The sequence below is a fragment of the Neobacillus sp. S1115 genome, from assembly GCF_055385565.1.
This window is the reverse complement of sequence record NZ_AP038275.1, coordinates 2,771,446-2,827,615: the sequence shown is the minus strand read 5'-3', so window position 1 is coordinate 2,827,615 and position 56,170 is coordinate 2,771,446. Positions and strand designations below refer to the sequence as shown.

63 protein-coding genes, 1 pseudogene and 1 riboswitch (2 of these 65 running past the window's edge) are annotated in these 56,170 nt (G+C 40.3%); of the genes and pseudogenes, 33 read left to right on the top strand and 31 right to left on the bottom strand.

Going from position 1 to position 56,170, the window contains the following annotated elements:
* The 3 genes from ACZ5B7_RS13730 to ACZ5B7_RS13720 form a co-directional block, all read right to left on the bottom strand.
* On the bottom strand, positions 1–702 hold the 5' portion of the coding sequence (locus tag ACZ5B7_RS13730; RefSeq protein ID WP_464494176.1) for a glycine C-acetyltransferase. The gene continues 489 nt to the left of window position 1, outside the view; 702 of the gene's 1,191 nt are visible here — the first part of the coding sequence; it begins with the start codon at positions 700–702; its stop codon lies off the left edge, out of view.
* Positions 703–947: 245 nt separating this feature from the next.
* Complete coding sequence (locus tag ACZ5B7_RS13725) at positions 948–2,495, bottom strand: acyl-CoA carboxylase subunit beta (protein WP_464494175.1); 1,548 nt, start codon at positions 2,493–2,495, stop codon at positions 948–950.
* 11 nt (positions 2,496–2,506) lie between these two features.
* Positions 2,507–4,162 (bottom strand): AMP-binding protein, encoded by a 1,656-nt coding sequence (locus tag ACZ5B7_RS13720; RefSeq protein ID WP_464494174.1) that lies wholly within the window; start codon positions 4,160–4,162, stop codon positions 2,507–2,509.
* A gap of 279 nt (positions 4,163–4,441) precedes the next feature.
* Positions 4,442–4,543, top strand: a riboswitch (purine riboswitch).
* A 127-nt stretch (positions 4,544–4,670) separates the two neighbouring features.
* Here ACZ5B7_RS13720 and ACZ5B7_RS13715 point away from each other — a divergent pair.
* Together ACZ5B7_RS13715 and ACZ5B7_RS13710 are read left to right on the top strand one after the other, a co-directional pair.
* Positions 4,671–5,264 carry a xanthine phosphoribosyltransferase gene (locus ACZ5B7_RS13715; protein WP_464494173.1) on the top strand — a complete coding sequence of 198 codons (594 nt, stop codon included), beginning with the start codon at positions 4,671–4,673 and terminating at the stop codon, positions 5,262–5,264.
* Entirely contained in the window at positions 5,264–6,574 is a 1,311-nt protein-coding gene (locus tag ACZ5B7_RS13710; protein ID WP_464494172.1) for a nucleobase:cation symporter-2 family protein, read from the top strand. The genes ACZ5B7_RS13715 and ACZ5B7_RS13710 overlap by 1 nt, the downstream gene beginning before the upstream one ends.
* A gap of 27 nt (positions 6,575–6,601) precedes the next feature.
* Here ACZ5B7_RS13710 and ACZ5B7_RS13705 read toward each other — a convergent pair whose 3' ends face one another.
* Both ACZ5B7_RS13705 and ACZ5B7_RS13700 read right to left on the bottom strand, forming a co-directional pair.
* Positions 6,602–6,898, bottom strand: a complete 297-nt coding sequence (locus ACZ5B7_RS13705) for a hypothetical protein (protein WP_464494171.1) — start codon at positions 6,896–6,898, stop codon at positions 6,602–6,604.
* Between the two features lie 114 nt (positions 6,899–7,012).
* The gene (locus tag ACZ5B7_RS13700) at positions 7,013–7,495 is read right to left on the bottom strand and encodes a hypothetical protein (protein WP_464494170.1); all 483 of its coding nucleotides are present in this window, start codon (positions 7,493–7,495) and stop codon (positions 7,013–7,015) included.
* Positions 7,496–7,767: 272 nt separating this feature from the next.
* Between ACZ5B7_RS13700 and ACZ5B7_RS13695 the strand changes: the two genes are divergently transcribed.
* The 3 genes from ACZ5B7_RS13695 to ACZ5B7_RS13685 are packed head-to-tail and all read left to right on the top strand — an operon-like array spanning position 7,768 to position 11,081.
* Positions 7,768–8,670 (top strand): putative selenate ABC transporter substrate-binding protein, encoded by a 903-nt coding sequence (locus ACZ5B7_RS13695; protein ID WP_464494169.1) that lies wholly within the window; start codon positions 7,768–7,770, stop codon positions 8,668–8,670.
* A 16-nt stretch (positions 8,671–8,686) separates the two neighbouring features.
* Complete coding sequence (locus ACZ5B7_RS13690) at positions 8,687–9,448, top strand: phosphonate ABC transporter ATP-binding protein (protein WP_464494168.1); 762 nt, start codon at positions 8,687–8,689, stop codon at positions 9,446–9,448.
* Positions 9,441–11,081, top strand: a complete 1,641-nt coding sequence (locus ACZ5B7_RS13685; RefSeq protein ID WP_423802317.1) for a PhnE/PtxC family ABC transporter permease — start codon at positions 9,441–9,443, stop codon at positions 11,079–11,081. Before ACZ5B7_RS13690 ends, ACZ5B7_RS13685 begins: the two co-directional genes overlap by 8 nt.
* Before the next feature lie 132 nt (positions 11,082–11,213).
* On the opposite strand, the gene ACZ5B7_RS13680 is transcribed toward ACZ5B7_RS13685, so the two are convergent.
* Entirely contained in the window at positions 11,214–11,723 is a 510-nt protein-coding gene (locus ACZ5B7_RS13680; protein WP_464494167.1) for a hypothetical protein, read from the bottom strand.
* A 183-nt stretch (positions 11,724–11,906) separates the two neighbouring features.
* Here ACZ5B7_RS13680 and ACZ5B7_RS13675 point away from each other — a divergent pair, with 183 nt between their 5' ends.
* The gene (locus ACZ5B7_RS13675; RefSeq protein ID WP_464494495.1) at positions 11,907–12,569 is read left to right on the top strand and encodes a winged helix-turn-helix domain-containing protein; all 663 of its coding nucleotides are present in this window, start codon (positions 11,907–11,909) and stop codon (positions 12,567–12,569) included.
* Complete coding sequence (locus ACZ5B7_RS13670; protein ID WP_464494166.1) at positions 12,566–13,549, top strand: sensor histidine kinase; 984 nt, start codon at positions 12,566–12,568, stop codon at positions 13,547–13,549. The genes ACZ5B7_RS13675 and ACZ5B7_RS13670 overlap by 4 nt, the downstream gene beginning before the upstream one ends.
* Positions 13,550–13,637: 88 nt before the next feature.
* On the opposite strand, the gene ACZ5B7_RS13665 is transcribed toward ACZ5B7_RS13670, so the two are convergent.
* Positions 13,638–13,766 (bottom strand): hypothetical protein, encoded by a 129-nt coding sequence (locus ACZ5B7_RS13665; protein ID WP_464494165.1) that lies wholly within the window; start codon positions 13,764–13,766, stop codon positions 13,638–13,640.
* A gap of 171 nt (positions 13,767–13,937) precedes the next feature.
* Between ACZ5B7_RS13665 and ACZ5B7_RS13660 the strand changes: the two are divergent.
* Positions 13,938–14,231, top strand: a pseudogene (locus ACZ5B7_RS13660) (transposase); the annotation flags it as partial.
* A gap of 292 nt (positions 14,232–14,523) precedes the next feature.
* Here ACZ5B7_RS13660 and ACZ5B7_RS13655 read toward each other — a convergent pair.
* Together ACZ5B7_RS13655 and ACZ5B7_RS13650 are read right to left on the bottom strand one after the other, a co-directional pair.
* Positions 14,524–16,449, bottom strand: a complete 1,926-nt coding sequence (locus ACZ5B7_RS13655; protein ID WP_464494164.1) for an FtsX-like permease family protein — start codon at positions 16,447–16,449, stop codon at positions 14,524–14,526.
* On the bottom strand, positions 16,436–17,203 hold the full coding sequence (locus ACZ5B7_RS13650; RefSeq protein WP_464494163.1) for an ABC transporter ATP-binding protein: 768 nt from the start codon (positions 17,201–17,203) through the stop codon (positions 16,436–16,438). Before ACZ5B7_RS13650 ends, ACZ5B7_RS13655 begins: the two co-directional genes overlap by 14 nt.
* Before the next feature lie 211 nt (positions 17,204–17,414).
* On the opposite strand from ACZ5B7_RS13650, the gene ACZ5B7_RS13645 reads away from it, so the two are divergent.
* Positions 17,415–18,572: an MFS transporter gene (locus tag ACZ5B7_RS13645; protein ID WP_464494162.1), complete on the top strand. Its 1,158-nt coding sequence runs from the start codon at positions 17,415–17,417 to the stop codon at positions 18,570–18,572.
* Between the two features lie 76 nt (positions 18,573–18,648).
* Entirely contained in the window at positions 18,649–18,981 is a 333-nt protein-coding gene (locus ACZ5B7_RS13640; RefSeq protein ID WP_464494161.1) for a hypothetical protein, read from the top strand.
* Between the two features lie 11 nt (positions 18,982–18,992).
* Here ACZ5B7_RS13640 and ACZ5B7_RS13635 read toward each other — a convergent pair whose 3' ends face one another.
* A complete protein-coding gene (locus tag ACZ5B7_RS13635) occupies positions 18,993–19,775 on the bottom strand; it encodes a sulfite exporter TauE/SafE family protein (RefSeq protein WP_464494160.1) in 783 nt (260 codons plus the stop codon).
* 156 nt (positions 19,776–19,931) lie between these two features.
* Positions 19,932–20,195 (bottom strand): metal-sensitive transcriptional regulator, encoded by a 264-nt coding sequence (locus tag ACZ5B7_RS13630; protein WP_213115713.1) that lies wholly within the window; start codon positions 20,193–20,195, stop codon positions 19,932–19,934.
* A 233-nt stretch (positions 20,196–20,428) separates the two neighbouring features.
* On the opposite strand from ACZ5B7_RS13630, the gene ACZ5B7_RS13625 reads away from it, so the two are divergent.
* On the top strand, positions 20,429–20,608 hold the full coding sequence (locus ACZ5B7_RS13625; RefSeq protein ID WP_213141340.1) for a hypothetical protein: 180 nt from the start codon (positions 20,429–20,431) through the stop codon (positions 20,606–20,608).
* Positions 20,609–20,665: 57 nt separating this feature from the next.
* On the opposite strand, the gene ACZ5B7_RS13620 is transcribed toward ACZ5B7_RS13625, so the two are convergent.
* Positions 20,666–21,454: a hypothetical protein gene (locus ACZ5B7_RS13620; RefSeq protein WP_464494159.1), complete on the bottom strand. Its 789-nt coding sequence runs from the start codon at positions 21,452–21,454 to the stop codon at positions 20,666–20,668.
* Positions 21,455–21,642: 188 nt separating this feature from the next.
* Between ACZ5B7_RS13620 and ACZ5B7_RS13615 the strand changes: the two genes are divergently transcribed.
* The 3 genes from ACZ5B7_RS13615 to ACZ5B7_RS13605 all read left to right on the top strand — a co-directional run bounded on the left by ACZ5B7_RS13615 (position 21,643) and on the right by ACZ5B7_RS13605 (position 23,605).
* Positions 21,643–21,924: a DUF2642 domain-containing protein gene (locus ACZ5B7_RS13615; protein WP_217036543.1), complete on the top strand. Its 282-nt coding sequence runs from the start codon at positions 21,643–21,645 to the stop codon at positions 21,922–21,924.
* Positions 21,925–22,018: 94 nt separating this feature from the next.
* Positions 22,019–22,117 carry a YjcZ family sporulation protein gene (locus ACZ5B7_RS13610; RefSeq protein WP_241113772.1) on the top strand — a complete coding sequence of 33 codons (99 nt, stop codon included), beginning with the start codon at positions 22,019–22,021 and terminating at the stop codon, positions 22,115–22,117.
* A 150-nt stretch (positions 22,118–22,267) separates the two neighbouring features.
* Positions 22,268–23,605, top strand: coding sequence for a D-serine ammonia-lyase (locus ACZ5B7_RS13605; protein ID WP_464494158.1), 1,338 nt, complete (start codon positions 22,268–22,270; stop codon positions 23,603–23,605).
* Positions 23,606–23,638: 33 nt separating this feature from the next.
* Here ACZ5B7_RS13605 and ACZ5B7_RS13600 read toward each other — a convergent pair whose 3' ends face one another.
* The 7 genes from ACZ5B7_RS13600 to ACZ5B7_RS13570 all read right to left on the bottom strand — a co-directional run bounded on the left by ACZ5B7_RS13600 (position 23,639) and on the right by ACZ5B7_RS13570 (position 29,273).
* Positions 23,639–25,123, bottom strand: coding sequence for a pyruvate kinase (locus tag ACZ5B7_RS13600; protein WP_464494157.1), 1,485 nt, complete (start codon positions 25,121–25,123; stop codon positions 23,639–23,641).
* 223 nt (positions 25,124–25,346) lie between these two features.
* Positions 25,347–25,610 carry a VWA domain-containing protein gene (locus tag ACZ5B7_RS13595; protein ID WP_464494156.1) on the bottom strand — a complete coding sequence of 88 codons (264 nt, stop codon included), beginning with the start codon at positions 25,608–25,610 and terminating at the stop codon, positions 25,347–25,349.
* Between the two features lies 1 nt (position 25,611).
* Positions 25,612–25,845, bottom strand: coding sequence for a hypothetical protein (locus ACZ5B7_RS13590; protein ID WP_464494155.1), 234 nt, complete (start codon positions 25,843–25,845; stop codon positions 25,612–25,614).
* Entirely contained in the window at positions 25,817–26,653 is an 837-nt protein-coding gene (locus tag ACZ5B7_RS13585; RefSeq protein WP_464494154.1) for a DUF5682 family protein, read from the bottom strand. The genes ACZ5B7_RS13590 and ACZ5B7_RS13585 overlap by 29 nt, the downstream gene beginning before the upstream one ends.
* The gene (locus ACZ5B7_RS13580; protein WP_464494153.1) at positions 26,646–27,950 is read right to left on the bottom strand and encodes an arsenic transporter; all 1,305 of its coding nucleotides are present in this window, start codon (positions 27,948–27,950) and stop codon (positions 26,646–26,648) included. Before ACZ5B7_RS13580 ends, ACZ5B7_RS13585 begins: the two co-directional genes overlap by 8 nt.
* 288 nt (positions 27,951–28,238) lie before the next feature.
* Complete coding sequence (locus tag ACZ5B7_RS13575; RefSeq protein ID WP_464494152.1) at positions 28,239–28,901, bottom strand: hypothetical protein; 663 nt, start codon at positions 28,899–28,901, stop codon at positions 28,239–28,241.
* A gap of 15 nt (positions 28,902–28,916) precedes the next feature.
* The gene (locus ACZ5B7_RS13570; protein ID WP_464494151.1) at positions 28,917–29,273 is read right to left on the bottom strand and encodes a hypothetical protein; all 357 of its coding nucleotides are present in this window, start codon (positions 29,271–29,273) and stop codon (positions 28,917–28,919) included.
* Positions 29,274–29,462: 189 nt separating this feature from the next.
* On the opposite strand from ACZ5B7_RS13570, the gene ACZ5B7_RS13565 reads away from it, so the two are divergent.
* From ACZ5B7_RS13565 to ACZ5B7_RS13550, 4 genes are all read left to right on the top strand, one after another.
* On the top strand, positions 29,463–30,533 hold the full coding sequence (locus ACZ5B7_RS13565; RefSeq protein WP_464494150.1) for a CotH kinase family protein: 1,071 nt from the start codon (positions 29,463–29,465) through the stop codon (positions 30,531–30,533).
* Positions 30,534–30,684: 151 nt separating this feature from the next.
* Positions 30,685–31,212, top strand: a complete 528-nt coding sequence (locus ACZ5B7_RS13560) for a hypothetical protein (protein ID WP_464494149.1) — start codon at positions 30,685–30,687, stop codon at positions 31,210–31,212.
* A 56-nt stretch (positions 31,213–31,268) separates the two neighbouring features.
* Positions 31,269–32,612 carry a hypothetical protein gene (locus ACZ5B7_RS13555; RefSeq protein WP_464494148.1) on the top strand — a complete coding sequence of 448 codons (1,344 nt, stop codon included), beginning with the start codon at positions 31,269–31,271 and terminating at the stop codon, positions 32,610–32,612.
* 185 nt (positions 32,613–32,797) lie between these two features.
* Positions 32,798–33,466, top strand: a complete 669-nt coding sequence (locus ACZ5B7_RS13550; RefSeq protein WP_423802293.1) for a DUF2642 domain-containing protein — start codon at positions 32,798–32,800, stop codon at positions 33,464–33,466.
* A gap of 175 nt (positions 33,467–33,641) precedes the next feature.
* On the opposite strand, the gene ACZ5B7_RS13545 is transcribed toward ACZ5B7_RS13550, so the two are convergent.
* Entirely contained in the window at positions 33,642–34,715 is a 1,074-nt protein-coding gene (locus ACZ5B7_RS13545; protein WP_464494147.1) for an NAD(P)H-dependent flavin oxidoreductase, read from the bottom strand.
* A gap of 160 nt (positions 34,716–34,875) precedes the next feature.
* Between ACZ5B7_RS13545 and ACZ5B7_RS13540 the strand changes: the two genes are divergently transcribed.
* The gene (locus ACZ5B7_RS13540; protein ID WP_464494146.1) at positions 34,876–35,268 is read left to right on the top strand and encodes a thiol-disulfide oxidoreductase DCC family protein; all 393 of its coding nucleotides are present in this window, start codon (positions 34,876–34,878) and stop codon (positions 35,266–35,268) included.
* A gap of 59 nt (positions 35,269–35,327) precedes the next feature.
* On the opposite strand, the gene ACZ5B7_RS13535 is transcribed toward ACZ5B7_RS13540, so the two are convergent.
* A complete protein-coding gene (locus ACZ5B7_RS13535) occupies positions 35,328–35,879 on the bottom strand; it encodes a GNAT family N-acetyltransferase (RefSeq protein WP_464494145.1) in 552 nt (183 codons plus the stop codon).
* A gap of 462 nt (positions 35,880–36,341) precedes the next feature.
* On the opposite strand from ACZ5B7_RS13535, the gene treP reads away from it, so the two are divergent.
* From treP to ACZ5B7_RS13490, 9 genes are all read left to right on the top strand, one after another.
* The gene (treP, locus tag ACZ5B7_RS13530; protein WP_464494144.1) at positions 36,342–37,766 is read left to right on the top strand and encodes a PTS system trehalose-specific EIIBC component; all 1,425 of its coding nucleotides are present in this window, start codon (positions 36,342–36,344) and stop codon (positions 37,764–37,766) included.
* A 65-nt stretch (positions 37,767–37,831) separates the two neighbouring features.
* Entirely contained in the window at positions 37,832–39,499 is a 1,668-nt protein-coding gene (treC, locus tag ACZ5B7_RS13525) for an alpha,alpha-phosphotrehalase (protein WP_464494143.1), read from the top strand.
* Positions 39,500–39,513: 14 nt separating this feature from the next.
* On the top strand, positions 39,514–40,227 hold the full coding sequence (gene treR, locus ACZ5B7_RS13520; RefSeq protein ID WP_464494142.1) for a trehalose operon repressor: 714 nt from the start codon (positions 39,514–39,516) through the stop codon (positions 40,225–40,227).
* Positions 40,228–40,313: 86 nt separating this feature from the next.
* Entirely contained in the window at positions 40,314–40,991 is a 678-nt protein-coding gene (locus ACZ5B7_RS13515) for an SOS response-associated peptidase (protein WP_464494141.1), read from the top strand.
* A gap of 259 nt (positions 40,992–41,250) precedes the next feature.
* Positions 41,251–41,499 (top strand): hypothetical protein, encoded by a 249-nt coding sequence (locus ACZ5B7_RS13510; RefSeq protein WP_464494140.1) that lies wholly within the window; start codon positions 41,251–41,253, stop codon positions 41,497–41,499.
* A 13-nt stretch (positions 41,500–41,512) separates the two neighbouring features.
* Entirely contained in the window at positions 41,513–41,755 is a 243-nt protein-coding gene (locus ACZ5B7_RS13505; RefSeq protein WP_464494139.1) for a hypothetical protein, read from the top strand.
* Between the two features lie 44 nt (positions 41,756–41,799).
* Positions 41,800–42,033 (top strand): hypothetical protein, encoded by a 234-nt coding sequence (locus ACZ5B7_RS13500; RefSeq protein WP_464494138.1) that lies wholly within the window; start codon positions 41,800–41,802, stop codon positions 42,031–42,033.
* Positions 42,034–42,167: 134 nt separating this feature from the next.
* Positions 42,168–42,785: an RraA family protein gene (locus ACZ5B7_RS13495; protein WP_464494137.1), complete on the top strand. Its 618-nt coding sequence runs from the start codon at positions 42,168–42,170 to the stop codon at positions 42,783–42,785.
* A gap of 104 nt (positions 42,786–42,889) precedes the next feature.
* Complete coding sequence (locus ACZ5B7_RS13490) at positions 42,890–43,996, top strand: ion channel (protein WP_464494136.1); 1,107 nt, start codon at positions 42,890–42,892, stop codon at positions 43,994–43,996.
* 33 nt (positions 43,997–44,029) lie between these two features.
* On the opposite strand, the gene ACZ5B7_RS13485 is transcribed toward ACZ5B7_RS13490, so the two are convergent.
* A complete protein-coding gene (locus ACZ5B7_RS13485; RefSeq protein ID WP_464494135.1) occupies positions 44,030–44,467 on the bottom strand; it encodes an N-acetyltransferase family protein in 438 nt (145 codons plus the stop codon).
* A gap of 194 nt (positions 44,468–44,661) precedes the next feature.
* Here ACZ5B7_RS13485 and ACZ5B7_RS13480 point away from each other — a divergent pair, with 194 nt between their 5' ends.
* Positions 44,662–45,522, top strand: a complete 861-nt coding sequence (locus tag ACZ5B7_RS13480; protein WP_464494134.1) for a DUF4405 domain-containing protein — start codon at positions 44,662–44,664, stop codon at positions 45,520–45,522.
* 56 nt (positions 45,523–45,578) lie between these two features.
* Here the strand turns inward: ACZ5B7_RS13480 and ACZ5B7_RS13475 are convergent, their stop codons facing one another.
* The 4 genes from ACZ5B7_RS13475 to ACZ5B7_RS13460 all read right to left on the bottom strand — a co-directional run bounded on the left by ACZ5B7_RS13475 (position 45,579) and on the right by ACZ5B7_RS13460 (position 49,345).
* On the bottom strand, positions 45,579–45,824 hold the full coding sequence (locus ACZ5B7_RS13475; RefSeq protein ID WP_464494133.1) for a hypothetical protein: 246 nt from the start codon (positions 45,822–45,824) through the stop codon (positions 45,579–45,581).
* A gap of 35 nt (positions 45,825–45,859) precedes the next feature.
* Positions 45,860–46,300, bottom strand: a complete 441-nt coding sequence (locus ACZ5B7_RS13470; protein WP_464494132.1) for an SRPBCC family protein — start codon at positions 46,298–46,300, stop codon at positions 45,860–45,862.
* A 70-nt stretch (positions 46,301–46,370) separates the two neighbouring features.
* Complete coding sequence (locus ACZ5B7_RS13465; RefSeq protein ID WP_464494131.1) at positions 46,371–47,528, bottom strand: acyltransferase family protein; 1,158 nt, start codon at positions 47,526–47,528, stop codon at positions 46,371–46,373.
* Between the two features lie 224 nt (positions 47,529–47,752).
* Positions 47,753–49,345 carry a long-chain-fatty-acid--CoA ligase gene (locus ACZ5B7_RS13460; protein ID WP_464494130.1) on the bottom strand — a complete coding sequence of 531 codons (1,593 nt, stop codon included), beginning with the start codon at positions 49,343–49,345 and terminating at the stop codon, positions 47,753–47,755.
* Positions 49,346–49,516: 171 nt separating this feature from the next.
* On the opposite strand from ACZ5B7_RS13460, the gene ACZ5B7_RS13455 reads away from it, so the two are divergent.
* Positions 49,517–49,921, top strand: coding sequence for a hypothetical protein (locus ACZ5B7_RS13455; RefSeq protein ID WP_423802275.1), 405 nt, complete (start codon positions 49,517–49,519; stop codon positions 49,919–49,921).
* Positions 49,922–50,097: 176 nt separating this feature from the next.
* Here ACZ5B7_RS13455 and pdxR read toward each other — a convergent pair whose 3' ends face one another.
* Positions 50,098–51,510, bottom strand: coding sequence for a MocR-like pyridoxine biosynthesis transcription factor PdxR (gene pdxR, locus ACZ5B7_RS13450; RefSeq protein WP_464494129.1), 1,413 nt, complete (start codon positions 51,508–51,510; stop codon positions 50,098–50,100).
* A 231-nt stretch (positions 51,511–51,741) separates the two neighbouring features.
* Here pdxR and ACZ5B7_RS13445 point away from each other — a divergent pair, with 231 nt between their 5' ends.
* Positions 51,742–52,758, top strand: coding sequence for a DUF3231 family protein (locus ACZ5B7_RS13445; RefSeq protein WP_464494128.1), 1,017 nt, complete (start codon positions 51,742–51,744; stop codon positions 52,756–52,758).
* A gap of 19 nt (positions 52,759–52,777) precedes the next feature.
* Here the strand turns inward: ACZ5B7_RS13445 and crcB (ACZ5B7_RS13440) are convergent, their stop codons facing one another.
* From crcB (ACZ5B7_RS13440) to ACZ5B7_RS13425, 4 genes are all read right to left on the bottom strand, one after another.
* On the bottom strand, positions 52,778–53,140 hold the full coding sequence (crcB, locus tag ACZ5B7_RS13440) for a fluoride efflux transporter CrcB (protein WP_464494127.1): 363 nt from the start codon (positions 53,138–53,140) through the stop codon (positions 52,778–52,780).
* Between the two features lie 2 nt (positions 53,141–53,142).
* Positions 53,143–53,511 (bottom strand): fluoride efflux transporter CrcB, encoded by a 369-nt coding sequence (gene crcB / locus ACZ5B7_RS13435; RefSeq protein WP_464494126.1) that lies wholly within the window; start codon positions 53,509–53,511, stop codon positions 53,143–53,145.
* A 113-nt stretch (positions 53,512–53,624) separates the two neighbouring features.
* Positions 53,625–53,765, bottom strand: coding sequence for a YrzI family small protein (locus tag ACZ5B7_RS13430; protein WP_464494125.1), 141 nt, complete (start codon positions 53,763–53,765; stop codon positions 53,625–53,627).
* 138 nt (positions 53,766–53,903) lie between these two features.
* Positions 53,904–54,413, bottom strand: a complete 510-nt coding sequence (locus tag ACZ5B7_RS13425; protein ID WP_464494124.1) for a YbaK/EbsC family protein — start codon at positions 54,411–54,413, stop codon at positions 53,904–53,906.
* A 266-nt stretch (positions 54,414–54,679) separates the two neighbouring features.
* On the opposite strand from ACZ5B7_RS13425, the gene ACZ5B7_RS13420 reads away from it, so the two are divergent.
* Positions 54,680–55,471: a GNAT family N-acetyltransferase gene (locus ACZ5B7_RS13420; protein WP_464494123.1), complete on the top strand. Its 792-nt coding sequence runs from the start codon at positions 54,680–54,682 to the stop codon at positions 55,469–55,471.
* Between the two features lie 128 nt (positions 55,472–55,599).
* Positions 55,600–56,170 carry the 5' portion of a DMT family transporter gene (locus tag ACZ5B7_RS13415; protein ID WP_464494122.1) on the top strand. Its footprint extends 341 nt past the window's final position, so only the first 571 of its 912 coding nucleotides appear in the window; it begins with the start codon at positions 55,600–55,602; its stop codon lies beyond the right edge, outside the window.

Below are 56,170 nucleotides of genomic sequence, written 5' to 3'. Positions count from 1 at the left end.
CTTATCGGAGAGTCCAAAATGTTTGACCGTCCCTGCACCTTCACCGAGTACACCTGAACCATGTGCATCGTCTACATAGGTAATCAAGTCAAATTCCTCAGCAATTTTAACGATTTCTGGCAGCAACGCGATATCCCCGTCCATCGAAAAAACACCATCGGTAATGACCATTACTTTGTTATATTGACCAGACTCGACTGCTTCTTTGGCTTTGGCGCGCAAATCATCCATATCAGAATGGTTGAAACGGATGATCTTAGCTCTGGACAGTCTGCAGCCGTCAATAATAGAGGCGTGGTTAAGTTCATCTGATAATATCGCATCATTTTGATCCATGACAGCGGAAATAGCCGCCATGTTACAATTAAAACCTGATTGATAAGCTATGGCTGCTTCTGTATGTTTAAACTCAGCTAATTTTTCCTCCAACTCTAGATGAAGCTTGAGAGTTCCATTAATAGTCCGAACAGCTCCTGCTCCCACTCCGTATTTTTCAAGCGCTTCGGCAGCAGCTTTTTTCAACCGTTCATCGGTTGCTAATCCTAAATAATTATTGGAAGAAAGATTGACAAGTTCCTTGCCGTTAATCGTAATCACCGGTCCATTTGGACTTTCAAGCGGATCGATGACGTTATATAGGCCTTTTCCCTTTAAATCCTCAAGATTTTCATTTAAAAAATGCTCTAGCTTTTTACTGGACATATCAAATCCTCCTTTATCATGAAAAACGATGTTTATGTATTTTTTAAAAATACAATTGTCCTCCTGAGGTGGACATTTATATTCCATATAAACCCTGTTATAAAAGGATTCATTTACTATACTTTATCACATTTCCACAAGAATGTTCACCCCAGGTGGACATTTTTTAAAAAATATTTTTTATTAGTTTGCCCATTTAGGACGCAAAAAAAAGAACCCTTCCACGATGGAAAGGTTCCATAAGTTTATATACCCGTCGGCCAAGTCGCTAGCAGCCTTTCGCTTTTTTCACGCTTTGAGGTTAATAAGTATTCAAGTGACTGGCAAAGGAATTTTCGTGTTTCATTGGGCTGGATGACATCGTCAATCAAATGCTTCGCTGCCGCTTTATATGGTGAACTATCAAATGACCAAAGCTCTAAAAGTTTTTTCCGTTCCTCACTTGGATTTTCAGAGCGGGCCAATTCGCGGCCAAACACGACATTCACCCCGACTTCTGGTCCGGTAAAATTAATTTCCGCGCTAGGCCAAGCGACCACTAGATCACCGCCCATGCCCGGACCGCACATATTCCCGTATGCAGCACCGATACTTTTACGGATGACAACGGAGATTTTCGGTACAGTTGATAAAGCCAACGCCTGATTCCAGACCATAATTTTTGTTGGCATTTTTGCTTTTTCTGCCTCGCTGCTGATACGGAAACCTGGGGTATCGTGCAGAAAAATCAGCGGGATATGATAGGAATCACAAAGACAAATAAACTCAGTCGCCTTTTGACACTCATGCGGGCCAGGTGCTCCGGCAAATTGGTTTGGCTGGTTGGCGATAATTCCGACCACATGCCCGTTCAAATGGGCAAACGATGTAATCAAGCCTTTGCCGAATTTCCGTTGATATTCGTAAAAGATGCCATCATCAACAATCGTTTCAATAATCTTCTTCATATCATAGACACGGTTGTTTTGCTGCGGCAGTATATTGAAAACCTCATCTACCAAGCGGTATGGATCATCATTCGTCTGTCTCATTTGCGGGCGTTCACCACTGTTTTGCGGCATATATGAAAAAAAGGTTTTCAACTGGTCAAAGCAGTCTTCTTCCGTTGCCCCATCATCATCAATTTGCCCGGTAAAGCGGTTATGAATATCGACCCCGCCTAATTCTTCCGGTATCATCCTCTGCCCGTTTGCGAGCTCAAGCATCCGTGGTCCAGCAATCGCCATACAGGTTCCTTGCAGCTGGGTGACGAAATCGGAAGAAACAGCAGTCCAAGTAGGACCGCCAAAGCTGTCTCCCAAGATGGCCGTCATCGTCGGTACTTGGCGGTGAACTGTCAGCATCTCACGCGGGAAAAGTTTATCGCTGAAACCGTCTGAACCCATTCCATCCGGCATCCGCAATCCGCCGCCTTCATGCAGTGCAAACATTGGGAGGCCATTTTTAACCGCAAACTCATGGATACTTTTGGATTTTCGCATGTGAACGGCACCTTCCGTCCCGGCAAAAACAGTCTTGTCTCCGGCCTGAATGACGGCTGACCGGCCATTCACTTTACCGACACCAATGATTAGTCCATCCCCATAGCTTTTATGCTCGGTTCCCTTAACATCGGATGTATTTAACATGCCAAGCTCCATAAAGCTGCCGGCATCAGCAAATTTTTCAATTCTTTCGCGTGCAGTTAATAGTCCGCGTTCGTGCTGGGCAGCGATTTTATCACATCCGCCACCTAAAAGTGCCGCTTCTTTTCTTTCCTGTAAATCCTTTGATAATTTTTGTAATAACTCCATTGTATAATCTCCTACTCTTCTTTTAATAATTTTCGCAATACCTTTCCGGATGATGTTGCCGGAAGCTGATCAATGAATTCTATATAACGTGGATATTTATACGCAGCCATGTTTTCTTTTGCCCATGAGATGATCGCGTCAGGAGTCAAGCCTTCCTTATTCGAATCCTGCAGTACGACAAATGCTTTGACAACTTCTCCTTTTACAGGATCAGGCACGCCGATAACGGCTGATTGGCGAATAGCCGGATGTAAATTGAGAAGTGCTTCGACGTCTTCTGGAAAAATACTGTAGCCTGAGCTTTTTATCATTTCTTTTACTCGTCCCATGAAATACAAATATCCATCCTCGTCAAGGCGTCCGATATCACCAGTATGAACCCAACCGTCCCTAAGCGTTTCGGCTGTTGCTTCCGGCCGGTTTAAATACCCCTTAAACACACCCGGATTTTTCACGACGATTTCACCCTGCTCGCCTGCAGGCACTTCATCACCTGTTTCGATATGAAGGATGCGAATTTCTGTATCAAAAGTAGGGATTCCACAGGAACCAAACTTCACTTTATCCTTTGGCATAAACGTGTCACATGTATGAGTTTCACTTAAACCATAGGAAGCCTCGAATAACGGGCAGCCCTTCGTAACCGTTTTCCATTTGTCCGAAAGCTCTTGTGTGACCTGAACTCCAAAGCTGGTGGCCAGATTGGTTGTTAAACTGGACAAGTCTCTTTCGGCAATGCCTGGAATTTGTAAAATGGCCCAATTCATCGGCGCGATGCTATACCAATAGGAAACACGGTACTTTTCTATGGCGTCGACCGTTGCAAGGGGATCAAAACGAGTAAATAACACACATGGCCTGCCCGAATAAATGGTTGAATTTAACCCCATCAACATACCAGCAATATGGCATAATGGAGCACTTGCCAATAAAATTTCATCGTCCTTCATAACGTTTGAATGGGCAGCGGCTGCGGATTTAAAAAGGGCATTACCAAATGTGAGCATAGCTCCTTTTGGGCGTCCGGTAGTTCCGGAGGTAAAGACCATTAACCCAATATCATTCCACAAATCAACTTGTTCAGTATGTTCGTACGGATTTTCAGTTTGAAGGATCGTGGTGAAATCATCTGCTTCTGTGAGGTGGTGTTTTGGTACAAGCAATTCTTCTGGAAACTTCCATTCAGGCTGGTCTGGGAGAAAATCTTGATAGTTAGCAGTCACGATAAAGCTCAGGTTGCGGGACTTTTCCATCGCTTTTTTGACAAGAGGGTAAATTTCTGCACCAGCTACAATCCCTTCAATAGGTGCTTCTTCGAAATAATAGACCAATTCATTTTCTTTAAACATTGGGTTCAGTGGCACAACCGTTCCACCAAGTTTTTGTATGGCGAAATGAGCAATAATATATTGCGGACAGTTTTGCAAATAAAGGGCGATGCAGCTGCCTTTCTTAACCCCTTTTTTATGTAAATAGCCAGCAAAGCGATTCACGTACTCCAAGAGTTGTCCCCAAGTGACCTCTTGTCCATAAAAAATATAGGCAGTGTCATTTGGGCACTCCTTCCCATGCTGCTCTAAATAAGCAGTAAGTGGTTTTTCACCTTGTAAATAGGTAAAGTTGGCAGGTACATCAGCTGGCCAATAGGGGCGGATTTTTTCAACCATCTTTCATTCCTCCAATTATTCTTTATATGAAAATTATGATTGGGCCCAAACATCCTAACCGGTTAGTATCCTCTAGTGATATTTATTTCCCTTTTCACAATTTTCTGATATATACGTACATTTTAATAGTAACTGAAATGGGTTAATTGTTCAATCCTTCTATGATACTTACGGAAAGGGTTTCTAAAAGACGAACAAAGCAAAAAAAATATTAGCACATTATTCGCTTTTTGCGAAAAAAGTGATTGATTTCTCGATTTACCGTGATATAATTTGAAATGAATTCAATAAGGCTTCACTCATATAATCGCGGGAATATGGCCCGCAAGTCTCTACCGAATTGCCGTAAACGATTCGACTATGAGTGGGTAATGAGAACGGATGCTTTTCTTTTTAAGCGTACTTCCATTCTATTCCTTTCGGACACTAAGCCCAAAGGCCATTACCTCACTCAATTTGATGTGGGGACGGCCTTTGGGTTTTTTATTTTTAAAAATGGGGGTACAACATGAGACTATTACAGGAAAAAATCAAAAATGACGGGCAAGTTTTATCAGAACAAATCCTAAAAGTTGATTCTTTTTTAAACCATCAAATTGATCCAGAATTAATGCTTGAAATTGGCAAAGAGTTTGCGAAGCGCTTCGCTAACGAGGGAATCACCAAAATTGTCACCATTGAATCTTCGGGCATTGCCCCTGCAGTCATGACGGGCCTACAGTTCAATATTCCAGTTATTTTCGCCAGAAAAAGAAAATCACTCACATTAACCGAAGGATTGATCACTGCTTCTGTTCATTCCTTTACAAAGCAGGAAACTAATGAGATTTCGATTGCGCAAAAGTTTTTAAATGCTGAGGACAAAGTTCTTATTATTGATGACTTTCTTGCCAATGGTCAGGCAGCCTTAGGGTTAATAGATATTGTCAACCAAAGCGGCGCCGAAGTGGCCGGAGTAGGAATAGTCATCGAAAAGTCCTTCCAAGACGGTGCAAAAATGCTAAGCGACCAAGGAATAAGAGTTGAATCTTTAGCCCGCGTTGCTTCCCTCGCTAACGGTGAAGTCACTTTTAAATCTGAAAAAGTAGAGGAGCTAGTATAATGAAAAATTCAACACTTAAAACAGCATCCCTTGGAATTCAGCATGTTCTCGCTATGTATGCAGGAGCAGTTATTGTTCCGCTTATTATTGGCGGTGCCCTCAATCTTTCGAACGAACAGCTTGCCTATCTAGTTTCTCTTGATATATTAACAAGCGGTATCGCTACATTATTACAGGTATGGCAGAATCGTTATTTTGGGATCGGTCTTCCGATTGTCCTTGGATGTACATTTACGGCAGTAGGCCCGATTATTGCCATTGGAAATCAGTATGGCATGTCCTCTATTTATGGTTCGATCCTAGTTTCCGGATTAATTGTCATGTTGATTGCGAAATACTTTGGTAAACTGATTCACTTCTTCCCTCCAGTCGTAACGGGTTCTGTTGTGACGATTATTGGAACGACACTAATTCCTGTCGCAATGAATAATGTTGCCGGCGGTCAAGGCAGCCCTGATTTTGGTTCAATTTCAAACATTGTGCTGGCATTTGGTACGTTATTATTTATCATTATTCTTTATCGTTTCTTTAAAGGGTTCATACGGGCTATTTCTATATTATTAGGCTTGATAGCAGGTACCATTGCTGCAGCGTTCATGGGAAAAGTAAATTTTTCTGCAGTTGGTGATGCATCGTGGTTTCATATGGTAACGCCTTTACATTTTGCAACTCCTTCTTTTGAACTGGCACCGATCATTACGATGACAATTGTAGCGATTGTAAGTCTTGTAGAATCAACTGGTGTTTATTTTGCCTTAAGTGATATCACAGGCCGGAAATTAACGGAACAGGATTTAGTAAAAGGATATCGGGCAGAAGGGTTGGCAAGTGTGATTGGGGCATTCTTTAATTCCTTCCCGTACACCACTTACTCACAAAATGTCGGGCTTGTCCAGTTTTCTGGGGTTAAGGATAAGAGCGTTATTTATACGATGGGCGGAATTTTAATTTTTCTAGGGTTTGTACCGAAAATAGCGGCGTTAACAACAGTTATCCCGACTGCTGTACTTGGCGGAGCAATGGTTGCTATGTTTGGGATGGTCATTGCTTCTGGAATAAAGATGCTAAGTAAAGTAGACTTTTCATCACAAGAGAATCTATTAATCATTGCTTGTTCTGTTGGAGTTGGTTTAGGTGTAACTACCGTTCCGGATTTATTTGCACATCTGCCTGAGAGTGTTAAGATTCTTACGAATAGCGGGATTGTCTCTGGCAGCTTAACAGCCATCTTTCTAAACATTGTCTTCAATGTCGTCAAACCCGCTAAGCGGACGCAAGTTCAAACAGCAAAAGGATTAAAAGTATCATAAATCATAATAAATAATCAGACGGGGCTGCTATCGGCCCCGTCTTCTATTTGTGGCCATATTATTACCTCTATTTCCTGCACTTCTTGCCCTGGATTGTCCCGTATTTCCTGATCCCAACAATCCTTGATTATTAGCTATAGATTGAAGCAGATCGCTTGCGACAGTTAATGCTGAATTTCCTGAACCACCGGTATCCGTATTTCCGGAGCCTGAACCAGAAACGGTATTGGTAATCGAAATGGGTGAAATAATCACTGCCCCGCCAAAGTTTACGATTCCTCCTGAAACGGTTCCGATGCTGATACCATCCTTGAATATGCCCATCGCCCCCCCTCCTTGTACGACTGTCATTTTTATTAGAGTATGTACAAGCCGCCAAGCCTGTTTATACAAATTCATCAATTAAATAAAAAAAGAGAAAGCGTATCACTGCCTCTCTTATACGATTCTATTGTCGGCAAATGGCCTTTTCTCTAACCGGCAAATCCATTTATAATAGCCCAGTAATATGAGGAGAAGAATCGGATCTAGAATGGCAGCATGCCAAAGCTTCCACCAGCCATAATGGAAATATCCCCAAGGTTCCGGGAATAGCGTAATCATCTCGTAGCCTAAGATTGCAATCACAAATAAAATTATATAGAATGCCTTTTTTACATGTGTTCCTTTAAAAGGAAACCAATTTAAAAAAATCATATTAACAGGTGGAACCACGAACAAATGAGGAATTTCACCAGCCCAATCAACTTCTTTATTGAAATACCAATAAGCTTGGTATTTAAATTCTATGAAAACATCGAAAGTCGTTTGAAAGGCAATTGTGAAGCACCAAATATGAACAATTTGATTAAGAGTTAAAACCCTATTGAACTTAAAAGCGATAAAATTAAAAATGAGGATGGCGATAATTAATCCAATCATACATTTATCCTTTTTTCCTTAAATTGCCTCCAAAATCAAAACCTATTCATTTCTGCTGACATTATTTTTTCGTCACAGCTCACTGTATAAATTAAAATTTTCTGCCCATGTCAGACCGACAGGGGTTTTATCTATTCGAATAATCGATACTAACCCATTGAATAAATCGATAAATTGAATTTATTACGTATTAACATTTCCTTATAATTAGGAAGGTTAATATTTTTTTCTATTCATTTTTTAGTAATTGACAATTGAGGTGGGTATCTTTTATGAAAAAGTGGTTTTCTGTAATGATCCTGGTGATGATGGTATTTTCATTAGCCGCATGTGGTCAAAACAATAATGAAAAAACTAGTGAAGGCAAGAAAGAACAAAAAACAGATCAAGTGTTTAAAATCGGAGCCATTCCGGACCAAAATGCCGCCGACTTGCAAAAAGGCATGGATGCAGTGGCTAAATACTTAAACGAGAAAACTGGCCTTAAGGTAGAGTTCGTTCCTTCTGTCGATTATGCCGCTTTAGTAACAGGATTCCAGCGCGGTGAAATCAGCATGGCTTGGTTTGGCGGATTAACAAGTGTTCAGGCTAGAAACCTTGTCCCTGAGGCTAAATCCATCGTTCAACGGCCGCGGGATGCTGAATTCCAATCAGTGTTTATCACCCAGCCTAATTCCGGCATTAATTCCTTGAAGGATTTAAAAGGGAAATCATTTACGTTTGGCAGTGAAAGTTCAACATCCGGCCATTTAATGCCGCGTTATTTCCTTTCAGAAGCGGGCATTGACCCGAACAAAGACTTTAATGGTAAGCCTAATTTTTCCGGCTCACATGACACAACCTATAAGTTAATCGAATCCGGTTCCTTTCAGGCCGGCGCTTTAAATATTTCCGTTTGGGAAGCAGCCGTCAAAGAAGGTAAAGTAGATACAAATAAGGTAAAGGTATTCTATACAACACCTCCTTACTATGACTATAACTGGACCATTAATAAAGAGATCGACAAGAAATTTGGCAAAGGCGTAGAGCAAAAAATTAAGGATGCCCTCCTTTCTTTCAATGGAGAGCCAAAAGAAATGGCTAATTTGTTCCAAACCGACAAGTTTATCGAAACAAATAACGGAAACTATGGCAAAATTGAAAAAGTAGCCAAAGAACTAGAGATTATTAAATAGTAGGTGTTTGTCATCTATGACTACAAAAATCATGATTGATATAAAAAATTTAACAAAACATTTTGAGCGGAAGATAGCCTTATCTTCCCTTTCTTTTACCATTAAACAAGGGGAACTGGTGGCATTGGTTGGCCCGAGCGGCGCCGGAAAATCGACGCTGTTAAATTCAATTGCCCGCCTCTTACCTTTGGAAAGTGGTGAAATGGTCATTGACGGCCAGAACATCTCTTCTTATAAAAAAGGAAAAGCCTTCGCGAAAAAGGTTGGGGTTATCCGTCAGCAATTTGATCTAATCGGTCCGCTAGCAGTGATCCATAACGTCTTGGCGGGAAAATTAGCGGAATGGGGAACCGTGAAATCATTGATATCTCTGCTAGTCCCACAGGAAAAAGATGCGGCACTTAGCGCGCTTGAACGTGTCGGTCTCGCGGATAAAGCTTATGAAATCACCTCTACCCTTTCCGGCGGTGAGCAGCAGCGTGTTGCATTGGCCAGACTAATGGTTCAAAAACCGGAGATTATTTTGGCAGATGAACCAGTTGCCTCCCTTGACCCGGCACGGGCTGATGACGTTCTGTCGATGCTCACTAAATTTGTTTCAGAGGATAACCAAACGCTAATTGCCAGCCTACATTCAGTTGAATATGCACGAAAATATTTTGACAGAATCATTTCCTTAAAAAACGGTGCGATATTTTTTGATTTGCCGACAGAAAAGGTAACCGATGAAATGTTAACCGAACTGTACAGTCTAAAGGAGCATTCGAGCCATGCATAAATGGAACTCCTCCTTTCGGCTCCATAAACGATTTATTCTTTCATTGATTTTGTTGGCAGTTTTCGGATGGAGTTTGTTTTCGGTCAAATGGGATGCAGATGAGGTGTACCATGCTGGCGGAATTCCAACTTTAGGGCAAATTTTTAAAGGTCTCTTTCAACCGGATTTGAGCTCTGAGGTTTTATCGAAAGGTCTTGAAGCCGCCTGGATTACTTTGGCATATGCCGTAGCAGGAATGTCTCTAGCCATTATTTATGCTTTTATTGTCGGCGTCCTCGCATCGGGGACGTTAACATCTTCACGGGCATCTAGACTTGCCAATAAGGTATTTTTCAGAGGAATATTAGGATTTACCCGTTCGATTCACGAGCTGGTTTGGGCATGGCTGTTCGTGTCTGCCATCGGTTTCTCACCGTTTGCTGCCATATTTGCCTTAGCAATTCCATACGGCGGGATTCTTGGCCGAATTTTCGCCGATATGCTAAATGATGTACCCAAAGAGCCAATAAAAGCTTTATTGGCAGCCGGGGCCTCCAAACTTGAGGTCCTCTTTTACGGGTATTTGCCATTAGTTTGGGCTGATATGATTAGTTATACGATGTACCGTTTTGAATGCTCGATTCGTTCTTCGGCAATTATGAGCTTTGTCGGTCTCGGCGGTCTTGGCTATCAAATTCAACTTTCGCTTGCTGATTTGAAATACGACCAAGTTTGGACCTATGTATTTTATTTGATTGCCTTGGTTGTACTTGTGGATATTTGGAGTAATTTTGTCCGCAAAAGTTTAACAGACCGAAAGCGCCAGCGTGGTTTCAGTTCAGGCTGGCGTGCCGCTCTTTTGGCGTCATTGCTGATTGCAGGTTCGTGGATATATATTTATATTATCGACCATGCCGATATATTTGACCTTTTCTCTGATCAAAATGCGGAATACGCGGGAAAGTTTTTTGGAGGATTAATTGGTTTAAATGAAAACAATCCTGCCTTTTTCAATGCCGAAAGCTGGGCTTCTGCGTTAAAACTGACCTATGAGACGCTGGAAATGAGCGTAATGGCGATTGGGTTTTCGACCATTGCAGCCTGTTTAACGGTGATTCCAGCTGCGCGTAATATTGCGAGCGGTAACCTGACCATTTCGAAAAAATGGTACAATTGGCCGCTATACGGTCTGGTCCGTCTCGTTTATATTTTTTCCCGTTCCGTACCGGAATTGGTCTGGGCGATGATGATTATTTTCATTTTAAAACCAGGTATTTTGCCAGGCGCACTTGCCCTTGCTTTGCACAATTTCGGAATCCTTGGGAAGCTTTGGGCAGAGGTAATTGAGGATATGGATCCACGACCGATTCGCAACTTGGCTGCATCTGGTGCCTCTAAGATTGAGACATTGTTTTACGGGATTCTTCCCATTGTTATGCCAAGGTTTTTAACCTATGTGTTATATCGCTGGGAAGTGATTATGAGAACCACGATTGTCGTTGGATTCGTTGGTGCAGGCGGTCTAGGCATGGATTTTAAACTAGCCATGAGCTATTTTCAATACACGCAGATTACCCTGCTGCTGCTTTGCTATATGATTCTTGTTGTCATCGCGGACTTTGCATCTGAAAGTACGCGGAAAACAGTGAAATAGACAAATTACGGCCGCCGATCATTTGATCGGCGGCTTTTTTGATTAATAACAATCACATTCTATCGTTTACACACCGGGCTAAACAACTGCTAAAAATAATCTATCGTTCAGCTAATAAACAGCTAGCATTACTCAGCTTGGTTTTTTATGGTCTAAATCCTTCGGCTGTTGGGCCTTTCTCACTAGCTTACCGCCATCAAAATGTCGGCCATAGGTGGTTACGATTTCTGCCGCTTCTTCATAAGTCGGGATTTGTCCGTTTGCTTTCCATGTTAAAAAGTAGGATTGAACCTTTCCACTGTAAAACACCCAGCTAAAAAACTTCCTTGCAAAGTTATGCGTACCTCCAGTTCGGAAGGAATTCATTTCTTTGCCTGCTTTCCAGACAGTCAATGTCTGGCCGATTCCGCCTTCTAATTGCCCTCTCAATTCCGCATACAGCAAATTGTCGTTCTTGCTCATCGCCTTCATGATCATCTGGTTTAAAAAGCCATTGATTATTAGGCGCGGTATGTTGAAATGTTCTCCCCTTGTGACTGAAACCACTGCTGCTTCAGGAATTTCAATGTTCCTATCACCTAATATAAATGCTCCACCGTGTTTATTATTAGGATCAATCTGTTTTTCCCACTTTTTTTGCATGGTCCCTCATCCCCATATATTAAAATAAAAGCATTTGCGCACAGTAATCATACCAAATTTTTCAAATATTATGAATCTAAAAAACACGACTTTTTTCCTACCAATAAGATAATTTTTCCAAATCCATCCTCTCCCATGTATAATAGAATCATATGGAAGGGGCGGAATCTCTTGTTTAAGGTTATGATTGTAGAGGATGATCCAAAAATACGCGATATTATTTCTGAACACCTATTGAAATGGAGGTTTGAACCTAGTAAGATAACAAATTTTGAGAACCTGGATGAACAGTTTATCGAAGTTAACCCCCATCTTGTTCTGCTGGATATCAATTTACCAATCTATGATGGTTTTTATTGGTGCAGCAAAATCAGACAACTTTCCAATGTGCCCATCATCTTCATCTCCTCTCGAAATCAAAATATGGATATCGTCATGGCCATGAATATGGGGGGCGATGATTTTATCCAGAAGCCCTTCTCATTAGAGGTGCTGACAGCCAAGATGAATGCTATTTTGCGAAGGACTTACACCTATCAGCAAGAGGAAAAAGAAGTTATCGAGCATAGGGGCTTAATTCTTTATCTAAATAAGGGGAATATTTCTTACCATAACAGCGAAATAGACCTAACCAAAAATGAGTTTCAGATTCTTTATTTATTATTGAAAAAGAAGGAAACCATTGTAACTCGCGATGAAATCATGCAAGCCTTATGGGAAAGTGAAAATTTTATAGATGATAACACGCTAACCGTCAATATCGCACGTCTGCGCAGAAAATTGGAAGATTTGGGTCTCATCGATTTTATCGAAACGAAAAAAAGACAAGGATATATGATTCCATGAAATTCAGATATTACGTTTTAGATGAAAAATGGCAGCTAATTACATTCTATTTCATACTTGCCGTTGTTTCCATTCTAATCAGTGTGGAGCCTAGCTTAAAGGTCTCCTTTGGCAGTCTTATTTACTTGGTATTGCTGGCTGTAATCCTTTATAACATTTATTTTATCGGTACTTATTTTAGGAAAAATGCTCAACTCCAAAGATGGAAGTCCTCCACATTAGAAAATCCACCTTCCTTAATTACATACGAACAGCAGGAATACTATCAAAATTTAAAAGTATTAGAAACAAACTATGAAATACAAATTCATGAGCGTAATGAGGCTTCTAAAGAACAGCTCGAATTTATGACGGAATGGTTTCACGAAATCAAGACCCCTATTGCCGTTGCACGTCTCCTTTTGGAAACAGAAATCGATTCATCAAGCATGCGGGAAGAAATTGATAAAATCGAAAGCTATGTGGAGCAAGCCCTTCACTTTTCACGCCTGCACGATTTTAACAAGGACTATCTGATTCAAGAGATTGATTTGGAAAAGCTGATAAAGGAAATTGTTATTGATGAATCAAAAGCCTTCATTGGAAGAATGATGAAACTAGATTTACAGATTTCGCCAATGACTGTTTTAAGTGATAAAAAAGGCCTGTCCTACATTGTCCGCCAAATCCTGTCTAACGCATTAAAATACACGAAGGAAAACGGGAAGATTACGATAATCACAAAGCCAAAGTCCAAGAAGCTAATCATCCTCGATTCCGGAATCGGGATTTCCGCTGAAGATCTCCCCCGTGTTTTTGAAAAAGGGTTCACCGGAAAAAACGGCAGAGGCCATCATCGGTCAACTGGTATGGGGTTGTACCTCTCAATGAAAACGGCTGAAAAACTGGGCCATAACTTATCATTGGAATCCACCTCAGGTATTGGGACAAAAGCCACCCTACATTTCCTTGAAGCAACAAATAACTTCCATAAGCTATAAAAACAAGCTCATCCATCATGAGCTTCAGGCTGTCGTGAACCTATCGACAGCCTTTTATTTTACTCATTTTCCTTAACAATTCACCCCGTTAATTTGATATTAATTTATCAATATAAGGATTTTCAACAAGTCTGTTGATTGGCGCTCCAGGCACTTCGCTTTCCGTGGTCGTGCCGGAGTCTTCGTGCCTTCCGCGCCAATCAACAGGTGTATTCAATTAAGACCTTCAACTCCAATAAAATAAGTGGTAAATTTATGTTTAAGCCAAAAGAGTATAGCCAAAGTGAATAGGAATTTGTTTCTTTGAAGAATTGGTTTCAGATGACCACCTTCTTCGCTTGATTTACAAATATATTAATTTCTCGTTCCTTCTTGAAAAAAATATAATTCTGATTCGAAAAAGCGTGAGAACTGTCCGCTACTATCCCAGTATACACGGTCAAAAAATAAGGTAAAAGTGGTTACAAGAAATGTATGGGAGGATAAATAAGGAAATGGAGAGGTTAAATCGCTTATCTAAATCGGGAAGAATGCTTTTAAATTTAGAAAGGAAAAAATTGAGCGAAGCTTCGCAGATTCAAAAGAGCTGCATGGGTTTCGCAATTGTTGATTGCGGGGATTGAATAATGGAAGAGAACAGGCTCTTCTTACTGCAGCCAGCCAAAATATGAAAAGATTCTAGCACACTTAACAAAGATGGAAAATGTGTGTTGCAATACTTAAGTTGTATTGCCTCCCTGTTGATTGGAGCGGAGGGCACTCGACTCCTGCGGGAAATAGAGGTCACTGGAGACCCCGCAGGCGCCAAAGCGCCGAGGAGGCTCCAGGAGCTCCCCGCGGAAAGCGAGTGCCCGGAGCGGAAATAAACAGGCCCAGTTAGCAGGGATAAACAATAAAAGTTTGGTAATTTAGGTTTGGACAAAATAAAAATTGTCGAGAAAAATACCCTTTCTCGACAATCTGAAGCTCATCCATCATAAGCTTGTTTTTATTAACCGATAATATCCGGCGAAGGTCATTAGATAGTAAATCAAATAAATAATGAGATACGCACCAAGAAACATCGTAAAGGGGACCTGCAATGATATTTGTAAAAAGTCTGATATCAAATAGGTAATCATTGCACTATGGCTGATGGCGGGGAGCAATGGCAGAAAAAACACAAAGCCCACTTGTCGTGCAACCGTCTTTTTTATTTCCTTTTCCGGAATGCCGATTTTTCCAAGAATCTGATAACGTGCTTTATCAGATGTGGCTTCCATCAACTGTTTGAAATAGATAATACTTCCGGTGGCAGCGATAAACACTAGACCAAGAAATCCTCCAATAAAGATTAATAGGCCATAGGTTTCAAGACCGTAATGATATTGTCCGTAATAGCTCGAAAAGATTGGGCTATTGTCATTAAACTCCATCGGTTTAACAATCTTGTTGATTTTCGCATCTAAATTTTTCAAGGATTTCTCATTAGCAATTTTAAAGATGTGCAGATACTGTTGTGAGGTTCCCTTTTTTAATATTTCATATTGAGAATCGCTGATGACGAGTGGGAAAAGCATTCCCCCCTGATTAACAAATGAATACGCCTCATATGCGGTAATCGTTAATTTTTCACCACTTGGAAGCACCAGTTCTTTTCCTGTGTACGGATCAGATTTTGCGTCTAAGTTTCCATCAAAGAAGGCAGCTGCCTCATTACTCTTTACTTGGAGGGATTCGTTTTTCCCTCTCTTCTCCATTAATTCCTGGTAGCTTTTTTCAGAAATCAACATCGTCTGAAAGAAATCAGGAACCCTTTCCATATCGGACAAATCCGGCTGAATAGGAAGATACTCGAGATTGTATTGATAGCTTAGCTTTCCAGATGAATCTCTTTGAATCAAATTCTCTATTTCCTTGTTTACCTGCTCATCCTTCATATTAAACATATAGCTGTATGGATTTTGCTCATTTGTTAACTTTTCAATCTGATAATAAAATCCCAGAATGGTCCCGCAAGCGAAAAGTGTCACACTGGTTAATAGGGAAATCACAGTCAAAATAAGGACATTTCCTTTAAGACGGTATAATAAATTGGTGACCCCAAGTAAGTTCTTCCCTGTCAAATAAACCGAGTGCACTCTCTGTATTAGCCTTAACAAATATGTTACCAAGGAATTAATAAAAAAGTACGACCCTGCAACCAAGAAAATTACTGCAGCGGCAAGCCTTAGACCCGTATTATTAATAATCACGAAAGATTCAGGATTCCAGAATAACACGTACGAAATTCCGATTAGAACAATGGCTAATAAACTTGTGACGATCGAGCCATTGGTGATCCTCTCCCCTTTACGGTCAGCTTTAAATAACTCGGCAAGCGAAAAGCGATAGATTAATCGATAGCTATGGATGGAGGTCACTAATAATATGATAAGAAACACTTCGATCGTTTGCAGCATGGCCCTGCTTGATACCGAAAAAGACACTTCCAAGGAAAAGCCCATTAATTTGAAAATAATCATCATAAACAATTTGGAGAACAATATTCCAGCGCCAATACCTATCATTAAAGCCAGAGCCCCGATAATCATATTTTCATAAAAAAGCAGCAGGCCTATTTTTTTCTTGTTCATTCCATATAAGGCGTATAAACCGACTTCTTTTTTTCGCATCCTCGTAAAAAAAGAATTTGAATACCATATGAAAACACCCGAGAAAATCATGAGAATCATAGATGCTGCCAAAAAAGCTGACTCCAGTTTTCCAAGCGTAACCGTGCTATCTAGGAGCTGCTGATTGTATTGAAACGAAACAAATGTAAAGTATATGGCCGTACTAAAGACTATCGAATAAAGATAGAGCAAGTATTGGTGGATGTTTCGGATGATATTCTTTCTAGCAAGTTTAGAGAGCGTCATATTGCACGCCTCCTATACTGGAGAGAATATCTAAAATTTGCCCGAAAAGCTGCTTTTGAGAGTGCTCACCCTTTCGAATTTCGGTGAAAAGTGTTCCATCTTTAATAAACACAACACGAGAACAAAAGCTAGCGGCATAAGGGTCGTGGGTAACCATAAGGATGGTTGCCTCCTGCTCATTATGTAGTTCCGATAAAGTTTCCAGCAAATAATAGGCTGACTTTGAATCCAGTGCGCCGGTAGGCTCATCAGCAAATAGGATCTTTGGCTGGCCGATGATTGCTCGGCATACAGCGGTCCTTTGCTGCTGCCCTCCTGAAATTTCATACGGGAACTTTTCCAAAATTTCTTCAATCCCGAACTTTCGTGCCACTTCGCGAACTAATCTTTTCATTTCCATTTTCGGAGTTTTACTAAAGGTCAGCGGAAGGAGAATATTCTCTTCCACTGTTAAAGTATCCAGGAGGTTATAATCCTGAAAAATAAACCCCATTTGATCTCTTCTGAAATCAGTGAGCTCTGCTTCCTTCATGTTTGTCAGGCTGTTTCCATTGAAATGAAGGAGGCCGGAGGTTGGCTTCTCAATGGTTGAAAGAACATTTAGCAGGGTGGATTTCCCTGCACCTGATGGCCCCATGACTGCGACGAATTCTCCCTTAGTAATGTTCAAATCTATATTGTGTAAAGCGGTGTAAGAGTTCCTTTTTGTGCCAAACACCTTGTTTATCCCTTTTGCTTCTAATATTAATTCCATATATATCACCCATTTCTAATATCCTTAGTTTTATCATAGGAAATTAATAGCTTTTTTTCCATAATCAATCCTTACGAAAATCGAAGTGAACCTTACATTTTTGTAAGGAAGAGCAGGAAATGATGGTTGCATTATATTAGCATGCTAGGTGATAATGAGTATTGGGTTTCATTTAGTGGAATTTGGATTTATTTGAAGGAGTTGACATCCTTTGCAGAAAAAGACTGCTTTACCGATTCTATTTGTTGTCATGTTTTTAGTAATGGTCGGGTTTGGCATCATCATCCCGGTCCTGCCATTTTATGCGGAGGAAATGGGGGCTAATCCTACAGAACTTGGGCTGTTAATGGCAGTCTATTCCTTGATGCAGCTGATCTTTGCACCAATGTGGGGGCGCCTATCTGACCGAATTGGCCGAAAACCGGTCATGATGATAGGGATTACTGGTCTTGCCCTTTCATTCTTTATTCAAGCGATTTCAACCGAGCTTTGGATGCTGTTTGTCGCCAGAATTTTAGGAGGAATACTTTCATCCGCTAATATGCCTACTGCAATGGCATACGTTGCTGACATTACAACGGAAGAGAACCGCGGAAAAGGAATGGGCATTATCGGTGCTGCGGTTGGCCTTGGCTTTGTTTTTGGACCGGCTGTCGGCGGTATTTTTTCTAAAATCAGCTTGAGTATGCCTTTTTTCCTTGCTAGCGGATCCGCAGCCATCACCCTTGTACTTGTATTTCTTTTGTTAAAGGAGTCAAAACACGTAACAGGACAGGCTTCTGAAGAAAAAAGATCCATCTGGAAAGCCTTTACCCGTGAGGTTTCCGTCTTATTTTTCGTACAATTATTCATTTCCTTATCCCTTTCAGGTTTGGAAGCCACTTTTGCCTATTTTGCTGCTGAAAAAGCGGGTCTTGATTCAACACAACTGGGCTATATCTTCATGATTATGGGGTTTGGCGGCGCGCTGGTACAAGGAGGACTTGTAGGCAGGTTAACAAAGAAATATGGAGAAAGTGCCGTTATTCAAGGTGGAATGATTGTTTCTGCCATTGGGTTTGGGCTTATACTACTTGTAGATAACTTTACGACAGCGGCAATCTATTTAACCATTTTTGGATTAGGAAATGGCGTAATCCGGCCAAGTGTTTCTTCACTGCTGACGAAGACATCATCCGCAGGACATGGAAGTTCAACGGGGCTTTTGTCATCCTTTGACTCGTTGGGCCGTATTATTGGACCGCCGCTTGGAGGCTGGCTGTTTTCGCTGGCGATTGGTCTACCTTATATTTCAGGCGCTATAATAACCATCCTGGCATTTTTCATGTTTTTATTTTTCAGGCCGCGTGTGAAACCTGCAAACATTTAAAAGCTAAAGGCATATGTTCATCGGACGAGCATAAAATGGGTTACGAGAATTCATTTATTAAAGGAGCTCGGAACGCATGAAAATAAAAACCTACTTAACTGCCTGCGGTTTGCTAATTACCATTGGTTTAGGTGCCTATCTGGATTCACCATATTCTTTTATAAACAAAAAATTGTCCTATACAGCTGATCAGCCGGTCCATGCGGTTCAAGCCAGCGTAGAGCCGCCGGAGGACATGCCGGAGATGGTAGAGAAACTGGTGAAACGTGAAAAAAAGGATGGTTATATTCTTGAAACTTATCAGGAGTATGAGGTTTATAAAGACGAGGATGGAAATATAACCGAAGAAGTGCCCACCTCCAAGACAGAGATATTAAAATATTATGATTATAGAAATAAGGACCGCTAAAATAGCGGTCCTTATTTTAATAAAATATCCATCCATACCTTTATGGCCACTGCCAAAATCAATATCCCCATTATCATTTGCAGAATTTTAGTATTCATTCTCTTCCCTGCATTAGCACCAATTGGCGCCGCCAGTAAGCTGGCCACAACTAGTATCAGCGCAGGTAAAATGTCGACGTGACCGGTAGTGATTTTACCGGTAATCGAACCAATAGATGAAATAAGGGTAATCGCCAATGATGAGGCGATGGTCATCCGGGTCGGTATCTTTAAAACAACAAGCATGATTGGCACCAATAGGAAAGCACCTCCCGCCCCCACAATGCCGGCTCCAATCCCGACAATAAATGCCAATATTGCCCCCAGCCATTTATTAAATTGGACTTGATCGAGCGGGATATTATCAATCCCTTTTTTCGGGATAAATATCATAATGACAGCAATTAAAGCAAGAATACCGTACACAATATTTATGCCGCTTTCGGGCAATTGCGAAGATACGAATCCCCCAATAAAACTACCAAGCAAAATACTGATCCCCATATAGGCAATAAGAATTTTATTTAAATAATCGCCCTTCCGGTAGGCTAAAACACCCCCGATTGTGGCAAAAAATACCTGGATGGCCGTTATTCCTGAAACCTCGTGTGCTGTAAAATGGCCGATACCAAGCGCCGGAGGAATATACAAAAGCATCGGAAAATTTATGATGGCTCCGCCTATACCCAACATACCCGATAGAAATGCACCTACGAATCCGATAATAAAAACTGTAATGATAAAACTAATTTCCATGACTGCCCCCTAAAAGTAAGGAACAATTTAGTCCCTTCCCATAATAAATATTACAGGTTGATGCCCAGTTGCACAAGAAATGTTTGTCTGACCAAACATCAATACCCATATGGGCATTTTTCAAAAAAAAAATAAAAGAGGGCACCTCCACTCTTGTTACCGGCTTTTCACGAGTAGATTTACGGCCTCTTTTACTAGTTCTTCCATGTTTTTATCCCCTTGCTCTTCTGCTTTTTTTACGCACTCCACTAAATTGGAGCTTACAATAACACCAATTGTACGATCAATGGCAGTTCTAGAAGCAGATAGTTGGGTAATAACGTCTTTGCAGTCCTTGTTTTCTTCCATCATTTTTAATATTCCGCGCAACTGGCCTTCAATACGTTTGACTCTATTTTTAATTTGATCATTATAGTCCAAATCGCTTACCTCCTAATAAAAACAAGCATTGACATGATTTATATTATACCCGCAAAGGTATATTGTCAACCTACTTAAAATTAGTTGCATATCTCCATGATTTAACTCTTCCATATTCACCTAATTTTTATGACCCCATATGATAAAAATAAACGTTAACTATTGATATTTAAGGGAGATAATGTATAATTCATAGTATAACTATAGGAATTAAGGGATAGGAGGACTAAAGCGTGATGCGTTTTTTTAAAAACCTTTTCGTTGAACATTGTCCGAAATGCAATAAAGAGTTGGAAACACATAAATCCAATTTATTAAGCTCAGTTGTCGTAAAATCCTGTCCAGAGCAGCATTATCAGAAAGAATATCATCCAGCTTTTGAAACATATATTGAAAGCGATACTGTCTCCTAATAGGCGGAGCTTCACAGCTCCGCTCGTTATAGTTTTTATTACATATGAATTTTTCATTTATTTAGAGATAATGTACAGTTCTTTTTGGAATTTTTCTAATATCTCTTCAAAGGGGGAATGAATTAAAAGAGGAAACAGATCTTCGAGGGCTTCATAATAGTCCTGTCCTAATAACTCGCGCAATATCACATACCTCTGAAACAGCAGGGCAATTTCAAAGTCAATGCCCATGTCATATAAACCATTAAACAAGTCTTCTTTTGGTAATTTTCTTATTTTCCTCAGAATCTTTTCATTTTTTTCGATAAATTTTTCATGGAGATAGTGGGTTACATAGTCTGTATAAATCATTTGCCCGATTTCATTTGTTTCTTTTTTGGAATGATTAAAGCCGATGACACGGTCTTCCTTTTTTTCCTGTTGGATAAATGTTTTATTGCCGCTTAAATGGGTGATGAAATTCTTCACACTTTTATCAAAAATTTTATCAAACTGGATGATTTGATGTAGTTTTACTGCAAAATCCTTATGTTCCTCCCCTACGACGAATAACCGGTCTACAATCGGCAACAGCTTTAAAACCCCTTCAGAAAGCTTGCTGGAAGCATCATAAATGATAATATCATGTTTTTTCTTCATCGCTTTGACTTTTCTCTTTTGTTCCGTTAATGTCAATTTGGCGAACTCATGGATCAATTCGTTCGAACAATCTTCCTTTTCTAGACTCCCATATGATATAAAAGCGACGGATAAATTTGTGTTTGTCTTAAGCCAATTATAAATCGATAATGACAGTTCAGTTACACCTGATTTTGCTTTCGGGGAATAAAAACCGACCAAATACATTTTTCTCACCTGCCTTATAGTTATTCATATTCAGAAGTGAACTATTTGGTTGGACAAACTCCCATTCTTACAAAACGCTTTCTTGGTCCACTTCCATTTACAAACACCCACGTTAAAAATTTTTCAAAAGACAATCCCATTTTCCTATGTTTTGCATTTACTATTCCTGAGAGGAGATGAATAGACGAATGAGCGATAAAACATTTCATCAATTTGCCCATGAATTAGTAAATGAAGAAGTGAATGTTGTTACAACTCAAGGAAATTTTGAAGGAAGGCTGCTTTTAGTCGGTTCAGATATTATTGTCCTGCAAAATAGAATGGCTGCACGGCGCAGAATTATCATTAGGATTCTCGAAATCGTAGCACTGTTCCGAGCAGAAATCCGGCCAACAGGCCCATTTGGCTTTATGGGCGCCGCTCCTGAGTTTGAGGAATCCCATGAAAGCCGTGATCACGAGCACAACTAATCATGTAAAAATCCGCATTAAAAATACATGTTTGTCTATACGCCGCAAAACCTTCAGACATACCCTGTAGTAAAGGATGTTGGAGGTGATATGTATGAGCGGCGGCGGCGGAGCAGGATTTGCTTTAATCGTAGTTCTGTTTATTTTGTTGATTATTGTTGGTGCAAGCTTTATGGGCGGTTACTTTTATTAATAAATACCGTTAATATGGTAATCCACCATAAAAGACGATCTATTTGCAAAAATAGATCGTCTTTTTCATTCTTTCAAGCTGATATTTTAATATCTTTTTTGCTAATATAAAGGATAATTAAGATAAGTTATAGATGGCAGGGTGATATACATGGAGAAAGAGTTTTATAATCGGATGGGTAGTCAAGAACAGTTGCTGCTTAATCGTCTTTCAAACTATCAGGAAGTATACTGGTCGAATGGCAAGCTTGAGAAATATCAGACGGGAATCGAAAAATGTACGTTAACTTGGAATGATGTTGACGATGCGGAAAAGCGTCTGGAGCGCTTTGCTCCATATATTGCAAAAGTGTTTCCAGAAACTCAGAATACAGGCGGCATAATCGAATCTCCGTTAGTAAAAATTCCAAGCATGCAACAAAAAATGGAACAAGATTTAGGGCAGCGAATTTCGGGTGATCTTTGGTTAAAATGTGACAGTCATCTTCCTATTTCAGGGTCCATTAAGGCTAGAGGCGGCATTTACGAGGTTTTAAAACATGCGGAAAAATTAGCTTTGAGTCAAAGGCTTATAACAATGGATGACGATTACTCGGTTTTAGACAGTGACCAATTTCGTAGTTTCTTCTCGCAATATTCGATTGCAGTCGGTTCCACCGGTAATCTCGGTTTGAGCATTGGTATTATGAGCGCAAAGCTAGGTTTTAACGTTACTGTACATATGTCTGCGGACGCCAAACAGTGGAAAAAAGATCTGCTGCGTTCAAAAGGGGTAATAGTGGTTGAATACGAATCGGACTACAGCAAAGCGGTCGAGGAGGGCCGACGTCAGGCCGAGGCTGACCCGTCCTGTCATTTTATTGATGATGAAAATTCCCAAGATTTATTCCTAGGTTATGCCACTGCTGCATTGCGGTTAAAAAATCAATTACAAGAATTAAAGATAGCTGTAGATGAAAATCATCCATTATTTGTATACCTGCCATGCGGTGTTGGCGGAGGGCCAGGCGGTGTGGCTTACGGTCTAAAGCTACTGTTTAAAGATAATGTTCACTGTTTCTTTGCCGAACCCACTCATTCCCCATGCATGCTGCTGGGAATGATGACAGGCCTTCATGACCAAATTTCCGTGCAGGATATTGGACTAGATAATCTCACCGACGCAGATGGACTTGCTGTCGGCAGACCTTCCGGCTTTGTCGGGAAAATCATCGAGCCATTTTTAAGCGGAATTTATACGGTTAGTGATGTGAGGCTGTATAAACTGCTGAAGGATTTGGCAGACTCGGAAAATATTTATTTAGAACCCTCTGCATTAGCCGGGATGATTGGTCCTGTGTGGCTGGCTGGTGAGGCTTCGGATTATCTGAGCAGGCATGGGTTATCTGAAAAGTTCAGCCAAGGTACGCATATTGTTTGGGCGACTGGTGGAAGTATGGTGCCAAAGGAAATGATGGAGAAGTATTATCAAAAAGGTGTTAATTCATAAGCTCAGGGCCGCTGAATATGGTTGCGGCCCTTTTTAAAGTACCCCAAATTGGGCAATATGACTTCCAAAAGCTATATCTTTCCTTGGAAAATTCGACTCTTCTTTTAACAGTTTTGCCAGCATTATTAAAGCTTCATTAATAAAAAGACCTTTATTCAACATGACGCAATCCGCCCTCTTGGCCTGAGACACGTCGGTAATTTCCGACCGAGCCGCTATTCCCTTTTTCGTCAGTTTCTCTAAAACACCCGTTGCCCAAATAACCGGGACATGGGCAGCAGAGCAGATCGTGAGGATTTCTTCCTGAACAAATGACAGGTTTTCGGAGCCAACCTCTACGGCCAAGTCACCTCGGGCAATCATAATCCCAAACTTATAAAAGTTTAACCCTTCGATGATGATTCTCGATAGTTGATGAATGGCGTCCTTGGTTTCAATTTTCGCTACAACGGCCAAATCCCCTGCTGCTTTTCGATTCAATTCCACCCTTAATTTTCTTAAATCCTGCGGTGAATGTACGAAGGAAATACCTGCAATGTCGGCATGTTTGGTGACAAAGCTTAAATCCTGAATATCTTTTTCAGTTAGGGCCGGAACATTTAAGCTAAGTAGTGAATCAGGTAAATTTATCCCCTTCCCTTGTTTGACCTGGTATGGGGCGATTGCCGGTGACAGGATTTCAACTTCCACGTACTCTTTTGTTACGTGGCGAACAATTCCCATAATTTTTCCGTCATCGATGAAAATTCGGTCTTTGGCACGGACATTTCGAAATGCTTTTACCAGCCTCACCGGAACTCCAGCAGGTTGATCTGCTGTTTCCGGATGTCCAATTTGCTGGGGATCCAGATATAATCTCAATGTATCGCCTTTTTTGACAAAAATATTAGCGGATTGCAAGTCACCAATCCGCACCTTTGGGCCAGCCAAATCCATGAAAATTTTGCATGTCCGGCCTTGATAGTTACCTTCGTCCCTCAGTTTATTTTCCGCATTCCGCAATGCTCCGATAATTTGCAACCAAACCTCCGGATGATGGTGGGCACAATTGATTCTGGCAACATTCATCCCATTTAATAGTAAACTCTCCATTAAGACGGGCTCATGGATACTCTTTGCATCCAAGGTGACCATGATGGAGGATTGCAGGCCAGGGTTGGTGTTTCCAAAGAGTCCGTAGCTGCGGTGTTGCACGTTTTGCCTTGCAGCTTCCGGTGTCGGAACGTGGAGGCATGACGATGGAATTACCTGAGCATCCAAGTTTTTTAATATTTTTTCTAATGTATATAATACATGGGGCGCCGAGTGGTCAAGTGCTGCCAATCCTTTGTTTGTTAATTGTTCGCTGATTTCTGAGGTTAATTTTTTCCTTAAAGACAAATAGGCAATTAGGTTATCCCGACTTTCCACGAAGTCCGTTACTGAGAAATTTTTGCTGGCATTTTCGCTTTCCTGTTTGACCTGATAATCTATACTCAACAGTTGTTGGGTGAAATCTGGAGAATTAATGGAAACCACTCTTATTCTCTCCTTATTGATATATTTAATTAAGGAGTAATCGGATGTTATATTGGTTACCCTCGCATTCGTTGTATTTATGGCAAAAAAATTCATTATCATAAAATTGTATGCAACGACGCAGGGAGCGATGTATGTACAGCTTCTTACTTTGGTCACTTGCAAGAAAGACAAAAAGCAGCACCAGCCCAAAAACCTACCGCCGGTACTGCTTATACCCAACTTAAACCTGCTTATTCTTCCCTGTCCACCCACTCAAATCCTTCCCCATCAACGCGTCCTCCAGCAGTTCCGGCAGGCGCTCCGGAGTACACCCGAAACAAGGAATCCCCATCGCAGCCAATCTCCTAGCATTGCTCTCGTCATAACTAGGAACACCCTTATCAGAAAGTGCCAATAACGCAATCACCTTTACACCTGATTCGCGCATCTCCTTCATATTTCCCAATACCAAGCGCCAACGTTTCATTTTTTCCTTCATGTCCATTTTAAAAGTCTCCAAAGTCAAATTCGTTCAATTCATCGAGAATCGTTTCTTCGGCTTCGGTAAGCGATTCATTTAAATACTCACTTACTTGAAGCTCGTCAAATCCCCAAATTCCACCTAAAATTTCTGCAACCTTCCCTCGGTCAGATGCGGAGAAGTTAGTAAAAGAGCGACGCAGGAACACAAGGGCGCGACGAAACTCTTCATCAGACAAGGTAGCAATGTAACGATCCATATTCTCCCATAGGTAGCTCCGCGACAACAACGCTCATGCACAGACCCTCGAACCAACTCGCTCCAAGGTCGGCCGGAATCCCGGGCGAAAGCCTTCGTGAAACCTCTTCCTCCAGCGTCAGTGAATCTATTATGTTTTCCTCCAGCAACAATCCGCAGGCATACCCGGATAACAATGGATTAAGGTCGTCACGTAAATATAATTCGGTCAGTTTCTCGAACCAAAGTTTTTCATCCACATGCTCAAATAGTTCCCGTGCTGTCTCATTCATTACCTGAATGGCTTTCATCATGACTTTTGCCCGTTCATCATCACATGCCGCTGCCCCCAAAATCAAAAGCGTTCCTCGTAGAAATAGCCGCCGCTCAACCAAGGGAATCAGCGTTTTTGTATCAAATCGTCTGACATCACCGAATTGAATTACTCTGCTTAATTCGTTAATCGCCTCGGCATTTTCCACAAAATCAACCGAATCAACGGCAAGACTCATTACCGTCTCTCTAGCTGCCTCAAGCATCTCCAGCATTCCGCACATATAGCTGATGCGGACAAGAAGGGCGGCTGCTCCGACGTGCTCGCCGGTATTCAGGTTTTCCCTTATTCGATAAGCGGCTGCAAGCTCAAGCGTTTCCCCGAGCAGTATCGATTCGACAAGCTGAATTTCAACCTCCGGGTTATACCGCAAACTCCAATTTTCAGCCCACGAGGCGTGCTCCTGTTGAACTACACCTTTACAATATGTGGTAAAAAATGCACAAAAAAGTACATGTACTAGGCATGTACCTTTTAAGCTTATGGATTTATACAAAAACTAGCAACAGCCATAGGTATAAGCTGATTAAGGTAAAAATTAATGTCGGCGGAATAACGAGAATTGTTACCTTTATATACTCCATCCAAGGAATTTGAATTTTATTGTTTTTAAGAATGTGCATCCAAATAAGGGTTGCCAGCGTTCCAATCGGCAGAATGAGCGACCCGATATCACTGCCAATGATATTGGCAAGATAAACAGTTTTCATGATTAATGGGTCCAAGCCCATTTCTGTTAATGCCAATGTAGAAATCATCAAAGCCGGGTGATTGTTAAAAATATTCGAGAGCACTGATGTAATCACACCCATCGTCAAGCTGGCATGGAACAGGCTGTCATTTACGATCGATTTTAGATGCACCAGCAACAAATTGGTCAGTCCAATATTGTGTAATCCGTAAATGATAACATACATGCCGAATGCAAAAATTAAGATATGCCATGGAATTTTACCAATAACATCTTTTGGGTTAATTTTTAAATACACCCATCTCCAGATTAACAGGATAATGGAGCCTAAGACAGCCACCAATGATACAGCAATGCCAAGATATGAAGCAATAAATAAACTGATTCGTACTATGAATACGAAGATGAGCATATTGATCATCAATTTCTTTTTTTCATTAAACAAAACATCGCTATTTTTTTGCAACGGGTGATAGAGTCGATTTTTTTGCAGTGGAATGGAGTAGGAATGTGGGGAAATTTGTTGAGGAATTTCCTTCTTGAAAATCATATAGAGCAGGAAGGATAGAAACACTAATCCAAGAACACCTGGCACAAACATCATTTCCGTCTGCATATAAAGGTCCATCCCGATAATCTTTAAGGCAATTAGATTTACGATATTGCTGACCCCGATTGGCGCACTTGAGGCTGTCGCAATGAGGGCACCACTCAAAAGGTATGGAATCATTTGCCTCACTTTTAAGCCTAAATTCTTGAGCGTTAAGATTAAAATGGGTGTAGTAATCAAAATGCTGCCGTCATTATTGAAAAAAAGTGTCATTAAAAAGCAAAGCAGTAATGTATACCAGTATAGACGTACACCAGAACCCTTTGAAACTTTTAACATTAAAGCTGCTGTCCAGCTGAAAAATCCGATGCTTTCCAAAACAATCGCCATAACGATTGTGGCTATGATGGTGATGGCTGCTCCCGTTACTTTTGAACTAATATCTATTAGATCGGCCGTAGAAACACTTCCGCTTAAAAAAACGATCACTGCTCCAATGGAAGCAGGAATGGCTTCATTCATATTTTTTGGACGGATAAATATCATTATCATAGTAAATAAAAAAGCTAGTATGGTAATGATAACCGTCGATTGATTATAAATCGTAATAATTTCACATCCTTACCAATTGTGTTATTGACTTGATATTGTTTATCCCACCCCTCGTCCTATGGTTTATTTTACGCCTGTCCTTGACTGCTTGACCTAAACGAGTATCTCGGTCTCACATAAATCAGCAAAAGACTAAATAATTTTTCCTTTCATTATGTAGGCACCTGCCTGCTTTGGAAACAGAAGAAAAAAAACAAAAATCCGGTACATGGCTAAAAGTACCGGATGTTATTTCATATTTTCATAAAATGCATTTTTAACAGAGTTATTATTTCTTTTTACCCTTGCCGCCCTTTTTTCCTTTGCTGCCATGGCTTCCCGAACTGCCATGGCTTCCCGAACTGCCATGGCTTCCGCTGCTGCCGTGGCTTCCCGAACTGCCATGGCTTCCGCTGCTGCCGTGGCTTCCCGAACTGCCATGGCTTCCGCTGCTGCCGTGGCTCCCTGAACTGCCATGACTGCCGCCGCTTCCTGAACTGCCATGGCTTCCGCCACTTCCTGAACTTCCGTGGCTGCCATGCTTTTTCGGACCAGGGCCAGGTTTTTTATGTTTTTTATGTTTTTTATGATGACCAGGGCCTCGACCCCCACTTGATCCACCACTGCTTCCGTGACTGCCGGTGCTGCTGCCGGTGCTGCCGCCCGTGCTTCCACTGCTGCCCGTACTGCCATGTGATCCAGTGCTTCCACTGCTGCCCGTACTGCCATGTGATCCAGTGCTTCCACTGCTGCCCGTACTGCCATGTGATCCAGTACTGCCGCTGCTGCCGGTACTACCATGCGATCCAGTACTGCGGCTGCTGCCATGTGATCCAGTGCTACCGCTGCTGCCCGTACTGCCGCCGCTTCCAGTGCCTCCGCTGCTGTGATGTTTCTTTGGACCAGGACCATGCTTCTTATGTTTTTTCAACGGGCCTTTTCCACTGCTGCCAGACTTGCCAGAACTACCGCTGCCCTTGGAGCCTGTGCTGCCAGTGCTTCCGTGACTGCCGGTGCTTCCATGACTGCCAGTGCTTCCGTGACTGCCAGTGCTTCCGTGACTGCCGGTGCTTCCATGACTGCCGGTGCTTCCATGACTGCCGGTACTTCCGTGACTGCCGGTGCTTCCATGACTGCCGGTACTTCCATGACTGCCGGTGCTTCCATGACTGCCGGTACTTCCATGACTCTTTTTGCCTTTGCCTTTCTTATGTTTACCAGCAGGATTATTATGCATAAATGCAAGTACACCATTTGCTTCTGCTTGTTGTAATAATTCTTCAACGCCCAGATTTAACACCATTTATACACCACTTTCCAATACAATTTATTTTCTCTTTCAATTTATGAAATTGGCGTTTGTTTTGATATAGACAGATATATATTTTTCAAAACTAAAAGTCATTAGGAACAATACACACCTCCAATATCTATTGCATATATCTAGATAAAATATGGTATAGGGGTATTAAAGTGTTAAAATACGAAATTTTAATAAATCCTAAGTGGTTAAGAAAATTAGAATATGATATTTGGAATGACGATTTAGTCCCAGCTGTGTTAAAGATTGGAAACAATCGCTTTAAAATCAGCCTTTCGTACCGCGGCAATGTAATTAGAGATAAGAAAAAGAGATCCTACCGGATTGTATTTGAAAAGCCATTTACAAAGAATGGCGCCCATGAACTTCATCTTAATGCCGAGTTCTCAGATATATCCTTGTGCAGGAACAAACTATCACTCGATTTTTTTAATCGGATCGGCGTTATATCTCCTCACTCACGCCATATACTTTTATACGTTAACGGATATTGTAAAGGTATTTACTTAGAAATAGAATCATTAGACCAATACCTCCTGGAAAAAAGAAATTTACCGGATGGTGCCATTATTTACGCAACCAATAATCGAGCGAACTTCTCCTTAATAACGAAAAAAAATGAACCAAAAAAGAGGCTCGACCAGGGGTATACGCTAAAATATGGCAATAAAGAAGATATGGAACATTTACGGAGCTTCATTGCGATGATAAATGTGCTAAAAAATGAGGATTTTAAAAGAGAAATCGTCAATATATTGGATGTAGACAAATATTTAAGATGGCTTTGTGGCGTGGTCTGTACACAAAACTACGATGGATTTATCCATAATTATGCACTCTACAAAAATGGGAAAACAAATTTATACGAAATCAGCCCTTGGGACTATGACGGTACCTGGGGAAGAAACCTTCATGGCCGGCTCCTTGATTATGATTACGTCCCCGTTACAGGATATAACACTTTAACCGGGCGAATTCTACACTTCCCGGAATTTAAATCGAAATATAAAGAAATTCTATCCTCTATTTTAGATAATGATTTTACCGTAGAGGTTCAAGCACCGATTATCAATGAGCTATTGGAAAAAATAAAACCCTACATCAGCCAAGATCCTTATATTGAATTGGATGAGGAAACACTGGACGAGGAAAAAAATGTATTTTTTGAGTTTATTCGAAATAGAAATGCCTATCTTAGCAGCGAACTTTCTATTTTAATTTAGGCCTTAAGTATATGGTTTTTGACCATATTTTTTTTGCCTATTTTTCAGGTACTAGTTAAAAAAAGGCTACTTTATTAGTACAACATCATCCCATGATACATATAGATGCAGTGTAAATGTTTATCTAAATATAAGGAGGAAACTATGGGTTATGAATAAAGAGTCGATGATGCAATATGTGGGCAAAACGATTCGTGTCGATCGGGGTGGCCCTGAATCCAGGATGGGGAAAGTATTGGCCGTTTTTGAAGATTATTTTGTTCTTTTAACTGAAAGAGACGGCGTGGTTTATTACAAAACCAATCATATTAGAAGTGTGACTGAAAGTTCAAGGGATCTTTTGAAACTCGGTGTGAATATTCCAAAGGACTTCGAATACAAAACTGGCGAAAACTTTGTCAAACTATTAGAAAGTATTCGATATCAATGGATACGTATTAACCGTGGAGGAACTGAAGCATTAGAAGGTGTACTAAATGATGTTAATAAGGATATTGCTTCATTAATTGTGAAAGAAGAAGTTGTACGTTTTTCTATGAAGCATATCCGAAACATTAGTTATGGTTTAGTGATTGAGGGTAAATCCGGCGGCGGTAAAAGCAACAAGAACAATGATGATAATGACCATGATGAAGATAATGAGGATGATGAGGGTTCAAGAGAGGAAAGTAACGATTAAAAATGAGTCGCTTCTCCTTTGAGGAGCGACCCATAATCTCTTTAGGAGGCTGAATAATGGGATTAGAGAAATTTACTGCTGCATTAGATTTGCTAAAAGGCTACTATGTGAATCTATTTGTTGGCGAGGAAGTTTATAAAGGTAAATTGCTTGGCGTTGAAGAAGACCATGTTGTCTTAGAAACCGACCAAAAATTTATCTTTTACTACCGAATTGATAAAATTCAGGCCATTACGAAGAATACAAAAGACTTTAAAGTTCTAAATTCCAAGACACCATTTCAAAAAACACAAAGCTTGATTGCTTTATTAAATTCATTTCAACACACCTGGGTCACCATTCTAAGTATCCATAAGCAAAGATTTAGCGGCGTGCTTAGTGAAGTAGATTCAGATTTTGTTACTTTGATTAATGGTGAAGAACGAATTTTATTAAAATTAGAATATGTTTCCAATATACTCAAAGGGTTTATAAAAGAAGAAACAAAAGCCAAGGAAAAAAAGGAAGCAGCAGAAGGACAAAACAAGACAGAAAACAAACAAGAACAATCGAAGGAAAAAGCAGCTGCTAAAAAGGATAACAGTAACCAAAAAACGGAAAAAAATGCTGAAGCGGCAAAATCGGATTCACACTCTGAAAAGAATGTAAAAGCGGAAATCAAGGAAAATGATGATAAGCATCAGGCGGCGGCACAAGAGCATACAGGCTGGTCTAAGCCATTTAAATTGGAAACCCCAGTGGCATCTATTGAAGAGGAAGAAAGCCACACCAGCTCTGGAAATGAGGAATCAAAACAGGAGGAAGAAAGCCACTCCAGCTTTGGAAATGAGGAATCAAAACAGGAGGAAAAAACAGCTCCAGTATTGCTTAAGGCTGTAGTAAAAAAGAACAGCGATAATCAAATTGATAATAAAACTAAAAATCAAGAGAAAACAAAACAGGTTGTTTCACAAAAAGGAACAGCGAAAGAAAAAAATGAGCAAAAGTCAAAACAAGTGGCGAAGTCGGATACTACTGCTTCTAAAACAAAGGAAAAAACAAGATCGGAAGCTGTGTCACCAAATAAGAAAGAAATGAAAACAACGGGAACCGCTCCAGCCAAATCAAAAGATAAAATAGCAGCAGAAACCGCACAATCCCCATCTGCTACCACAAAATTTGAAAAAGGCCAAAAAGAAAAGAGATTTATATGGAATGCCTTCGAGCAGGAAAAGAAATCCTCCCGTTTTGCTGGTGAAGGTGCAGGTGGTTCAAATGTAAATCCTTCCCCATTCGAAGGTGAAAGCGTGTCAGGATCGATGGGGAAATCTTTACCATTTGCCGAAATGGCATCCGGCTCCAGCAAGAACTCATACTCATTTGCTGAACCTGCAAAAATAAAGAGATTCAGAGTTTATTAATAAAAAAAGCTGTTAATTATTTATGATAATATCAAGTAATCAACCAACCATTTTTATTGTCCACCCTAATCCCCTTTTACAAAAGTGAGCTGGGGTCCATTATGTTCATCCAATTTTTATTATAAGGGAATGTTGAAAGCCCCTCTCTTTTTGTAAACGTCACTCTTTGGAAAGGAGTGTGTGAAATGAATTTTAAAGAAGCAATTGGAAAATATATAAAAATTGAAATTGCCGGCAAGAAGCTTTTAAGCGGTATGCTGATTGATGTTGGCGGTGATTTGTGTGTATTGTTTAACGGGACTGATTATCTTTACATCCCTACTATTCATATACAAAACTGGCAGTATCTCAAACAGGATGAAATTGAGGAAATAACAATCAGTAATGAACCGACCCCCATCTATAATCATAATGAAGATATCTCTTTAAGAAAAATCCTTACATCCGCGAAGGGTATTTTTACAGAAATCTACGTTACAAGTAAACAAGCACTGCATGGTTACATTATCAGCATCATGAATAATTATTTTGTGTTTTACTCACCTATTTATAAAACCATGTTTATCTCCTTAAATCATTTAAAATGGCTTATACCTTACACAAACAATAAAAGACCTTATGGCCTAAGCAACTCCAATTTACCCGTTAATCCAAGTAATATCACCTTTGCTCGATCATTCGAAATCCAAGTAGAAAAACTAAAAGGAGAACTGGTTGTCTTCAACATAGGAGAAAACGAAAATGTCATTGGCAAAATCCAAAACATAAAAAACAACTTCGTTGAATTAATCTCAGCCAAAGAAGACCCAGTCTACCTCAACCTCCATCACATCAAAACCCTCCACATGACGTAGCAACTATCTGTGCCCATCTGCCCGCAAAGTAAACAAGCTCTAGGCACAAAATAAAGTGGTGTCTAAGTGATATCAGGCACCGCCCGTGGACAATTTACTCATAAGAAAGGCTGAACCAGATTCTTATTGTTTCTGATTCAGCCTTGTTGTTTTTTTGGTAGGCCGTTTTTCAAAGTTATAACTTTGTTTGAAGGTTTTCAGCCTCTGATATGATCCTGCCGATTAATTTGCTCACGGTAATGTTTCTAGCCAGCCTTGGACTTTGTCCGGACCAGAGTGACATATATTCGTGGTTTCCTTTGGCAGCCGAGGCTTTTCTAATTGCCTTTGTCAGTTCGTTCTGCACCGGATAGTCTGGTAGATGCTCCTCCATTTGTTCATGTTTTTCGATAAACCGATTGTTAATTCCCCTTGCCATTTTACCGGAAAAGGCTTTGGTCAAAACAGTTTGGTCCTCCTCCGCTTTTAAAATTGCCTGCTTATGCAGTTTATTGGCTCCGCTTTCTTCACATACCAAGAAGGCTGTCCCCATTTGCACTGCTAAGGCGCCCAAACATTTAGCCGCCATAACTCCACGCCCGTCCATGATCCCGCCTGCAGCGATAATCGGAATACGTACACTGTCAGTTGCTTGTGGAAGAAGGGACATCAAACCGATTAAACTTTGTTGGTCCCCGCCTAAAAACGTTCCGCGGTGTCCGCCCGCTTCCATCCCTTGGACCACAACCGCATCCATCCCTGCTTCTTCATTCAATTTTGTTTCCTGTACTGTAGTGGCCGTTCCAACCAGGATAATGGAATTCTGTTTAAGTTTGGCTGTGATTTCCGCTGACGGCAGCCCAAAGGTAAAGGAACACACTGGGATTTTTTCTTCGATAATGATATCCACCTGTTCATGAAACTTCTTTAGGTCTTCTTCAAAACTAGGGAGACTCAGATTACCATCTACTCCTAATTCCTCCTGCAGAGGTATTAAAACGGATTTGGCATTGTACATCTTATCCTCATCGAGATGATAAGTACTTGGAACAAATAAATTCACACCGAAATTACTTGAAGTTAACTCACGAATTTCATGAATTTGCTGCCTCAATTGACTTGGACTTAAATAACCCGCGCCAATCATTCCGAGCCCACCGCTTTTGGAAACAGCGGCAACTAATTCCGAAGTTGTCACACCTCCAGCCATTGGCGCCTGAATAATTGGATACTTAACTTTCAGCAACTTCGTTAAAGAATTTCCCCACATATTCAACCTCCTCTATACCTAACTTAACTATAACGATTAAATTCGTTATCCTGCAAGATAAATTCGGAAAATCATGATATTTCTGGTAAGCAACAATGAGAAACTGCTCCAATATTATGGTAAGCTATCGATATAAACAAAGTGTGAATGGGGTGTATAAATGGAACGAATTATTTTGTATGATGGGGTCTGCAATCTTTGCAATAAGAGCGTCCAATTTATTATAAAAAGGGATTCCTCAGGTCAATTCAAATTTGCATCCCAGCAAGGTGCCGCCGGACAAAACCTGCTCAAGAAATTCACCTTACCCCCTAAGATGAACAGTTTTGTGCTAATAGAAAATGAAAAAATCTACCTTGAATCAACGGCAGTACTTAAAGTTTGTAAGGATCTTTCAGGGGCATGGAGACTCCTCGCTGTTCTGTTCCTCATCCCCCGCCCCATTCGTGACCGGCTTTATAAAACAATTGCCAGCAACCGATATAAGTGGTTCGGAAAAACAGAAAGCTGCATGATTCCAAAACCGGAATGGAAAAATAGATTTTTAGATTAATGCTGCTAAACTAAAACAAAACAGCCCCTCTATGTGCTGTTTTTTCCTTTTTAAAGATTTCAAGAACCGGTAAACGACTTTTTATGAAAAGCACCAATATACTTAAAAATTTCCTCACCGCTTTCAGGCAGCGCAGTGCCAGGCCCCAATTTAATAAACATGGCCCGATAAGGTTCAGGTACCCATATATAATGATGAATGTAATCAGTTATGATAAAGCCGCATTTTTCCCAAAAGCGAATTCTTGCGAGGTTTTCGGCGGTCTGGTCAGATTCAACCTCTATAACAAGATTCTCACATTGGCCTTCCTGTGCCGCCCATTCTTTAATATAAGTAACCATGTTTTTACCAATTCCCTGGTTTTGATACTCCTCTGGTACAGCGAGGTAATCAATTAATAACGCAGATATTCCAGCAAGTTTTCCGCTGATTGCCATTGCCGCTGCCTGATTATCCAAAAATCCCACATGCAAAAAACAAAGCTTCTTCCTGAACATGTTTCGGATAATCTTCTCCGGCTTTGCTCCCTTACCAAGAAAAGCCTCTTCATAAATGGGAAAAACCTTGCCCCATATAGCCTCATCAAAGTAGTCAATTGTTTTAAATTCCAATAATGGACAACCTCCATAAAGTACTTTCTATCATCATACACATAAAATTCAATTAAAAAAAAGACCCTTGAACAACGTCAAGGGCCAAAGCGAGAACCTAGCGGTCACAACTAAGTCTCAAATTAGGAGGTCTAAACTCAGAAGAATTTAAACATCTATAGTGTAACATTTTCTAAAAATTCATTCAATAGTTTAAAGTGTTAAAGACTAAAAGTATTTTAAAAATTCAGGAAAACACTATACTTTTTTACCAAAAACTCCCATCACTTACTGAACTTTTCCAGTAAAATTTCATTGTTGACAAACATGTATATACAAGTCATAATGAAAACGTAATCAAAACTTGTATATACAGGTAATCGGAATCAACTAGTAAACGCATAAAAAATCTGTATAAAATTAAGGGTTTGATAAAAATATAGGAAACAAATGGGAAATATCCATTCGTTAGGGGGAAATCAGATGAGTAAATACAACGATCCTTCAAAGGAATTACTCAAACATATTGGCGGTAAAGAAAACATTGCGGCCGTTACTCACTGTGTAACTAGAATGCGGTTTGTTTTAAAGGATCCATCGAAAGCCGATGTAAAAAGTATTGAATCAATCGGACTTGTTAAAGGTACATTTACCCAAGCTGGCCAATTCCAAGTCATTATTGGAAATGAAGTTTCTAGCTTTTATAATGAATTCGAAAAAATTGCTGGTGTTGAAGGAGCTTCAAAAGAAGAAGCAAAAATTGCAGCGAAGAAAAATCAAAACTGGCTGCAGCGGATGATGGGGCATTTAGCTGAAATCTTCACACCATTAATTCCAGCTCTTGTTGTCGGCGGTTTAATCCTTGGATTCCGAAATATTATTGGCGACATTAAACTATTAGATGATGGAACAAAAACAATTGTAGAAGTTTCTCAATTTTGGGCCGGTGTCCACTCATTCCTTTGGCTGATTGGTGAGGCGATTTTCCACTTCCTCCCTGTCGGCATCACCTGGTCCGTAGCCAAGAAAATGGGCGCATCGCAAATTCTTGGTATCGTTCTCGGAATTACCTTAGTATCACCGCAATTGCTAAATGCTTATGCCGTTGCGGGAGCGAAAGAAATTCCTACATGGGATTTTGGTTTTGCACACATTAAGATGATTGGTTATCAAGCTCAAGTAATCCCTGCAATTCTAGCTGGCTTAACGTTAGGCTTCCTTGAAACAAGACTGCGTAAAGTAGTGCCAAATTCAATCTCGATGATTGTTGTGCCATTTTTTGCACTGGTTCCGACTGTATTAATTGCTCACACAATTTTAGGGCCGATCGGCTGGCAAATCGGTTCAGGTATTTCTCATGTGGTTTATTCAAGCTTAACCTCTTCCTTCGGCTGGTTGTTTGCAGCAATCTTTGGATTTGCTTATGCTCCACTAGTCATTACAGGCTTACACCATATGACAAACGCAATTGACCTTCAATTGATGAGTGAGCTTGGCGGTACAAACCTATGGCCAATGATTGCTTTATCCAATATCGCTCAAGGTTCAGCTGTTCTTGCGATGATTTTCATCAACCGTAAAAACGAAGAGGAAAAGCAAGTTTCAATCCCGGCGACCATTTCATGTTACCTTGGGGTGACGGAGCCAGCAATGTTTGGTATTAACCTGAAATATGGTTTCCCATTCTTAGCAGCAATGATTGGTTCCATGGTAGCAGGTGTTGTCTCCGTAGCCAGCGGCGTGATGGCAAACTCAATTGGTGTCGGCGGTCTTCCTGGCATCTTATCGATTCAAGCAAAACATATGGCGATGTTTGCTGTCTGCATGATCATTGCCGTTGTTGTTCCATTCCTGTTAACAACCATCTTTGCAAAAACGGGAATGAACAAATTTTCTTTGAAAAAATAACTCCAATCAAGGAGGGAGAACAGCTCCCTCCTTTTCACATTAAATACATTAGGCAGGTGCAAAAAATGTCAACAGCTTGGTGGAAAAATGCAGTCGTTTATCAAATTTATCCAAAAAGCTTTAAGGATACAACCGGTAATGGTACCGGAGATCTTCAAGGCATCATTGAAAAACTCGACTATCTGAAAAAATTAGGTGTCGATGTTCTATGGCTCACCCCTATATATCAATCGCCACAGCGAGATAATGGGTATGACATTAGCGATTATTACAGCATATTTCCCGAATATGGCACAATGGAAGATTTTGAACGGTTGCTGAATGAAGCCCATAAGCGCGGTTTAAAGATCATGATGGATATTGTCATCAATCATACCTCAACAGAACATGAATGGTTTAAGCAGTCAAAATGCTCAAAAGATAACCCGTACCGTGACTTCTACATTTGGAAAGATGGTGTAAACGGAGCACCGCCAAACAACTGGCAGTCTAAATTTGGCGGTTCGGCTTGGGAGTATGACGAAACGACTGGCCAATATTACCTTCATCTTTTCGATGTGACTCAAGCGGACCTCAATTGGGAAAACGAAAAGGTCCGCGAAGCCTTATATGAAATGATGCATTTTTGGCTAAAAAAAGGAGTCGATGGCTTCCGTCTTGACGTTATCAATCTCATCTCAAAAAACCAGCATTTCCCGCAGGATGAAACGGACGGACGCAAATTTTACACTGATGGTCCAAGAATCCATGAGTTTCTGCACGAGATGAACGAAAAGGTTTTTTCAAATTATGATTTAATAACGGTCGGTGAAATGTCGTCTACCTCTATTGATCATTGCATCGATTACACAAAACCCGAACGGGAAGAATTAAATATGGTGTTTAGCTTCCATCATCTGAAGGTTGATTACCTGAATGGCGATAAGTGGACGAAGGCGGATTTCGATTTCGATGCCCTTAAAAAGATTCTGTCTAACTGGCAAATAGAAATGATTAAGGGAGGCGGCTGGAATGCCCTTTTCTGGTGCAATCACGACCAACCACGCGTGGTATCGCGATTTGGGGATGATATGAAATACCATAAAGAATCAGCGAAAATGCTAGCCACTGCGATCCACATGATGCAGGGCACCCCTTATATTTACCAGGGGGAAGAATTCGGAATGACCAATCCGAACTTTAATTCCATTGAGGACTACCGTGATGTAGAATCCTTGAATATTTTCGAAATCAAGAAAAACGAGGGAATGAGTGAACAAGAAATCCTTGCTATCTTGAAGCAAAAGTCACGGGATAACTCAAGAACACCGGTACAATGGGATTCCAGCCGCAATGCTGGGTTTACGGCAGGTACTCCATGGATTAATACAGCGGAAAATTTCTTTGATATCAATGCCGAAAATGCCATGCAAGATCCCGATTCTATCTTCTATTATTATCAAAAACTTATTCAGCTTAGAAAAAGTCACGATATCATAATGGACGGAGACTTTGAATTAATTTTAGAAGATGACAAAGAGGTTTATGCGTATGTTCGTTCCAATGGCGTTGAAAAAATGCTTGTTCTAAATAATTTTTACGGAAAAGATAAGACGGCCACTCTCCCATCTCACTTACTTCTTGATGGTGAACATTGTGAAATGTTAATCTCTAATTATGAGGATTCAGCCGCACTCGGGAGCCAAATTCATTTGCGGCCATATGAGTCCATCGTTTACCTTATGAAGAAGTGATTGGTGATGTCTTTATGACAAACAAATATTTATCCATCTACAATACGATTGTCGAACAAATTAAAAGCGGAGAAACCCCACCTCAGACGCTCCTGCCTTCTGAGAATGAATTAACTGAACACTTCCAGACTTCAAGGGAAACTATCCGCAAAGCGTTAAATTTGCTGTCGCAAAATGGCTATATTCAAAAGGTACGCGGCAAAGGATCAATCGTAATCGATGTCTCCAAGTTTGATTTCCCTGTTTCCGGGCTCGTGAGCTTTAAAGAGCTTGGCCAAAAAATGGGCCGGAAACCAAGAACCATCGTAAATGAGTTGAATTTAATGAAGCCTGACGGCTATATCCGCCAACAGCTCCAGCTTACCGGGAAAGATCAAGTCTGGAAGGTTGTGCGGACACGTGAAATCGGCGGCGAAAAGATCATTTTAGATAAGGACTTCCTGAATAAAAAGTTTGTTCCTGAATTAACTGAAGAAATCTGCGCAGATTCTATTTATGAGTATTTGGAAAAAGACTTGAATCTTACCATCAGTTTTGCGAAAAAAGAAATAGTTGTTGAAGAACCGACGGATGAGGACCGTGCCCTTCTGGATCTTGATGGTTTTCATAACATCGTTGTTATTAAAAACCTTGTATACCTAGATGATGCCAGCCTATTTCAATATACGGAATCTAGACATCGCCCCGATAAGTTTCGGTTCGTCGACTTTGCCCGAAGGACACATTGATTCTTAAAGGAAATCTCTTGTAAAAGAGGTTTCCTTTTTAATTTTTTGCTACAATAAACCTAACTTAAGAACCTGAGGTGAAAAGTATGTGCGGGCGATTTACCTTAACAGCAACGATTGATCAGATTCTTGACCGGTTCGATATACAAGCTTTCCTTGACGAGGAAAATTATTTGCCAAGCTTTAACATTGCCCCCTCTCAACTGGTATTGGCAATCATCAATGATGGCACGTCTAATAGGATGGGCTTTTTAAAATGGGGGTTGATTCCTCCCTGGGCCAAGGACATGTCGATTGGTCATAAAATGATCAATGCTCGGGCAGAAACATTAACAGAAAAAACAAGTTTCCAAAAGCCGTTCAAGAAAAAGCGCTGCCTTATTATTGCGGATAGCTTTTACGAGTGGAAACGAAATGATGATAAAACGAAAACACCAATGCGGATTAAACTGAAGGATGATAACCTTTTTGCGATGGCCGGACTTTGGGACAAATGGAAATCCCCCGAAGGGCAATCTGTCTTTTCCTGCTCTGTCATAACAACAGCCCCGAACGAATTGATGAAGGATATTCATGACCGAATGCCGGTCATTTTAAAACCGGAGGACGAACATAAATGGCTTGACCCCTCGATTACGGATACGAATTTCCTTAATCAATTCCTGGTGTCATTTAATAAAGATCAGATGGAAGCATACGAGGTCTCTTCGCTTGTAAACTCTCCAAAAAACAACTCGATTGATCTCATTCAAAAAATATGCTAACGCACATTTTTTCCGACTATGGACAAGTTGCCTATATGCACGTCCACATTCTTTCATATGATGTACTAACCCATTAAGTTTTTCCTTCTTTAAGTGGCCGGAAGCCACTTTCTTTTTTTTGTCCGAAAACCCATCCGTATAAATGGTCTGTATCACATATAAAGTGAATACAATGTAAAATACCATCAGCAAATACCAGGGGCACCCCCACTAAATTGCAGTGACTTGTTGATACCTTTTGTTTTTAGAGGTGAGATGATTGGTTTTCATTCCTACAAATTTGAATATTTGTTATTTAAAAGTTGGCACCCCTGACAATAAGAGCGCTGTTTCCTTTGGTCAAAATATTTATTTGGGCATCAATACAGTTGGGAAGAAAAATCAGGGATTCGGCCAGCAGATGGCCGATGATTCTACAACCGTTTTTCCTATCGGAATCATATTTGATGATGAAATGATTGATATGCCTTCGATTAAAAGCGAACCCAAGCCGGGGCCGCACGCCTAAAAATTGAACAGGAGTGATTGGTTTGAATATTGCACCTATGGCCATTAATTTCATTGGTTTTAAGATTAACACAGTGGATAATACCTCTGTGATCAACTTTGGACCGAACCAATTTATCGATCAGTTTCTATCTTATAAAAGAAACCAAGGAGTCGGCGAACAAAACGGTGATATCTCCCCTGTCAACATTCCGATTAACTACGTCATTGATCCGGACATTAGTGATAGCCCGACAGTAAAAAACAGTGTTATCTAAATGGCATTAGGGAAAAAAATCCACTTTACATTGAGGTGAACCTTTTGATTTTTGCACCAATGAACATCAATCTTGGTGATATAAAAATTAATGTTTTCGACCACGCCTCCGTCATGAACATGGGCCCCAATCTATTTATCGACCAATTTGTTTCCTATAAACGGAATCAAGGCTATGGAGAGCAAAACGGCGACTTTGTTCCGCTTTATATTCCGATTTGTACGGTATATGACCAAGATATCAGTGACAGCTGGACAGGAAAAAGCAGTTTTATATAGTAAATCGATATGGCCGTCTGGCTTTCTTCCGGCGGCCATTTTTATGTTCTTCTTCAATAGTGCTTTCCTAATATTCCAATTTGTTAGAATAGTAGTATAATAAAGGAAACTTTACATAAAGGAGAATCGCTAGTATGGATAACCTACTAAACGAATTTAAGAATCTGCCGACAACCTGCATTTCCGATGGAACGGATGGTTTAAATAACCTCCACCCTTCCATTAAACCACTTAAGGAAGAGTACAAGCTTGCAGGGCGGGCCTTTACTGTCAAGATCCCAGTCGGTGAAAATTTGGCCGTTTTAAAAGCGATTCGTAACGCTCAGCCGGGTGATATCTTGGTTGTCGATGCCAAAGGAGACCAATACCGTGCCATTGCCGGCGATTTTGTTGTCGGCATGATGCAGACCCTCGGAATCGGCGGCTTAGTGGTTGATGGTGTCATCCGTGATATTGTGGGTATTAAAGAATTAAACTTCCCTGTTTTCTCCCGAGGAACGGCGGTCGCTGCAAGCGGCAAAGCAGGTGTCGGTGAAATCAATGTGCCGATTTCCTGCGGTGGAGTCACGATAAACCCTGGTGACATCGTTGTTGGAGATGCCGATGGAGTAGTTGTCGTCCCTCAATCAATTGAACAAGAGATTTTAACTAAATCTCAAAACAAATTGAAAAAAGACCAGCTAAGAGAAGAAAAGATTTCCGGCAATCGTGAAGCGATTATTAAACATTTGGATGAAATGCTTTCTAAATAAAAATGCCCCCTTTTTCCTATTTAGGAATGGGGGTTTTATATTTTTTGATCCTCCTTTAAAATGGTGCCTGACCGTTTTCAATTCGTATACTTATTTGGCGAAGTTTGGGAAATATAAAGATTATAAATGTAGATTTTTGGCTGGGATGGTTGCTTGTGGGGATGAAGATTAAAAAGATTCTTTATCATTTAATTATGCTCAGGGATAAAATATTAGTCCCTTTTGTACTTTTATACATATTATTGGCGGCGCTTGGGATTTTCTGGATAGAACCAAAAACCTTTGAATCGTACATTACCTCAATATATTGGGTATTAACCACGCTGGCAACTGTAGGTTTCGGTGACTATGCGCCAGTAACAGATGCAGGAAAAATTTATACCATCTTCCTTTATATCACTGGCATTGGGTTAATTAGTGTATTTGTTGGTAAAGTCATTAATACCGTATACGTAATTGATAAGCTTAAGGTTGGAGGAAAAATGAAATATACAGGGAAACATCATATTATTCTGATTGGCTGGAGCCCAAAAACAAAATTAGCCGTAAAGGAAATTCTTAAGACAGACAAAAAGACGGATATCGTCATTATTGATAATTTAGAAAAAGCTCCAATTTCCGAGGAACACCTATTTTATGTCCGCGGTGATGCGACCGACGAGGAAACACTCATGAACGCCAACCTTCCAAAAGCTAAGGGTGTAATCATTTTTGCCGACCAGGTTGCACAGGATAACTTTTTAACCAAGGACCCTCTTCTTGTTGACGGCAAAACCTTATTAGTGGCGACCGCGATCACAACACTTGAGGAAAAATTAAAAAAAGATATTCATGTCACGGCGGAAGTTATCAATGAAAACCATATCCAATTGTTCAAACATGTTCAGGTCGATGAATTTATTCCAACCCAGGAAATGATTTCGCACGCTGCCGTCCGCTCATTATTCTCACATGGCGTTACCCATATGTATTCAGAATTAATGAGTACACAGTATGGTGATTCCATGTATGAGATTCCGAAAAAAAAGGAGTGGAAAACGTACCGTGATGCTTTTTTTGAACTGCTTAATCAAGGGGCAACGTTAGTAGCCGACCGGGGAGACATGCACATTAATCAAAAGCTGGACCAAATGATTCCCGATGATGCCCAGCTGTTTGTCATTTGTGATAAGGAAACAATCAGCCAATTAACTACACATGTTGAAAAATAATTATTTAAAAAAGGGGTGGGAAAAACACCACCCCTAAATAGAAAAATAATAAAAATAATGTGTTTCTCTTTTGAAGCCAATTTTTTCATAAAGACCTTGAGCAGGAATATTGTCAGAGGCTGTCTCAAGCAGTACACCTTTTGCTCCAGTATCCCGTGCCATTTCAATTGCCTTATGAATTAATTTTTCACCAGCACCCTTGCCACGGTATTCTTTTTTCACATACAAATCATTCAAAATCCAAGAACGCTTCATGCTAACTGATGAAAAGCTTGGATACAGCTGCGTAAAGCCAACCGCCTCCCCACCTTCATAAGCGATGAAAATAACCGATTCCCCATTTAATATTCTCGTCTTTAAAAACTCCCGTGCTCCTTCGGAATCAGGCGATTGCTGGTAAAATTGTCTGTATAAATCAAAAAGCTCCGTTACAGCATCCAGGTCATTGATTGTGGCTTTGATTAGATTCATAATTCTCCGCACCCCCTTATAAATTCTCAGTTTCCTATTTTTGGTACACTTTATTGTACTTCAATTGGATTCATTTTTAATAGTCTTTTTTTTCTCCAAAAATGAAAAGTTCTTTTTACAAAAATTAAGGATTTATTTTTTAGCTTAAGGATTTCTTAAGGTTCACGCACCATAATGGGAAACAGTTAAGGTGGATGAATGAATTCGGAGGAATTAAGATGAAAAAGAATTATACGAAAATTGTTCTCGATTTGTTGATGGCTATCACGTTTGTGCTGCTAATGAATCCAAGAGTATTAGATGGACTGCCGTTTCACGAAATTGCAGGACTGGTAATAGGAGTTGCTATTCTAGTACACATCGGCTTGAACTATCGCTGGGTGGTCAATACAACAAGTAAGATCTTTGACCCTAAGCTTCCTAATAAAACACGATTTAGTTATCTTTTAAACGTACTGTTGTTAATTTCGATGGCAGGTGTTATTATCACAGGCATATTAATTTCTAGGGTTGTATTACCAAGCCTCGCCATTCAGGGAAATCACACTATTCGTGAATTGCATGGATTCTCTGCTGATGCCACACTTGCATTAGTTGGACTTCATGTTGGTGTACATTGGCAGTGGGTAATGAGTATCTGTAAAAAGGCATTTAAAACAAAGGAAGGGATACTTAGGAAAGGTGTTATTGCATTCGTTGTCCTGTCACTCGCTATTTTAGCAGGTGGAATTCAATGGTTCGCTTCAACAGCTACACTAAGCATGGGTGAGTTCAAACCGATGCAAATGCAGCAAAGCACTCAAACATCTAATAATGGAAATACCCTAAATACAGAGAACTCAACTGCGATGACAAAGCAAGGACCTCCTAATGGAGATTTTCGAAATGAGAAATTTCATGGAAAAGAAGGACATGGAGGATCAAGCAACCCATTTCTCGTAGTTCTTAACTATTTTGCGATTTGGGCAGTGATCATCATACCTACTTATTATATAGAAAAGCGAATTTTAAGAAAAAAACGGAAATCTAAATTGGCCCATCCTCAAATGACATAAAAATGTATTAGTGATTAAAAAAAAGTCCGGTTGTAGCTCCGGACTTTTTTTACTTCTTATGATAATTTGAGACGATATTCATTCATCCAATTGTTACTTCTCCATTCTTTAGAAAGAATATCAATAATTGCAGGGGGATAAGGACTTATTCGAATATGCTCATGAATCCTCCTAAGTACGTACTCGTAATCTAACTCGACACAAACAATAAACCATTGCTGGACCGTTTCATTTTTTGCCACAAAGAGAGGATATACCCTTTCAATCAAGACAATCAGTTTATACGTCTCTTGTTTAGTCAATGAGAATCTCCTTTTGTAATCCCTTGGAATAATGATTATTTCAGCAATCCGCCACGTAATTGATTCACTCCAAATTCCAGATAAGCTTTTAAACAGGTCAACATAAATACCCACCCTTCTTTATTGTCCAGGATATTAGGTATTACTGCAGCATCATTCTCTAGAAAGCCTTCTTCCGTTATTTCAATAATTGTACTTGTACTGGTCGAATCCATTTCTTTTAAGCTGATGGTTACAGTATGTTCGTCCTCCGGCGTGCCCCAAAGGAAGACAATTTTATTATTCTCCTCTACTTCAATCACTTTAATTTCCAATTCAGCATTGTACAAATCATATTCCAATTTGATAGTCTTTCCTGCTGCCCATCTTTCTGAACTCGAAGAGAACCAAAAATTCCCGATTTTAGAAGGATCGACAAAGGCCTCAAATACATCTTTGGCAGGCTTTTTAATTTGAAACTTTGTTAAATTATTCATTTCTAATCCACTCTCTCTTTCACGTATTAACATAATCAGGGTCGTCTCATAAAGTTTATTTTATACCATTTTAGCTTTTTCTTAGTCCACTATCTGAATAAATCTGTTTATCTTGTTTCGGTTTCACCTTCACACCGAAAATCCATCTCGTAATGGCTGTCCGCTTGATGATATACTCATATATTAGCCAAGAAATAAGCACAGTCAGGACCATAATGAAGAAAAACGACAGAATCGTACCAAGATTCATCTTTAAAACATAGTAACCTATGACAACTAACACACTCTGGTGAAGAATATAGATAGGAAATGCCGCTTCATTCATATACGGAATAGCCTTATGAGGAAAATTCAAAAATTTGTGACCGAAACCCAAAATCACCGCAAGCGTTAACCAAACATTGAAGGTTCTTAAAACTGATATAAGTATATCCACACCTGGAAAAATCGGCCCATCTTGATTCATTTGCAGCAGGACAACCCATGTTGGAACTAAAACGACCAGTGCTGCAAGTCCCTTCCCGCGAATACGATTAAACATATTTTGATAGCTTTGATGGGAACAAGTAATAAAGCCCATTATAAAAATCACCAAGAAATAGAATGGATTTTGACCGCCTGGTGCCGGGAGTGCCTGTGTCACAAACAAACCAATGAATAGCAGGAAAAATACAGATGATCTGCTGCATACTTGATTAAATTTTTCTATTTTGCTTTTTCTCAGGGGATTTTTATAAAAGTTGAAAAACGGCAAGGCCACAACCGAAAGGACAAATAAATAGAGTATGAACCAAAGGTGTGCCGGTGTGAAGGTGCCAAAATAGCCGGATAAATCGCTGAAATCAGTAAAAAATGTTCTTAAAAAAGTGAAATAATTCCCTGCTGCTCCTGTGTGATTTAATTTCGCAAAATAGCCCTGTGGCGGAATGATAAACAAAACGCCAAAAATCAGGGGAGTCAACAATCGACTAATGCGATCTTTTATGTATTCCTGGTTCGACCTCCTCTTTAGGGCGTACCAGCTCGCTGACCCTGCCAGCCAAAAGAGCAGCGGCATAAACCAATAACTGGTTACGGCAATGAACCAACTAAGCCCCCAGCTTAATTCCCCACTTTTCACATAAAACGGATCCCAATAATCAAATACCCTGGCGGAGTGAAAAGGAAACAACAGCATGATTCCCAGATTTCTCAGCCAATCAATATCATATCTTCGATTCTCACTCAATCAGACTCCTCCAGCCTAAAAACCAATTTTTTCCTAGATTTATTGTAGTGATTCCCACTGCTTCTTACAAGGAAAATTTTCCTAAAAACGAAAAAAACCCCCGATAATGGGAGTTTCATATTATGCTTTTATGAAAAAGTAGTAGGACGACATTCTTGTAGAAAACACAAAATAGCGGACTGGAAACAAAGATCCAACCCGCTTATTAATTCTATGAACCTTTTTTAGTTAACGAACCTTCCTGTTTTACCTTTTGAGCTCCAGTATTCATTCCGGAGGTGAACCTTTTGGATTTTTCCGGAGGCAGTCTTCGGAAGTTCTTTTACAAAGGTGACACCTGTAACCGCTTTAAAATGAGCCAATTTTTTACGGGAAAACGAAATGATGTCCGCTTCGCTGACTTCAGCACCTTCGCGCAATACTACATATGCATGGGGAGTTTCGCCCCATTTTTCATGAGGAACTGCAATGACGGCAGCCTCTAATACCGCAGGATGCTCGTAAAGCGCCCCTTCAACTTCAATGGAAGAGATGTTTTCTCCGCCGCTGATTATAATATCCTTTTTCCGGTCAACGATCTCGATATTACCGTATTCATCGACCGTTCCCATGTCACCCGTGTGGAGCCAGCCGTTTCGGATTGTTTCCATGGTCGCCTCCTGGTTTTTCCAATAGCCAAGCATAACACCGTGGCTTCTTGTGACGACTTCACCAATCTCCTGACCGTTATGGGCTACCTCTTCTCCATGCTCGTTGACTACTCTAACATCAGAACCAATCATTGGATAACCCGCTTTTGCTTTGATGCGTGCTTTCGTTTCGGGTGACAAGTGTGTAAGCTCCGAGCGGATTGTTGAAACCAAGCTAAGAGGCGTAGATTCTGTCATTCCGTACACCTGAATAAACTCCCAGCCAAGCTCTTGTTCAACGCGGGTCACGAACGCCGGCGGCGGTGCAGAACCCGCTATAACCACGCGAACGTCATGCTCTATTGCCGGTTTATTTTTTTCATAGTATTGCAGCAAAGAATTCAGCACGGTTGGTGCCATGTGCAGCACTGTCACCTTATGTTCCTGGATGGCCTGAAAAATTGATTCAGGAGTAGCCTTTTTCAAACAAACATGTGTCGCACCATTTGCCGTATAATAAAATGGCGAGCCCCAGCCGTTCACATGGAACATCGGAAGAACATGAAGATAGACATCTCGGTCGCTGACACGCAGATGGTGCATCGTGCTTAACGCGTGTAGATAATTATTGCGGTGCGTAAGCATAACCCCTTTAGGGTTTCCTGTTGTGCCGCTTGTATAAAGAAGACTGCAGACGTCATTTTCATCAAGTTCCGCGCGATTGAAATTCCCTGATGGGTAGCCTGCCAGCCATTTCTCATAATCTACCTCATCGGTTTGTTCATCTTTATATTGAACAATAATGTGTTTGACTGTTTCGAGCTGCTCTTTAATTGGAGTGATTAATTGGTACAAATCCTGGTCAACCAGCAGTACTTTGGATTCACTATGATTTAAAATAAACAAGTAATCCTCAGGTTTCAAGCGGATATTGAGCGGCACCATGATGGCCCCAAGCTGGAAAATGCCATAAAAACCTTCAAGCATTTCAACAGTGTTTGGCGCAAGATATGCAACCCGTTCCCCTTTTTCTACACCTAATTCCCTTAACCCATGAGAAAGCTGGTTTACTCTGCCATTCAGCTCAGCATATGTAAATTGGCGTTCATCGCAAAAAACAGCCTGCTTGTCTCCATAAAGAGAAACGGCACGATCTAAAAATTCCGGAAGTATTAAAGGTACATTCATTTTTTTCACCTCTTTTTAAATTTTAGAATATTCCAACATAATATTATTCTATCATACAATTTTTAAATAAAAATACAAAAATTTGTCTAAAAATAAATAATTGCACCTAAGTACTAATCTGCTGGAAAATCCCATAAAATAGAATATACGTTCGTAGAGGAGGGCGAGGAAATGCTTAAAAGCAATGATTCCTTGATTACTGGTGAGATGTTAGTCAAATATTACGAACTAAACAAAAAGAAAAAAGAAATCGAACTGGAAATGGATGAATTAAAGGAAGTGTTTCAAAGCTATTTTAATAATTTAGTAGGAAAGGACATGAAGGGCGAAATTACGGTGAGCGGTTATAAATTGCAAAGGCAGATTCGCAAAATGGAAAAATTCCATGAGGCGGAAACGGTGAAAAGGTTGGAGGAAATGCAATTGAACGACCTCATCCAATTGGTGAAGAAGCCCGATGATTCAAAAATAAAAGCGGCGCTCGAACTGGGATTAATAAAGCCAAATCAACTAGAGGGCTGTATTGTTACTTCTCTTTCCCCTGCTATCTCGGTAAAACCAGTGACACCGCGATAAATACAGACAGAAGATTTTTATGGGTAAATTTCATTTTTTTGTAATCGCTTGGGACTTCCAGGCGTTTTTTCGTTTTGATTTTCATTACTTCATGAAGGACACTTCCCTTTTGAAATCCTTCCTCTTTGCCAAAGCAATTTTGTCCTATACCCAATTTCTGTTAACCTTTCCCCTTTCTACTTTTTTGTTATCCCCCATGCATCAGCCAGAACCCGTATCCCCTCTTTAATTTGATTCTCTGACAGCCCGCCGTACCCAAGTAAAACCATCGAATCCACCCCGCCAGCTAACTCCGCATCATAAACAGACAACGGATACACCTTTACTCCAGCAGCCATTGCCCTCCGTACCAACTCCTCCTCCCCCATGCCATTCCTAACGTCCAAAACAATATGCAAACCCGACTTTTCACCGATTACCTTCACCCATTCACCCATAAAATCATGAATCGCTGAAATCAGGGAGGCTTGCTTTCTCCGGTAAAGTGTCCTCATTTTATTTAAATGGGTTTGCCAGTGTCCGTCGTGCATAAAACGATAAAGCGTATCCTGATGGAGCCGTGAGACCGTTTGTTTATAAATGGTGAATTGCTCCCTGTACCTGGCCAGCAGTTCTTCAGGCAGGACCATATAACTGATTCGCAAGGATGGTATCAACGACTTTGAAAAGGTGCCTAAATAAACAGCTCTTCCGGATGAATCCAGCCCTTGCAAAGCTGGAATCGATTTTCCTTTATATCGGTATTCCCCGTCGTAATCATCCTCAATAATGTATCCGTCCCTTTCTTCCGCCCATTTCAACAATTCCATTCGTCGAGCAATTGGCATAACCATTCCCAGCGGGAACTGATGGGATGGAGTGACATACACGACACGGGCGCCGCTCCCGCGCAAACATTCTACAGCAATCCCTTCTTCATCCAAAGGAACCGGAACAGTTCTAACACCTAAATCTTGCAAAACTGCCCTTGTCCGGTGAAATCCAGGGTTCTCCAAGGCATAAATTTCATCCCTGCCGATTACTAAACAAAGGAGTCCCATCAATACCTGTGTTCCCGCACCAACAACAATTTGCTCAGCTTTGCAACGAACACCCCTAGACTGAAATAAATACTTGGCAATTTCCTCGCGAAGCAACCTTTCCCCTTGCGGATTGCCGGTATAAAACAAATCCCCCTGATCCTCATATAAGGCTTGAACCGACAGCCTTCTCCATAAACTGAATGGAAAATGTTCAAGGTCGACCTTTCCCGAATTAAAATCTATTTTTACAGCAGGATCCGTCAGCTCCTCAACCATCCTTACAGGCTCCACCTTATCATGACTGACCATTAAATCCTCCAGCAGCTCAACAACAAACAAACCTGAACGCGGACGGCTTTCCAAAAACCCTTCCGCACAAAGCTGGTCAAAGGCAGACTGAACCGTGTTTAGACTTAGTCCCAAATATTTAGCCAAATTTCGTTTGGATGGCAATTTTTCCAGAGGTTTAATATTACCTTTAAAAATTTCATCTTTGATAAAGTTCGCAAGCTGCATATATAAAGGTGTTGGGCTTTTATGATCCAATACAGGCATTACCTCAAGCATTGCCAATCCCCTCCAAAAGCTGACCCTACTAAAATCATTTAATCTGATATCTTTGATTATACCAGTTTACCAATTAAACTTGAGTTCACATCTAAAATTTTCTCTTTGTGAATCCGTAACTTAATCTCTAAAATTTTTCCAACAAAGAGGGATTGTTCCTGCTTTTTTTCATGAAAAAGGAAATTTTGTAAATAATATAACTATGACATATTGTGAAATGGGGTCATGTAAATGAATCATGCCAATATTAAGCTTACAGCATCTGAAATTGCCTGTGTTTGGACCACCTATATAAACGATTGTATGTCAAAGTGTGTTTTAACCTATATCCTGAAGCATCTTGAAGATGAAGATATCAAACCGATTATTCAGATGGCCCTGGGCATTTCCGAGACCCACCTTGATTTTTTAACTACCCTATTTAAAAAAGAAAATTTTGCCGCACCTAATGCCTTTAACGAAAATGATGTAAACTTGAACGCCCCAAGGCTATATACTGACTCTTATTGTATAAGCTATGTCAATCACATGGCAAAAGCTGGCATGCTAGCTTTTAGCGGTATGCTCGCCATGAGCGCCAGGGAAGACATTCGTTCCTTTTTCACAACAGCCTTAACAGAAACAGCATCTCTTTATAACAATAGTTCGGAGGTTTTGTTAAGCAAAGGTTTGTTCATTCGGTCTCCTTATATTGAGGTTCCAGCAGAAACCGACTACATCGACAGCAAAAAATATTTGAGTGGGCTAAATCTATTCGGTGACAAAAGACCGTTAAATGCTATTGAGATTTCTCATTTATTTTTAAATGTGCATACTAATTCAATTGGTGCAAAAATCTCTCTTAGTTTCGCACAAACCTCACCATCTAAGGAAGTTCAGGAGTTCATGCTACGAGGAAAAGAAATTTCACAAAAACATGTCACGATTTTTGCGCAAACTTTACTGGAAAATAATTTACAAACACCTGAATCTTCAGATATTGGATTCACAGATTCCACTATACAAGTGTTCTCAGAAAAACTTATGATGTACCATATGGCACTGTTAAGTGCCGCCGGATCAGGGAATTATGCAACTGCAGCATCAGCCAGCCAGCGAACAGATTTATTCCAGACGTATGACCGTCTGTCACTGGAAATTGCCAAATTCGCTAAAAGTGGTGCCGATATTATGATCAAAAACAGCTGGCTAGAACAACCGCCCGGGACGAAAGACAAAGAGATGCTGGCTAAAAAGAAGGAAGGGTAAACTTAATCCGAACTTTTCTTTATTGAAATTGGCTACCCAATAAATATCCCAAGTAAGCAAGAAAAATTCCGATTATGTAGGTTAAGGATGTATAAAGATAAAATTGCCATTTTTGTTTTTTCAAAAGGAATTGTAGCATTTCCAATTTTAACGTAGAAAATGTGGTAAAGGCTCCCATGAACCCGGTTCCAAATAATAGGGCGATCGTTGGGTCGGCCTTTGCCCCGCTAATTATTCCTAGAAGAAATGCGCCGGCCAAATTAACAGTTAAAGTTCCTAGCGGAATTGCTTCCTTTGCATTTAACTGCTTGATTATCAAAAAACGGGCAATTGCGCCAAAAAACCCCCCTAATCCGACCATTATTAAATGGACAATTGTCATGATTATTGCACCGCCTCACTGTATTTAAATCCTAATCGGCTCATTATAAGACCACCGATAACACTAATAGCAATGTATAATACGCCTAAAATAACTTTTCCATGATGAAACAATTGGACGGTTTCAACACTGAGCGTGGAAAATGTGGTAAATGAGCCGACGAACCCTGTCCCAATCGCAGTTGTAATCATAGGTGGCAACGAAACCCGTTTAAACAAATTAGTCGTAAACCACGCCAGCAGAAAACTCCCGATTAAGTTAATGGTTAAAGTGGAAAAAGGAAAAGAACCACCTTTAAACAGCGCAATCCCTATCAAATACCTTAAGATTGCACCTAGCGCCCCGGCAATGCCCACTAAAAAATAAACCAAATGAAATGCCCCCTTGGCTTCGATATAAAAAACTCCTGCAAGGAAACACCCCGCAGGAGATAACAACAAATTTATTATAAACCCTGATTTTTGAAAAAGAAAGATTCCCTATTTTAAAAAAATAAATGTGAGGAAATTTGCCGGTTCTTATGTTCCTCATATAGCTGATCGACCAACTCTTGGTGTTCGGCCTCTTTCATGGTCACATTGCGTTTTTTTATTGTTATGGTAAAAAACAACATATTCAAGTTCATTTTGAGTTCCTCCTTCTAAGGTTTCCTTTATTTATCTCTAGTATAGAAGGATTTCCCATTTCTAAAATCGTGACTATGATGGAGATTTTCCTACTCCTTTAGTCTCGTTTGAACATTTTAAGTACAGAATAAATCTTTTTAGCTGCGTACTGCTACCTTTTCCGGAAGCTCTGCCCCTTCCCAATCTTTGCAAACATCGACCCAATCCTTGGCGAAGGAATATTCAAAAATTTCATCACTGGTCAACTCGATTGCAGAATTTGCGCTTCCGCAAGCTGGAAAGAGAGTTTCAAAACGTTTCATGGAAACATCTAAATACACATCTAAATCATTTTTCAAACCAAATGGACATACACCGCCTACAGCATGTCCCGTTTGTTCCAACACTTCTTCGGCAGATAACATGCGGGCTTTAAAGCCAAAAGTCTGCCTAAATTTTTTATTATCAATTTTTGCATCTCCGGCCGCCACAACCAGAATGGCTTTTTCTTCTTCCCCTCTGAAGGACAAAGTTTTACCAATACGCGCCGGAATAACGCCGATGGTATCAGCAGCAAGATCCACTGTTGCACTCGACGAATCAAACTCCATCACATCCTGTTCCCGTCCCCATTGCTTGAAATGGGCTTTCACACTTTCTAAAGACATCCTATTCCATCCTTTCCCATCAATTTTATGAAGTATCATAACAATTTTCGTGACGCAAAACAAATGCTTATCTTTGAAGCTTTTCAGCACTTAGGGACACCTGCAACTATATTGTTAGATACTGCTATCATTTATCTACTTAAACAATATAAAATTGATATATATTTGCAATCACACTGGGATTAGGGACATTTGCCTATTTTTGTAGTCTCTCCATCACTTATTATGATTTAATGGAAATAAATAAACAATTGGGAGGTAATTAAGTGAATTCATTATTTAGTAAAGTATTAGAATTAGACATTGCTTATTTAGATACCTTTACGAATAGAATCGACACATCCTGGGGGTATTTGTTTCATAATGAAAATCAGCCAGCCTATTATGATGCCAATCATGCGCATATCCATGAAGCTCCTTCTGATCCAAAGTTTGTCATTGAAGAGGTACTTGATTTTTATCAAAAAAGAAACTTGACCCCAAGATTCTACATCTTCAATATTGAAAATCAAGGACCTTTAATCAAAGAATTGTATGCCAGCGGCTTTCGATATGAAGAGCTCGTCTCCCCTGTCCAAATTTGGAATAAAGAATTAACATCACGACAGCAAAATAACAGAATACAAATAGAGAGAGTTACAGAGGCCAATTATACAGATGCATTAGAAATCGAATGCCAAATTAAAGAGTTTGGCGGCCGGGGGGTGCGGGAAAAAGCCTTTGCCCTAGAGTTTAAACACCCAGCATTCAGCCGCTATCTGCTTAAGTTGGATGGCATTGCCTGCTCCACTGCCTGTTTGTTCGAGAATGGGAATCAAGTCCGTTTGGAACACGTTGCCACACTTGAAGAATATCGCGGCAAAGGCTTAATCGGCGACCTCATTTATTTTCTTCAAGAAGAAGTAAAGAAAAAAGGCTTGGAGAACTTGTGGGTTTTTCCTATCGATGAGCGGGTTGAGAATGTATATGCCAAATACGGATTTCAATCGTTAGGAAAATTTATTACAGGGCATGCTTTTTTGTCTGGAAAAAGCGTGATGGAAATCAGAGGCAGCTAATTGTGTTCCCTAATCAAATAATTAGTTTAAACGAAGTTAGGTAGGGACAAATTCCCCCTTTTAAAACGTTTGAAACTTTTGTAATATTAAGAGATTGAGAGCTTAGAAACACCTTTGGGGGGATACAAATGAATTCGCATGGTGTAGTTTTGCCATATCCACGGGCAAAGGGCATTATATTGGTGATTATCGCAGCTGTCTGCTGGGGCGCTTCCGGTACAGTTGCCCAATATTTATTTCACAATAAAGGCTTTAACTCAGGTTGGACGGTTGTCATTCGACTCCTTCTTTCCGGGACAGGATTATTATTTTTTGCACAAACTGTTGCGAAGCAAAATATATGGAATGTCTGGAAAAACAAACAGGATGTGGTCCAGCTTGTCTTGTTTGGAATCTTCGGCATGCTTGCCGCTCAGTATACCTATTTTGCAGCGATTGAGTATAGTAATGCAGCTGCCGCAACGGTCCTTCAATACTTGGCACCTGTTATGATTGCTTCTTACCTTTGTATGAGGGAAAAAAAATTACCGTCAAAGCTTGAAGTGATAGCCATTTTGTTCGCATTGGGCGGAACATTTTTGCTAGTTACAAAAGGGAATATTCATGCGTTAGCAATCTCTGTACCTGGTTTTGCTTGGGGAATTCTTTCAGCATTTGCGCTTGCTTTTTACACACTATACCCGGGCCGCCTGCTTGCAA

Excerpts from the sequence above, each read along its gene's own strand:
- ACZ5B7_RS13635 (WP_464494160.1), bottom strand. The coding sequence starts at position 19,775 with ATGGAAATTAGTTTTATCATTACAGTTTTTATTATCGGATTCGTAGGT.
- treP (WP_464494144.1), top strand. The coding sequence starts at position 36,342 with ATGAGTAAATACAACGATCCTTCAAAGGAATTACTCAAACATATTGGC.
- treR (WP_464494142.1), top strand. The coding sequence starts at position 39,514 with ATGACAAACAAATATTTATCCATCTACAATACGATTGTCGAACAAATT.
- ACZ5B7_RS13670 (WP_464494166.1), top strand. The coding sequence starts at position 12,566 with ATGAAATTCAGATATTACGTTTTAGATGAAAAATGGCAGCTAATTACA.
- ACZ5B7_RS13590 (WP_464494155.1), bottom strand. The coding sequence starts at position 25,845 with ATGGATCGTTACATTGCTACCTTGTCTGATGAAGAGTTTCGTCGCGCC.
- ACZ5B7_RS13580 (WP_464494153.1), bottom strand. The coding sequence starts at position 27,950 with ATGATAATGATATTTATCCGTCCAAAAAATATGAATGAAGCCATTCCT.
- ACZ5B7_RS13620 (WP_464494159.1), bottom strand. The coding sequence starts at position 21,454 with ATGTATTTGGTCGGTTTTTATTCCCCGAAAGCAAAATCAGGTGTAACT.
- ACZ5B7_RS13655 (WP_464494164.1), bottom strand. The coding sequence starts at position 16,449 with ATGACGCTCTCTAAACTTGCTAGAAAGAATATCATCCGAAACATCCAC.
- ACZ5B7_RS13560 (WP_464494149.1), top strand. The coding sequence starts at position 30,685 with ATGAATAAAGAGTCGATGATGCAATATGTGGGCAAAACGATTCGTGTC.
- ACZ5B7_RS13455 (WP_423802275.1), top strand. The coding sequence starts at position 49,517 with ATGCTTAAAAGCAATGATTCCTTGATTACTGGTGAGATGTTAGTCAAA.
- ACZ5B7_RS13695 (WP_464494169.1), top strand. The coding sequence starts at position 7,768 with ATGAAAAAGTGGTTTTCTGTAATGATCCTGGTGATGATGGTATTTTCA.
- ACZ5B7_RS13445 (WP_464494128.1), top strand. The coding sequence starts at position 51,742 with ATGAATCATGCCAATATTAAGCTTACAGCATCTGAAATTGCCTGTGTT.
- ACZ5B7_RS13720 (WP_464494174.1), bottom strand. The coding sequence starts at position 4,162 with ATGGTTGAAAAAATCCGCCCCTATTGGCCAGCTGATGTACCTGCCAAC.
- ACZ5B7_RS13480 (WP_464494134.1), top strand. The coding sequence starts at position 44,662 with ATGAATGAATTCGGAGGAATTAAGATGAAAAAGAATTATACGAAAATT.
- ACZ5B7_RS13540 (WP_464494146.1), top strand. The coding sequence starts at position 34,876 with ATGGAACGAATTATTTTGTATGATGGGGTCTGCAATCTTTGCAATAAG.
- ACZ5B7_RS13690 (WP_464494168.1), top strand. The coding sequence starts at position 8,687 with ATGACTACAAAAATCATGATTGATATAAAAAATTTAACAAAACATTTT.
- ACZ5B7_RS13705 (WP_464494171.1), bottom strand. The coding sequence starts at position 6,898 with ATGGGCATATTCAAGGATGGTATCAGCATCGGAACCGTTTCAGGAGGA.
- ACZ5B7_RS13715 (WP_464494173.1), top strand. The coding sequence starts at position 4,671 with ATGAGACTATTACAGGAAAAAATCAAAAATGACGGGCAAGTTTTATCA.
- pdxR (WP_464494129.1), bottom strand. The coding sequence starts at position 51,510 with ATGCTTGAGGTAATGCCTGTATTGGATCATAAAAGCCCAACACCTTTA.
- crcB (WP_464494127.1), bottom strand. The coding sequence starts at position 53,140 with ATGACAATTGTCCATTTAATAATGGTCGGATTAGGGGGGTTTTTTGGC.
- ACZ5B7_RS13460 (WP_464494130.1), bottom strand. The coding sequence starts at position 49,345 with ATGAATGTACCTTTAATACTTCCGGAATTTTTAGATCGTGCCGTTTCT.
- ACZ5B7_RS13575 (WP_464494152.1), bottom strand. The coding sequence starts at position 28,901 with ATGGTCCTGGTCCAAAGAAACATCACAGCAGCGGAGGCACTGGAAGCG.
- treC (WP_464494143.1), top strand. The coding sequence starts at position 37,832 with ATGTCAACAGCTTGGTGGAAAAATGCAGTCGTTTATCAAATTTATCCA.
- ACZ5B7_RS13640 (WP_464494161.1), top strand. The coding sequence starts at position 18,649 with ATGAAAATAAAAACCTACTTAACTGCCTGCGGTTTGCTAATTACCATT.
- ACZ5B7_RS13425 (WP_464494124.1), bottom strand. The coding sequence starts at position 54,413 with ATGTCTTTAGAAAGTGTGAAAGCCCATTTCAAGCAATGGGGACGGGAA.
- ACZ5B7_RS13710 (WP_464494172.1), top strand. The coding sequence starts at position 5,264 with ATGAAAAATTCAACACTTAAAACAGCATCCCTTGGAATTCAGCATGTT.
- ACZ5B7_RS13545 (WP_464494147.1), bottom strand. The coding sequence starts at position 34,715 with ATGTGGGGAAATTCTTTAACGAAGTTGCTGAAAGTTAAGTATCCAATT.
- ACZ5B7_RS13515 (WP_464494141.1), top strand. The coding sequence starts at position 40,314 with ATGTGCGGGCGATTTACCTTAACAGCAACGATTGATCAGATTCTTGAC.
- ACZ5B7_RS13725 (WP_464494175.1), bottom strand. The coding sequence starts at position 2,495 with ATGGAGTTATTACAAAAATTATCAAAGGATTTACAGGAAAGAAAAGAA.
- ACZ5B7_RS13470 (WP_464494132.1), bottom strand. The coding sequence starts at position 46,300 with ATGAATAATTTAACAAAGTTTCAAATTAAAAAGCCTGCCAAAGATGTA.
- ACZ5B7_RS13700 (WP_464494170.1), bottom strand. The coding sequence starts at position 7,495 with ATGATTGGATTAATTATCGCCATCCTCATTTTTAATTTTATCGCTTTT.
- ACZ5B7_RS13595 (WP_464494156.1), bottom strand. The coding sequence starts at position 25,610 with ATGGACATGAAGGAAAAAATGAAACGTTGGCGCTTGGTATTGGGAAAT.
- ACZ5B7_RS13615 (WP_217036543.1), top strand. The coding sequence starts at position 21,643 with ATGAGCGATAAAACATTTCATCAATTTGCCCATGAATTAGTAAATGAA.
- ACZ5B7_RS13675 (WP_464494495.1), top strand. The coding sequence starts at position 11,907 with ATGATTGTAGAGGATGATCCAAAAATACGCGATATTATTTCTGAACAC.
- ACZ5B7_RS13430 (WP_464494125.1), bottom strand. The coding sequence starts at position 53,765 with ATGAACTTGAATATGTTGTTTTTTACCATAACAATAAAAAAACGCAAT.
- ACZ5B7_RS13680 (WP_464494167.1), bottom strand. The coding sequence starts at position 11,723 with ATGCAAAAAAAGTGGGAAAAACAGATTGATCCTAATAATAAACACGGT.
- ACZ5B7_RS13550 (WP_423802293.1), top strand. The coding sequence starts at position 32,798 with ATGAATTTTAAAGAAGCAATTGGAAAATATATAAAAATTGAAATTGCC.
- ACZ5B7_RS13555 (WP_464494148.1), top strand. The coding sequence starts at position 31,269 with ATGGGATTAGAGAAATTTACTGCTGCATTAGATTTGCTAAAAGGCTAC.
- ACZ5B7_RS13495 (WP_464494137.1), top strand. The coding sequence starts at position 42,168 with ATGGATAACCTACTAAACGAATTTAAGAATCTGCCGACAACCTGCATT.
- ACZ5B7_RS13485 (WP_464494135.1), bottom strand. The coding sequence starts at position 44,467 with ATGAATCTAATCAAAGCCACAATCAATGACCTGGATGCTGTAACGGAG.
- ACZ5B7_RS13685 (WP_423802317.1), top strand. The coding sequence starts at position 9,441 with ATGCATAAATGGAACTCCTCCTTTCGGCTCCATAAACGATTTATTCTT.
- ACZ5B7_RS13610 (WP_241113772.1), top strand. The coding sequence starts at position 22,019 with ATGAGCGGCGGCGGCGGAGCAGGATTTGCTTTAATCGTAGTTCTGTTT.
- ACZ5B7_RS13605 (WP_464494158.1), top strand. The coding sequence starts at position 22,268 with ATGGAGAAAGAGTTTTATAATCGGATGGGTAGTCAAGAACAGTTGCTG.
- ACZ5B7_RS13650 (WP_464494163.1), bottom strand. The coding sequence starts at position 17,203 with ATGGAATTAATATTAGAAGCAAAAGGGATAAACAAGGTGTTTGGCACA.